The sequence below is a fragment of the Burkholderia sp. COPS genome, from assembly GCF_019425585.1.
GTDB lineage: Bacteria > Pseudomonadota > Gammaproteobacteria > Burkholderiales > Burkholderiaceae > Burkholderia > Burkholderia cepacia.
The window spans coordinates 114421-172091 of the sequence record NZ_WIXR01000019.1 but is presented as its reverse complement, the minus strand read 5'-3'; the positions used below and the strand labels follow the sequence as shown (position 1 = coordinate 172091).

Below are 57671 nucleotides of genomic sequence, written 5' to 3'. Positions count from 1 at the left end.
CTATCCCACCGAGATTCGCGCGACCGGGACCGCATCCGCGCTCGCGTTTGGGCGGCTCGGCGCGATTCTCAGCGCGTTCGCGGGGGCCTTCGTGATCACGCAGGGTGGAGCGTCTGCGTACCTGGGCATGCTGGGCGCCGCGATGGCGATGGTGTTCATCTGCCTGATGATCGTGCGTCGCCATATTCCGCCCATCAAGGGTGCTTGAGATCAGTGTCGAGGGTGACGTAGGTTACGCGCTCCGCGCAGAGCACGTAACGACGTCGCTCATGTTCAACCGAATGACGGAAAGCGTCTGACAGTACCTTCAGTTGGAGATAGCATGCGCACTCAAGTAGGCATTATTGGCGCCGGTCCTGCCGGCCTCCTTCTTTCTCATCTTTTGCATCTGAATGGTATCGAGTCCGTCGTGCTCGAAACCCGCGGACGCGAGCAGATCGAATCGACGATCAGGGCGGGTGTACTCGAGCAGGGGACGATGGACCTGCTCGAAGCGTCCGGTGTCGGTGAACGAATGAAGGCGGAAGGTGCGTTGCATCACGGCTTTGAACTCGCGTTCGACGGAAAGCGGCGGCGCATCGACCTCAAGGCGTTGACCGGGCGGGCCATCACCGTCTATGCGCAGCACGAAGTCATCAAGGATCTGGTGGCGGCTCGCGTTGCTGCGGGCGGCTCTATCCTGTTTGGTGTCGCGGATGTCTCGCTTCACGACATCGACACGTCGGCCCCGTCGATACGGTTCGTGCATCAAGGGCAATCGCATACGCTGGACTGTGATTTCGTGATCGGATGCGACGGTTCGCAAGGGGTGTCCCGTTCGGCGATTCCCGAGAGCGTTCGCCGCGATTTCGAGCGCGTCTATCCGTTCGGTTGGTTCGGCATTCTGGTCGAAGGTGCGCCGTCCGCGGACGAGCTGATCTATGCGCGTCATGATCGTGGTTTTGCATTGGTCAGCACTCGTTCGCCGACGGTTCAGCGCATGTATTTCCAGTGCGACCCGAAAGATTCAGTCGACAACTGGTCCGACGACCGGATCTGGGCCGAAATGCACGCACGTGTCGACTCCGCCGATGGTCAATGCGTTGTCGACGGGAAGATTTTTCAGAAGAATATCGTCGGCATGAGGAGCTTCGTCTCGACGACGATGCAGCACGGCCGACTGTTTCTTGCCGGCGACGCCGCTCATATCGTTCCTCCTACCGGAGCAAAAGGTCTCAACCTGGCAGTCTCCGACGTACGGATCCTGAGCAGCGGACTCGACGCGTATTACCGGACCGGCGATGAAGCGCAACTCGCTTCGTACAGTGAGCTTGCGCTGAAGCGGATCTGGCGTGCCGAGCATTTCTCCTACTGGATGACCCGCATGATGCATCGCCTCGACGATGCCTCGCCGTTCGAGCAGCAGTTGCAGGTCGCCGAGCTCGAGCACGTGACCACGTCCGAAACTGCGGCGAGGTCCATGGCGGAAAACTATGTCGGTAGCGTGGTCGTCTAGCTTTCGACTTTGCGTCGTTACTCGGCTGTCGTCGGCATCGAACGGTCGAGAGAGGCGCGCGAAACCGGCGTGCAGCGCGCCTCGAACTTTTCGCATCACGATTCAATCTGACAGTACCTCAATCATGACAACAGGATTTCCCGGCATTTTCTCCGTCAGCGACTATCGTGACGCAGCCAGACGGCGGCTGCCGCGCATGGTGTTCGACTATCTGGAAGGCGCGGCGGACGATGAGTCGGGATTGACACATAACCGTTCGGCGTTCGACGGATTGCAGTTGTTGCCGCGCCGGCTGTCGGATGTCAGCACGCGAGCGCAGTCGATGACGCTCTTGGGCCGGCGGATTCCATTACCGCTGGTAATCGCGCCGACGGGCCTCAATAGCGCGTTCTGGCCCAAGGGCGACCTCGCGCTTGCGCGCGCGGCGGGCAAGGCCGGTATTCCGTTTGCGCTATCGACGGCTTCCAACATGTCCATCGAAGAGGTGGCGAAAGGGGCCGACGGAGAACTGTGGTTTCAGCTGTACGTCGTTCATCGCAACCTCGCGAAGAGCCTGGTCAATCGTGCCCGCTCGGCGCGCTATTCGACCCTGATCCTTACCACCGATGTCGCGGTCAACGGCTTTCGCCGACGCGATCTTCGCAACGGCTTTGCGATGCCGTTCAAGGCCAGTGCACGTGCGGTCGTCGACGGACTGTCGCACCCGCGCTGGCTTTGGTCTTACCTGATGAACGGCATGCCGGAGCTGAGGAATTTCGCGACGGACGATGCATCGGACACGGCCTCGCAGGCCGCGATCCTGCGCCGGCAGATGGATGCGAGTTTCGGTTGGGACGACCTGCGCCGTCTGCGGGACGAATGGCCGGGCAAACTCCTCGTCAAGGGCATCGTGACGGCCGACGATGCCGCGCGGTGTGTCGCGCTCGGCGCGGACGGCGTCATCGTTTCGAACCACGGGGGAAGGCAACTCGCCGACCTGCCGGCGACAGCCGACGTGCTGCCGGACATCGTCGAGCGCATCGCGGGCGCGACGGTCATGCTCGACAGCGGCATACGGACGGGGGCCGACGTCGTCAAGGCGATCGCGCTGGGGGCCCATGCCGTGATGCTGGGGCGCGCTACGTTATACGGGTTGGCGGCCAGAGGGGAAGCCGGCGTGAGCGACGTCATCGAGATGATCAAACGGGAAACGGACCGGACGCTTGCCCTCATCGGTTGTCGCTCGGTGGAGGCGCTCGATCGCAGCTACGTTTCGAAGCGGCCGTCCCGGGGTATTGCGCATTGACGCCGGATTTTGGATGCGCAATGGTCCGGGATAACGCTCTCGCGTGTCTGCCACCGGAACCTCGTGCCATGAATCAAGTGACGACCACGGATCATTACCATCGTGACGACAGGCTTCTGGCATGGTCGGATCAGGTTCGGGCCAGTTGCGTCCCGATGGTTTTCAGGACCGAATCCGGGCAGGGATTTCATGGCGAGATTTCCAGCGTGGACACCGACGGCATGTGTGTGTCGCGGATCTCGGCGGTCGATCACGTCGCGGCGCATGACTGGGACGAAGTGCGGCGCACGGCGGACGACTACCTGCTCGTGTCGATCCAGACCGAAGGGCGAGGCGCGATCGAGCAGGATGCCCGCACCGCGTTCGTCGGCCCCGACGACATGGTGCTGTTCGATTCGTCGCGCAGTTTCGTCTGGCATTTCTCCGGACAGCATTACACGATCCGCTTTCCCCGCAAGGCACTGGAGAAATGGGTGCCGTGCGGCCGGCAGCACACCGCGGTGAGGATTCCCGCGGCCACCGGGGTACGCCGGATCGCGGCGGACCATATCGCGTCCCTGCACCGGGCGCTTTCGGCGGACGAAGGCGCCATGACCGGTTGCGAGCGGCTTGGCGATGTGTCCGCGAACCTGGTCGCGCTGGCGTTGGCGGATTATTTCAACACGGTTTCGCTGCCAAAATCCAACGTGAAAGAGATGCATCTGCTTCGCGCACGTGCATTGATCCATGACCGTATTCGCGAACCGGAACTCGGACCCGAACAGATCGCCGACGAACTGGGGGTATCGAGCCGTTATCTTTACCGGCTGTTTGCCGAGGTCGGAGAGTCGATCGGCGAGATCATCTCTACGGCCCGACTCGACGGATGCGGCGAGTGGCTTCGGCAACGCGCGTACGCTAACCGCTCGATTACCGATATTGCGATGGCGTGGGGTTTCAATAATGCATCGCATTTCAGTCGCACGTTTCGACGTCGCTTCGGCATGTCCGCGCGCGACTACCGTGCGACGCATCGCGACGTTGGTTGAATCGCCCCTGAGCGGGCCGCGCGATAATCCCGCCGGCTGGCAGCATAAGTAAAAATCCTGTTCTGTCAGAGTCAAGCGTCCGCCATATTGGCCCCGGACACTTCCTCTACAACGTTGCGGGCGTCCCGTCCCGCGAGTCGTGGAGGAGTATCTTGGCTCTCAACCATCCCCAATATAAGGCGGCTGTCGTGCAGGCCGCCCCGGCGTTCCTCGATCTTCAGGCCGGAATCGAAAAGTCCATCCGCCTGATTGAAGAGGCGGCGCAGGCCGGCGCCGCCCTGATCGCCTTTCCCGAAGTGTGGCTGCCCGGCTACCCGTTCTACATCTGGCTCGGCACCCCGGCCTGGTATATGAGCAAGGGCTATGTTCAGCGCTACTTCGACAATTCGCTGAGCTACGACAGTCCGGAAGCCGATGCGCTGAGGGACGCAGCGAGGAAAAACCGCATCACGGTCGTGATGGGACTCTCGGAGCGCAAGGGCCATTCGTTGTATATCTCCCAATGGATCATCGGCCCCGACGGCGAAACCCTGCTGCAACGACAGAAACTCAAGCCCACCCACCTCGAACGGACGGTTTTCGGTGACGGGGAGGGCAGCGGCCTGACCGTGATCGACAGTCCATTGGGCAAGCTCGGCGCGCTGTGTTGTGCCGAACACGTGCAGCCTTTGACCAAAGCCGCCATGTACGCGCAAGGCGAACAGGTCCACGTTGCCGCGTGGCCGAGCTTTTCCCTCTATGAATTCGCCAGCGCATTGAGCTACCAGGTGAACAACGCGGTTTCGCGGACCTATGCCGTCGAAGGCGGATGCTTCGTCCTCGCGCCGTCGACAGTCGTCACCGAGGAGATGGTCGAGCATCTTTGCGACACCGAGGACAAACGTCAGCTGTTGCGGGCGGGCGGTGGCCATAGCGTGGGATACGGGCCCGACGGGGCGGAGCTGTTCGACAAGATCGACGAAACCGCGGAAGGCCTGCTCTACGCCAATATCGATCTCGGCACGCAATCGCTGTCGAAGTGCGTTTTCGATCCTGTGGGACATTACTCGCGGCCCGACGTGCTGCGATTGCTGATCGACCGGCGACCGCGCCCCCCTGTCGCCGAGATACTCGACAGAACGCCGGCGGAGACGGCCGCCGATGATCCCGCTTCATCGGACGGCGGCTGCCCGTCCGGGTTGGCGGGAAGCGGCGGAGATCGGTAGCGGGACCATCGGGCTCGCCATGTCGTTCCATGGCGGGCCGGTCGGAGGGTTTCGTTTCGCGGCCGGGTAGGCCTGGCGGTTTTTCTTCGAAACAACGGTCATTCAGTCACGACGATATAGTTAGGATGGCGATATGAAATACAAGGAAAGCGGAAACTACGAATGGAAGATGGTCATCTTTCTTGCGGTGCTGTTCGGCATCGTGGGTCTCGACCGTCTGGTCATCGTGTACCTGTTCCCGGTTCTACTGCCGGAACTGAAACTGAACAACACGCAGGCAGGCGCCATCGCCTCGGTGCTTGCGTTGACCTGGGCCATTTCGACATGGGTGCTCGGAAGCCTGTCCGACCGCCACGGGCGTCGCAAGATTCTGCTCGGGTCTTCGATTTTCTTCTCGGTGATGACATCCTTCACCGGGGTCGCCAAGTCGTTCCACAGCATGCTGCTCGTGCGAGGCCTCCTTGGCGTCGGAGAGGGGGGCGTCTTCAGTGCCAGCGTCGCGACCATCGATGAAATATCGACACCGCGTCGGCGCGGCTTGAATCTGGGCATCCATCAGTCGTTCTTTCCCCTTCTGGGTATCGGCCTGGGACCGATTATCGCTACCCAGCTCGTGATGCATATGCGCTGGGAGTGGGTGTTTTTCGTTCTCGGTATCCCGGGGCTTCTGCTGACGTTCCTGATCGGCAAGACCATGCGAAAGCCGGAGGCAAGTCTAGATAAACAGGCGCGATCGGCATCGGCCAGCCCCTTGACCGTGCTGAGATACAAGAACATCTGGTTGACCACGGTCATCGGCTCCCTTTTCCAGACGGGCCTGTTCGTTTTCTCGACGTTTGTCGCGCTCTATCTGACCAAGGTAGTGGGCCTCAGCCTCGGCACGGTCGGCCTGATCATCTCCGGATGGGGTTTCGGCGGATTTATCGGGATGATCGCCGTTCCGGCGATGTCCGATCGGCTTGGTCGGCGTATCGTGCTCGTCGTTTCCGCGGCTTGCTACGGGGTCCTGATGTTGGCGTTCGTTCTTTGTCACGCGTCTCCGATCGTCATGTTCTGCAACCTCTTTGCCGCCGGGATTTGCGGCTTCGGCATCGCACCGCTCTTTCTTGCCGTGATTCCCTGCGAATCCGTGCCGTCCACGCTGACCGGCTCCGCCGTAGGCGTTCCCACCGCTGTCAGCGAACTCATCGGTGGGGTCCTGATGCCGGTGGTGGCAGGTGGGCTCGCCGACACATTCGGTCTTGGTTATCCGATGCTGATCGTCGGGGGCGTGTCGTTGGTTAGCGCGCTCGTGGGGATGTTTCTCGAGGAAACGGTGCCCACCGCGACCTCGAAGCGTTCAGTCTCGAACATGGACGCGGTCTGAACGTCTGGCGAAGTGCCGGTGGATTTCAGGCCTTTGCGGGGAATCGCGCGATCCAGGCCGCTGACGGCGGCCTGGAGGCGGTTTCGGGGGCGGTAAGGCGACGTTGCGAGGGTTGACAGCGTCGTCAATTCTAACGATGCGATACAAAAAAGCGGGCGCGCATTCTACGAAGACCAAAACGTAAGAGAGACGTAGATGCCAACCCTTCCGCAGCGTTCAGTCGTCGACGCAAAAGATGCGATTGATCGGCGCGAGATCTCCTGCCTGGAATACGTTCAGGCTCTGGTGGATCAACAGGCCAAAACCGAGTCGCTGAACGGGTTCGTGTATTTCGACCCTGAGGCGTTATTGCAATCGGCGCGGGCCCATGATGAATCGCCCGCTTCCCGGACAGGGCGGACGTCACTTGACGGCATTCCATTGGCAATCAAGGACAACATCGACTGCGTCGGCATGCCGACAGCCGCGGGAACAGCAGCGCTTCGCCACGCTGTACCTCGAGCGAACGCGCCGGTCGTCGCGCGCGTGATCGAAGCGGGCGCGTTGGTCGCCGGCAAGGCCAACATGCACGAACTCGCTTTCGGCTGCACGAACGACAACGGTTTTTTTGGTCCGGCCCGCAACCCGTATGACCCGTCCAGCATTCCCGGAGGAAGCAGCGGCGGGTCCGCCGTGGTGGTGGCAAGTGGTGCGGTGCCGGCGGCCCTCGGCACCGACACCGGCGGATCGGTGCGGATACCGGCGGCGCTGTGCGGACTGGTCGGCTTTCGTCCTACGCATGGACGCTATCCGTCGGAGGGGATCGTCCCGATATCGCCCACGCGTGACACGGTCGGCCCGATCGCCCGAACGGTCTCCGACGTGATGTTGCTGGATGAGATCCTGTCCGGAAATGGCCCGGCACTGACCGTTGTCGACGGCGCATGTGACTTCAGCCTGGCCGTCCCGTACTCGACGTTGTGGGAGGGGTTGTCACCCGACGCCCGGCCGGTACTCGAAGATGCGTTGCAGAAGCTCGAGGATGCAGGCTTCGAACTGGTCGACGTAGATCTGCGACGTTATCCATTTTTCCGTGCGCAGAAGAGCGCAACCATCCCTTTTTTCGAGTTCGGCGGTGCCGTCGGCCGCTATCTGGAAACAGGCGGGGTGGCCGTGACGTTCCCGGAGATCGTTGCCCAAATCAAGAGCCCGGATGTGGCGCGAATCGTCAGCGACATCCTGGGGGACGGTGCGATTTCCGCGACCGAATATGCCAAAGCACTTCTCGCGCGAGAGCGGTCGCGCGCGTCTTACGTGGAGTGCCTTCGCGAAGTGGAGGCAGACGCACTGCTATTTCCCACCGTCCTGATTCCGGCATGCCGCATCGGCGCGGAAACCGTGACGGTCGGGTCCGATGCACTCGACGTCTTTGCTGCCTATACACGAAACACCGAACCAGGCAGCAACGCAGGGGTACCCGGCATCACCATTCCCGCCGGCCTGACTCAAGATGGGCTTCCGGTTGGATTGGCGCTGGACGGTGCTCCGTATTCGGATCAGCGAATCCTGCAGATCGGCAAGGCAATGGAGCGCGTTCTGTGTGCCGCGACGTTTCCGCGTCTCGACGCACTCATTTAATACGTCCGGCAACGGCTTAACGAGAAAGGCAAGCAAATGAATCGTCGAAATATCCTGAAAAGTATTGCGCTCGGTGCTGCAAGTGCCGCGGTGGGCGTTGGGGCGCTCGTGCCGGCATCGGTACGCGCGGCCAACCAGCCGCTGAAGTTGGCGCTGATGGCGCCGATGAGCGGGCCGGCCGCATTTTTCGGTCAAGCCTGCAAGAACTGCGCAGCGATGGCGGTCGATGAGATCAATGCGCGCGGGGGCGTTCTGGGGCGCCCCCTCGAGTTGCTTGTGGGAGACGCCGGCGCCGCGCCTTCCGAGTCGGCGCAGACGGCTCTGCGCCTCTGGAAGCGCGACAAGGCGGAGGTCTTTGTCGGATCGCACGATAGCGCTGTCCGTACGGCGCTGGAAAGCCTGTTCAGAGGCCAGGTGCCCTACATTTATACCCCGATGTACGAGGGGGGCGATTGTGCGAAGGGCACGTTCTTCGTCGGCGAGACGCCCGCGCAGCAACTGACGCCGGTCATTCCGTGGCTGACCGCCCAACACCAGGTCAAGCGCTGGTTCCTGATCGGCAACGACTACATCTGGCCGCGCAAGTCGAACGAAGTGGCGAAAAAGGCGATTCAAGGTTCCGGCGCGACCGTGGTCGGCGAAGAGTACGTTCCATTCGACGTCGATAACTTTGACGCGGTGCTTGGCAAAATCCGGGACAGCAAGGCAGATGCGGTCTTCATCACGCTGGTGGGCGGGTCGGCCGTCACGTTCAACCGAAGTTTTGCGAGCTTCGGTCTCAGCGACAAGATGATCCGCTTCGGCACGTTGATCGAAGAAAACACATTGATCGGTATCGGGGCGTCCAACTCCAGGAACCTCTACTCGGCTTCCGGCTTTTTCTCGACGCCGACCGCCACGTCCGGCCAGTTTCTGGAGCGCTATCACAAGCGATTCGGCGCTTCGGCGGTATTGAGCAGCATCGGCGAGTCGACATACGAGGGCATCCTGATGTATGACGCCATGGCCAGGAAGGCGAACTCGGCGGCGATCGGCGATCTGACGAAGGCTTCCGATGGGGCAAGTTACAAAGGCCCGCGTGGCGTGGTCACGATGAAGTCCCGCAACGTGACGGCCGACATCTTCCTTGCCAAGGCTTCAGGGGCCCGATACGACATCGTCAAGACGTTCTCGCAACTCAGCTCGGCCGAAACCTGCACGAGCGGAGCGGGTGCGGGTTGAAGTCATGCTTCTTTCCTACCTTCTCAATCTCGGGTACGCGTGTGCGGCCCTCGCGCTCACGACGATCGGTCTGGCAATCGTGTTCGGGCTGCTGGGCGTACTGAACATGGCGCATGGCGAGTTCATCATGCTGGGCGCGTACTCGGTGGTCGTCGTGCAGCGTCTCGGGTTGCCCGCCTTGCTTGCCATACCCTTGGCGATCGTCGTATGCGCTGCTGTCGGGTGGATCGTCGAGCGCGTGCTGGTTCGTCCGTTGTATCAGCGGCCGTTCGATACCTTGCTCGCAACGTGGGGCGTTTCGATCCTTCTCCGCGAAGGCGTGGTCGCATTGTTCGGAAAGGGTTACCAGGACGTGGCGGGTGCGGATGGCGCATCGATCGATGTCTTTGGCACCCAGTACCCGGCATTCCGGCTTGCGATGATGCTCGCGGTGGGCGTGGCATTCGCCGGGCTCGCGGCATGGTACAGCCGCAGCCAGACGGGCGCGCGGATTCGCGGCATGGTCGCGAATCCCCTGCTTGCCAAGGCGGCCGGCATCAATACGACGCGCCTGGCCAGTGGCACTTTCATCACGGGTGTGGTTCTGGCCGGGTTGGCGGGCGTGCTGCTTGCACCGATCGTGCGGGTCGAGCCGTACATGGGCCTCGACTATCTGCTCAATTCGTTCTTTGTGCTGGTTGTCGGTGGTCTGGGCAGTCTGCTCGGTCTCGCGGTAGGCACGTTCGTCATCGGCGGCACGCAGGTCGCAGTGTCGAGTTTCATCGATCAGACGTCGGGGTATACCGCCGTTCTGATCCTGTCCATCTATTTCTTGTGGAGTCGCCCAAATGGCCTCGTCTCGCGCCGTTGAATCGTCCCTCCAGGCTGTCACGGCGGCGATTCTTCTAAGCTTGCCGCTGTGGGCCGGTGACTACAGCGCAAACCAGATCGGGCTTCTGTTGCTGTATGGAATGGCAACGCAAAGCGTTGCCTTGTGCTGGGGGAATGCGGGATTCCTGCCGCTGGGGCAAAGCCTGTTTTTCGGGTTGGGCGCGTATGTCAGCGCCTTTGTATTGCGCTCCGCGGCAGCGGCCGGCGGCGAATGGCAGATTGTTCTGCTTCCGCTTGCCATCGCGATACCGGCGGCCCTGGCCTATGCAATCGGATTGATCGTCTTTGCGCGCCGGATTGACAGTGGGCCGTTCTTTTCATTGATTACGCTTGCGCTATGCATGTTGGGATTTCTGGTCGCCAATCAATGGAGCAGCGCAACCGGCGGCTTCAATGGGTTGACCGATATCCCCGATCTGCCGATGACCGACAGGTATGGAAACCTGTATTACGTGATCGCAGCGGCTGCGGTTGTCGTCACGGCACTGATCACCTGGTTGAACCGCAGACCGATCGGGACGCTCTGGGCCGCCATCTCGGAGAATGAAGATCGCCTCCAGTTTTTCGGATTCGCGACGCACAAGCTGAAGGCCGCCGCTTTCGGCCTCTCGGGTGCGATCGCGGGTTTGGGCGGCGCCCTGTATGCGCCGCACGAAGGTCTGGTCGGTCCGCAGGCGGTCGGCGTGGCGTTGTCGGCGCAGTTCGTCATCTGGGCAGCCGTCGGCGGAAAGCGCAGTCCGTTGGGCGCGCAACTCGGTGCCGTCGTGATCGGACTGCTCGCCGCGACCTGGCGTGACCTGTTCACTTATTGGGAAGTGCTGGTCGCGCTGATTTTCATCGGCGTGGTGCGGTTATTTCCCGATGGCCTGGCCGGCGCGGCCGCCGCGCTTGCGCGAATGGCCGGCCTACGCGTCGCGAACCCCATTCCGGAGAAACGGATCGACGCGCACGACATCGCGACAATCGACCTGCGACCGGCTCAATCCACGCTGCTCAGCTTCAGGAAGGTGGAGGTCAGCCAGGGCGGCGTCAACATTCTCAACGGGCTCGATCTCGAGGTGGGAGCAGGGGGTGTCAATTGTTTCATCGGCCCCAATGGCGCCGGGAAGACGTCGACGTTCAACGCAATGACGGGCCGCTTGCCGGTCCGTTCCGGTGAAATCCACTTTCGCGGGGCCGAGATTTCGTCCTCGCAGGCGTGGCAGGTCGCCCGACTGGGCGTCGGCCGCAAGTTCCAGATTCCGTCGGTTTTTGCGCAGTTGTCCGTCAACGAGAATCTTCAGATCGCGCTGTGGGCGAACCGGATCCGTCCTCGAGAGATGTTGGCCGCCGCGCCGCTGCATTGGAATTCGCTTCAACGCGTTCGCACACTCGAAAAATTCGGATTCCTCGAATCGAATATGGCCGTTCGCACGGGGGATCTTTCTCAAGGGATGCGCCAGATGCTGGAGTTCGCGATGGTGGCGATCACCGAGCCGCGTCTTTTGCTGCTCGACGAACCGTGCGCCGGCCTCTCGGCGCACGAGACCCGTCATATGATGGACGCGATTACGTCGACCGTGAGCGAACTGGACGCGTCCGCCATCGTGATCGAGCACGACATGAGCGCGCTCGAAAAGATCGCCGACAACGTGGTGGTCCTGCACCAGGGCAGAAGCCTCGCGGTAGGCTCCCTGGCGCAGATCAAGATGTCGGAAGACGTCAAGGCCGTCTACTCGGGAGGAAAAAAATGAGCGAGCGGCGGGGAGAAGCAATGCTGAGGTTTTCGTCGATCGTCGCGGGCTACGGCGACACGATGGTGCTCAAGGGGATCAGCGGCGAGGTGGCCGCGGGTAGCGTCCTGGGCGTATTCGGCCGCAACGGCGTGGGCAAGTCGACGCTCATGCGCGCTTTGGCCGGCGTCATCCAGCCCGCGTCCGGTACGGTCACTGTCAACGGTGGCGAAGTGGGCAACGTGCCGTCGCATCAACGGCGACGTCTGGGGGTGAGCTATGCGCCGCAGGAGCGGGTCGTCTTCGACAATTTGAGCGTCGCGGACAACCTGACACTCGGATTCAAGACCCGAAGCCTGGACGCATACGACGATCTGTTCCGGGTTTTTCCGCGGCTGAAGGAACGCTTGTTCCAACCGGCCGGGAAGTTGAGCGGTGGTGAAAAGAAGCTGCTTTCCTTCGCCAGGATCATCGCGGAGCGTTCGCCGCTCACGCTGATCGACGAGCCGTCGGAAGGTGTTCAGCAGGAGAACCTGGAGCGGATGGCATCCGTGATCCGGTCTCGAATCGAGGAAGGCGCGGCGTTCGTGGTCGTCGAACAGAATCTGACGTTTCTCACGTCGATCGCCGACCATTTCATCGGTCTGGATCATGGAGAGGTCGTGCTGTCGGGCGACTCGATCGATGTGTCGCGCGACCGGCTCGAAGCGGTACTGGCGGTTTAGTCTCTTGTATCGGACGATTCGCCGCGTCGCGCGTACGTGGCCGTCGACCGCGCCGTTCAATCGTCATGACGGCGGGGTCGTTCCGGCCGCGGCGACGGAGGCAGCAAGCTCCGCGCGGTTGGAGAATCCCTTCTTGTCCATGATCCGCCGCAAATGGGTGCGCACGGTCGACAGGCTGATGCAGAGAAGGTGGCCGATATCCTGATCGGTACAACCCTTTGCGACCAGCTGGGCGATCTCGCTCTCACGGTCCGTGAGCCCTGTCGCGCTGCCTGCCCGGCGTTTGATCGCGCGGCAAAGGAACGGCTCGATCGCATCGAGCACGAGTTTGTCGCGCATCTCGAACTCAGGCCGATTCCTCGTTCGCCAGATTCTCAGGTCGCTGAGCTGGCGTTCGCCGTCGAAGACAAACACGTTGATTCCGTGATGCAAACCGTCGTGCGCGAGAAACTCGTTATAGAACTCGCTTTTCTCCAGGGCAGGCCGGTCCATCACTTCTTCCACCAACGTGGCCCTGCGCCGCTTGCAGAGTTGCGCCGTCATCGGGTCATTGTGCTGGTACCAGCTCGTGTAGCGACGCACGTGATCCGAGTCGACATTGACTGCAATCGGGTCGGCGTACATCCCTTTTTCGGCATCCCAGTTGTAGGAGACGCAGAAATCGGATCGCAGCAGCCGGGTCAAGTCTGACAAAACGACACGCCTGACATCCACGATCGGCCCGAGCTCTTCGAGCCGCCCGATGATGTCACCGAAAAGTCGGAGTTCGTCGAGCGTGAGATCGTGAACTTGTGGCTTCAAGGGTGCCTCATCGGTAGGTGGAATCGGGAGACAGCATGCGCAACAGCCTCGAAAGACTGGTTCGCATTACACATCAAGCATAGCAGGGCAAAAAATCCCGATCAGCAACGAACTTCACTGCCATTGCCTGTCCGTTGTATTCATGCCGCAGTCAGGTCCACTGCCTATTGCAGATCGGAAGGGATGTTCGCGAGGGCGCCTGAATTTCTTGAGCGCGGGCTCAGGCCAAGTTTTCCCTGTCGATATTTCTAACGATGGGGCTCAAAAAACGGTGCTCATAGAGTAGACGCGCAGTGGGAAGCGGACGTGCTGAGACCGTTCGTTGTAGCGAGGCAAGCTGGAGGATTACCCGGACACGCCTGCCCATTGACCAAACGATTCCGATGCATTTCCAGCGGGACGTTTTCCTCAGTCATTTTCGTCAACGAAAGCTACGCATAAAATTAGGAAAGCGATATGAATACGGTCATCAAGCGAAGCATGGTGCTGTGCGCCGCGGTCGGATGCGGCGTGGCACATGCACAGTCCTCAGTGACGCTGTACGGGCTGGTGGATGCGGGTATTACGTACACGAACAATGCGACATCGAGCACCGGACATGGCGCGCTCGTGCAGTTTGCGTCCGGGTCTTCGCAGGGAGATCGCTGGGGGCTGACGGGTAAAGAGGACCTGGGTGGCGGGCTCAAGGCGATCTTCACGCTCGAAAGCGGCTTTCAACTTTCCAACGGGGCCCTGGCGCAAAGCGGGCTGCTGTTCAATCGTGCAGCCTTCGTCGGCGTTGACGGGCGGTTCGGGACGCTGACGCTCGGGCGGCAATACGACTTCATCGGCGATATCTTTCCGGCGTACTCGATTGCGGGAAATACGGCAGCGGGGATCCTCGCGTGGGGCATTCCGGCGTATGCGGCTGGCGGCTATACGCTGGACAACCGGCTGTGGGGCGACAATGTCAATAACTCGGTGAAGTATCTTTCGCCGACGATTTCGGGTTTCAGTGTCGGGGCGATGTATGGTTTCGGCAACGTCGCCGGCTCGTTGGGCACCAACAGCTCGATGAACTTTCTGCTGAACTACAGCCAAGGCGGGCTCGCCGCATCGCTGTCGTATTTCAAGCAGCATAACGCGACCAGCTCCGCGAATCTGACCGAATACGCCGGCGGTGCAACCTACAGCCTGGGGAAAGCGCAGATATTCGGTGTCGTGACCGATATTCAGTTGAGCAGCGGCACCCAGGCTCGGGCGCTGACCTACGACGGTGGCATGACTTACTTCGTCAAGCCCGATATTTCGCTTGGAGCAGGGTTCCAGTTCCAACAGCGCAACAACGGCGTCGGCAGCGCGAACCAGGTGACCGTCGGGGCGGATTACTTCATTTCCAAGCGAACGGACGTGTATTTCGTCGGGGCGCTCGCGCACGATCATGCACACGGCGCGCAAATCGAAGCAGCGCTCGGATCACCGTCCAGCACGAGTTTTCAGACTGCGGCGCGGATTGGCATTCGGCACAAGTTCTAACGGTCGCGGGTCGAGCGCGATGGCGAACCGGGAGGCGCCTATTTGTCTTCGACGCGGTATCGGCCGCTACATCGCCGCACCATAAAGATGATGCGCGTCGGTCAGTGCATCCGCGACGAGTTCCAGGCCGTCCCGGCACTGCTCCCGATCCTGCGGCCCGCCAAGGCAGATACGGATCGCCGCCGGCGGGTCGCCGTCCGTCGAAAATGCCGCGCTCGCCACGGCGGCGACGTTTCGACTCCGCAGATGCTGCGCCAGATCCGGTGCGGTCCATAGGCACTCGCCCGGAATCGGCAACCAGAGATGGAAACCGTCGGGGTGGGCATCGAAAGGCCATGCGCCGAGAACGCGGCTGGCGATCGCCTGCCGTGCATGCGCCTCCGATCGAATCGCGGCCAGCATCTCGCTCGCCGTGCCGTCGTTGATCCACTGGGTGGACAGCAGCATCGTGAACGGGCTCGGCATCACGGTCGTGGCGCGCAGTGCGCCGGCGATCCGCTGCGCTTCGCGCACCGTCGGCGCGAGCAGGTAAGCGATGCGCAACCCGGCGCCGAAGTTCTTCGACATGCCGGTCACGTAGTAGGTCAGTTCTGGCGCCAGCAGCGCCAGCGGGGGCGGCGCGCTCTGCGGCAGCATCGCATAGGCATCGTCCTCGATGATGGGCACGTTGTAGCGTGTGGCGATATCGGCCAACGCTTCGCGGCGCCGGAACGGTATCGTGAGCGTGCTCGGGTTCTGCAGGGTCGGGTTGCAGTACAGCGCAGCAGGCTGTCCGCTTCGGCAGAGCGATTCGAAGGCATGCGGCAACGGCCCGTCGTCGTCCCGTGGCAGCGGCTGTAACCGCACGCCCAGTTGCGATGCGATGGCCTTGATGCCGGGGTAAGCGAGTGAATCGAGGCAGATCGAGTCACCGCGGCTCGCAAGCCGGGAAACGAGCGCGACGAGGGCGCTGTGGATTCCCGGGCAAACGAGCACGGTATCGCTGCTGCAGCCGGGCAGGCGATTGGCCAGCCATGCGCGGCCGGCGGCGCGATCCGCCGGTGTGCCGCCGAAATCCTGATATCGCATCAATTGGTAAGGGTCCGCCGCGGCGAACAACGCGGCAGCCGATTCCTGCAGTCGCCCGGCCATCCCGGGCGGCTCCGGTGGCATGTTCATCGACATCTCGATGCTGCTCCCGCCCGACAGCGGGATCGTCCGGGTTGGGCCGCGCACGAACGTACCGCTTCCTGCCCGTGTATCGAGCAAGCCGCGCCTGCGGGCTTCAGCATACGCGCGGGCCACCGTCGTGTAGTTCAGGTTCAGCGCACCGGCGAGATCGCGCAGCCCGGGTAGGCGGTCGCGTGGTTTCAGCCGGCCCGCCGCCAGGTCTTCCTCGATCAGGTCGGGGATCAGCAGGTACGCCGGCTTCCTGCTTTCCAGGAGTCGCTTCGACCAATGATGGATTATGTAATCCATACCTGTTTCCATTTGATGATTCATCAAAACGTTAGCATGGCGCATTAATCGGAAATATCTATCTCGCCATTCCGAAGCCAGATGATTGCATTGATCGCATCATGTATCGGATTGATGCATGGATGCACGCTCGATGCGCACGCATGCTTGCTTGTTGCTTCACACGGGTGCGCGCCGTCGCCCGGACGGGACACTTCCTGTCCGAACCGCATTCGGTCACGCAAGGATCGGACCGGCTGCATCGGCATTTATCGATTGAATGATCGGAGAGTGATCGCATCAGGTCTGTGCCTGGTTGGCATATGCGTTGCGTTAATGAGATCGCCCGGACTCGAAAGTGTTCGGGAATATCACTGAACTCATTATCAAACGGAGCGTGCCATGCCCGCAGTCAATCAGCCGTTGCACAAGAAGGGAGATTTCCTCGTCGATTACGAGGAAAAGGTGTTCGAAGACGTCAAGGCGGAACCGGGCGAGAAAGCGCTCGTGACGTTCCACACGGTTGCGTTCGAGGGATCGATCGGCTTCGTGAACCTGCTGCAGGCGACTCGCCTGCAACGCAAGGGATTCGAGACGTCGGTGCTGCTCTATGGCCCCGGCGTGACGCTCGGCTTTCAGCGCGGGTTTCCGACGCTCGGCGACGAGGCGTTTCCCGGTCATCTGAACTTCAACAAGCAACTCGTCAAGTTCATGGAAGAAGGCGGGAAAGTCTACGCGTGCCGTTTTGCGCTGCAGGCGCTCTACGGGCATGGCGAAGCGTCGTTGATCGAGGGCATTCGACCGATCAATCCGCTCGACGTGCTGGATATCCAGCTGCTTCACCGCAAGGAGAACGCGCTGGTCATCCATACCTGGACCGTTTGATCGAATGACGGGTGCCATCATGTCCGACAAACGCACCGTCCGGGCGGCAGCCGTCCAGATCGCTCCCGATCTGGAACGCGCCGGCGGCACGCTCGACAAGGTCTGCGCGGCGATCGACGAGGCCGCCGGCAAGGGCGTCCAGCTGATCGTCTTTCCTGAAACATTCGTGCCGTATTACCCGTACTTCTCGTTCGTGCGGACGCCGGTCGCATCCGGCGCCGATCACATGCGGCTATACGAGCAGGCGGTGGCGGTGCCGGGCCCCGTGACGCATGCCGTTGCGGAGCGCGCGCGTCTGCACGGGATGGTGGTCGTGCTCGGCGTGAACGAGCGCGATCACGGCAGCCTGTACAACACGCAGCTGATCTTCGACGTCGACGGGCGCCTCGCGGTGAAGCGCCGCAAGATCACGCCGACGTTTCACGAGCGGATGATCTGGGGGCAGGGCGACGCGGCCGGACTCAAGGTTGCGCAGACCGGTGTCGGACGGGTCGGTGCGCTCGCGTGCTGGGAGCACTACAACCCGCTCGCCCGTTATGCGCTGATGACGCAGCACGAGGAAATTCATTGCAGTCAGTTTCCCGGCTCGCTGGTCGGCCCGATCTTTGCGGAACAGATCGAAGTCACGATCCGCCACCACGCGCTCGAAGCGGGCTGCTTTGTCGTCAATGCGACCGGCTGGCTGACGGACGCCCAGATCGAGTCGATCACGGGCGATCCGAATCTGCAGAAAGCCCTGCGCGGCGGATGCAATACCGCGATCGTGTCACCGGAGGGGCAGCATCTGGCCGAGCCCTTGCGGGAGGGCGAAGGGATGGTGATCGCCGACCTGGACATGTCGCTGATCACCAAGCGCAAGCGAATGATGGATTCGGTCGGCCACTATGCACGGCCGGAGCTGCTGAGTCTTGCCATCAACGATCGGCCGGCGACGACGGTGACCCCGATGGGGCTCAGCGTGCCGGCCGCACGCGACTTCGAGGGACATTGCCATGAGCGCGAACGCGAAACCGTCGGTGCAGAGCCGGCAATTGATGACTGAACTGCAGTCGGTCGGGCTGCGCCTCGCGGATCCGCGGGTGGGCGCCGCGAGCCGGCGCGGCGGCGCCGGGCCGTCCGATCACAAGGCCGTGACGGTCGACGGCGTGACCATCATGGTGCCGGTGCACACGAGTACCGCGTGGGATTCGCCGTTCGTCGCGGCGGCGCCCGATGCGGCGGGCGTCAGCCTGCTCTCGCGCGGCACCATCCCGATCGCGAGCATCAGCTTTCCGTCGAGCCCGCGCTTCTACGCGTTGCAGACATTGGACGGCGTGCCGTACTCGCACATCGCGACGCTGCATGGCGCCGACGTGCTGGCGACCACGGTGTTGCAGACCTGCATTCGCTACGAGAGCCGGCGCAAGACCTGCCAGTTCTGCTCGATCGGCCAGTCGCTCGCGGCCGGCCGGACGATCGCCCGGAAGACGCCGGAACAGCTCGCCGAGGTTGCGCGCGCGGCGGTCCTGCTCGACGGCGTCAAGCACATGGTGTTGACGACCGGCACACCGCCGACGCCGGATCGCGGTGCGCGCGTGCTGTGCGAAAGCGCGTTCGCGATCAAGGCGGCCGTCGATCTCCCGATCCAGGCGCAATGCGAGCCGCCCGACGACGACAGCTGGTTCGACCGGATGAAGGCAAGCGGGATCGATACGTTGGGCATGCATCTGGAAGCCGTGACGCCGGCGGTGCGCGAACGGATCATGCCGGGCAAGGCGAGCGTGCCGCTGTCCCGATACATGGCGGCATTCCGCGCGGCCGTCGGCGTGTTCGGCCGCGGCCAGGTCAGCACCTACATCCTCGCCGGGCTCGGCGACAGCGCGGCCGCGATCCTCGACATGTCGCGCGAACTGATCGGGTTTGGCGTGTATCCGTTCGTCGTGCCGTTCGTCCCGATCAGCGGCACGCCGCTGGAGAGTCATCCCGCGCCGTCGCCGGACTTCATGCGGGCGGTGCTCGAACCGCTCGGCGCCATGCTGCGCGACGCCGGCATGCGCTCCGCCGACATCAAGGCAGGCTGCGGAAAGTGCGGCGCCTGCTCGTCGCTTTCGACCTACGAGGGGTGAGCATGTACTGCGCAGAGATGGGACTGGCCGACTGCCGCGACACCTACCGACCCGCCGAATACCGGATCAAATGGGCGGCACTTCCGTGGGAGATCGACGAAGCGTACAAATTGCGCCGGGCGGTGTTCTGCATCGAGCAGGGGATCTTCGCCGGCGACGATCGCGACGATATCGATCGCCACGCGCAACTGCTGGTCGCAGTCAGCTGCTGCGCGGGGCTGCCCGAGCAGGTGGTCGGCACGGTGCGGATTCATGAAACCGTGCCCGGCACCTGGATGGGCTCGCGGCTGGCGGTGCATCCGGCATTTCGCAGGCAGGGCAGGATCGGCTCGATGCTGATCGCACTTGCCGTCAGCAGCGCGCATGCCGAAGGTTGCCGGACCTTCGTCGCACACGTGCAATCGCAGAACGTGCCGCTGTTTCGTCGGCTTCACTGGGATGCGCTCGGCGAGGAAACGTTGTTCGGACGTCCTCATCAACTGATGCAGGCCCGGCTTGCGCACTATCCGCCGTGCGGCACGCCGTTCGAGGGTTTCGTCCTGCGCTCGGAGGTTCGGCCATGAGTGTCGACGGTCGCATCGCAACGCTGCGCGCAAGTCGCGGCTTCCAGCACAAGCACGACATCTCCGGCGTGGTCGCATCGCTGGCGGCGTCATTGCCGAACGGCGAGCGGGATCTTGCACAGGCGGTGGCACTCGGCGACGACTGCGCGGCGATTCCCGATGCGGACGGTTACCTGTTGTTCGCGATCGAGGGCATGGTCGGCGATTTCGTCGAGTCGATGCCGTGGTTCGCGGGGTACAGCGGCGTGATGGCGAACGTCAGCGACATCTATGCGATGGGCGGGCGGCCGATCGCCGTCGTCGATGCACTGTGGAGCGACGGAATCGACGCCGCGCGGCCGGTGCTCGCCGGGATGGCCGCGGCTGCGTCGGCGTATGGCGTGCCGATCGTCGGCGGCCACAGCAACACGCGCAGCGCGCAGGGGCAACTGGCCGTATCGATCCTGGGCCGGGCCCGCGCGCTGCTGTCGAGCTTCAGTGCGCGGCCGGGCGATCGCCTGATGATGGCGGTCGACCTGCGTGGCGCATTCGAGGATCCGTATCCGTTCTGGAATGCGTCGGTCGGCGCGCCGCCGGCCCGGCTGCGCGGCGATCTCGAGATCCTGCCGGCGTTGGCCGAAGACGGGCTGTGCGATGCCGCGAAGGATATCTCGATGGCGGGCATGCTCGGGACGGCGCTGATGCTTGTCGAATGCTCGCGCGTGGGCGCGCGCATCGAACTGGACGCGATCCCGCGCCCGCCCGGCGTCGACTTCGATCGCTGGCTGACGGCCTTTCCGAGCTATGGGTTCCTGATGTCGGTCCGGCCGGCGCATGCCGACGCGATCGTGGAACGCTTCGCGGCGCGCGGGCTCGCGTGCGCCGTGATCGGCGATATCGACGCAACGCGCGAGGTCGTGGTCGAAGAAGCGGGCGAAACGGCGGTGCTGTGGGATTTCGGGATCGAACCGTTTATGACCGGCGGCGGAGGTGTCCGATGAGTGGCGACGCGTTGCGCATCGCGCTGCTGACCCATTCGGTGAATCCGCGCGGCGGTGTCGTGCACGCACTTGAAATCGCCAGTGCGCTGCACGAAGCGGGAAACGACGTCACCGTGTTCGCGCCGGCCGCGCCGGGCGAGGCGATGTTCCGGGATGTCCCGTGCCGCGTCGTGCTGGCGCGCGTCGATGGCCGCCCTGGCAGCATCGCGGAAATGGTGTCCGCGCGGATTGCCGCGATCAGGCGCGCATTGCAGGAGCACGAGGCGGGCGGGTTCGACGTCCTGCATGCACAGGACAGCATCACGGGCAATGCGCTGGCCGAGTTGCGGCAGTCAGGCGCAATAGACGGCTTCGTACGGACCGTGCATCACCTCGACGTATTCGACGACCCGCAGCTCGAACGCTGGCAGGAACGTGCGTGGCGCGCGGCGGACCAGGTGCTGTGCGTGAGCGCCGTGTGGGCGGCCACGATGCGCAAGACGTTCGGGGTCGACGCAAGCGTGGTGCCCAACGGCGTGGACGTTGCCCGGTTCTCTCGTGCGGACCAGGCGGACATGCAGGCGGTGCGGCAGCGGTATGGCCTGCACGGCGGTCCGATTGTCCTGGCGATCGGCGGGATCGAGGAGCGAAAAAACTCGATCGCGTTGCTCGAGGCGTTCGCCCGATTGCGCGGCACGATGCCCGATGCACGGCTCGTGATCGCGGGCGGCGCGAGCCTTCTCGATCACGACGCATACGCGCGCCGCTTCGTCGCGCGCGCCGCTGCCCTCGGGCTGGGGATCGGCGTCGACGAACCCGTCGTGTCGACGGGGCCGCTCGACGACGCGGCGCTGGTCGCGCTGATGCACTCTGCCGACGTGGTGTCGATGGTGTCGGTTCGAGAGGGATTCGGCCTGGTCGTGCTCGAGGGGCTTGCTTGCGGAAAACCGGTCGTCGTGTCCGAAATCGAACCCTTTACCGAGTATCTGGACGAGCACGCGTGCGTGTGGGCCGATCCCGCCGAAGTGGATTCGATTGCCGACGCGCTGCACGACGCGCTCTCGGGACGGCGTGTTCCCGATTTCGCACATGCCGTCCCCGCAGTGCTGAACCGCTACTCATGGGAAGCGAGTGCGCGAAGGCATCTGGATATCTACCGGGCCCGGCTGGCGCAGCGTGCGCGAGTCGTGTCCACTGAATGAGGAGGAATCATGCCGGTCATGCATTTTCGGGTTCGTTGGCCCGATCAGTCGGAAACAAATTGCTATTCGCCTTCGACCGTCGTGTCGGAATTCTTCACGCCCGAGACGCAGTACGCGCTCGACGACTTCGTCGAGCGAGCCCGACGCGCACTGGGTATCGCGTCCGATCGCGTCCGCGAGAAATACGGATTCGCGTGCTCGGCCGCGATGGACGAGCTGGCACGGATCGAAGCGAACGCGGAACGATTTGCGCCGCAGGGCGACGCGACCGTGACCGTCATCGAACTCGTTTGAGGCGTAAGGCACGCAGGAATCCACTGTCTTCTTCAACACACATTCAGGACTGCATCATGTCAAGCGAACCCGTTGTTTCATCCAGCCTCCCGGATTCCGATTCCCATCTGCGCGTAGCCGTCATCGGCGGCGGGCAGGCGGGGTTGTCGATCAGCTACTACCTGAAGCAGGCAGGTATCGATCATCTCGTATTCGAAAAGGAGACCGTGACGCACACGTGGCGCAAGCAGCGCTGGGACGCGTTCTGTCTCGTGACGCCGAACTGGCAGTGCGCGCTGCCGGGCTATCCGTATCGCGGTGCCGATCCGCACGGGTTCATGACGAAAGACGAGATCGTCGAGTATCTCGACGGATTCATCCGCAGCGTCGACGCACCGGTGCTGGAACATACCGCCGTCGAGCGTGTGACGCGCGACGCGGACGGACGCTATCGCATCGCGACGTCGCGCGGCGCGTACACGGCGGATCAGGTCGTCGTTGCATCGGGCGGCTACCATCGGCCGATCGTGCCGCGGATGGCCGAGCGGTTGCCGGCAACGATCGTGCAGATCCAGTCGTCGGAATACCGGAATCCGGCCGCATTGCCGGACGGGCCGGTTCTCGTGGTCGGATCAGGGCAGTCGGGCGCGCAGATCGCGGAAGACCTCCACCTCGCCGGGCGGAAGGTGTTCCTCGCGGTGGGCGATGCACCGCGCTGTGCGCGTTTCTACCGGGGCAGGGACGTCGTCGACTGGCTGGCCGACATGCAGTACTACGACATGCCGGTCGATGCACATCCGCTGCGCGAAGGCGTGCGCGACAATACCAACCACTACGTGACCGGCCGCGATGGCGGGCGCGATATCGATCTGCGCCGCTTTGCGGCCGAAGGGATGGAACTGTACGGCCGGCTGGAGGATTTCGCAGGCGGGCAGTTGCGCTTCTCCGCGGATCTGTCGGCGCAGCTCGACAGCGCCGACGATACGTACAACCGGATCAATGCCGGCATCGATGCCCATATCGAGAAGAACGGGATCGCGGCGCCGCCGGCGACGCGCTACGAGCCCGTGTGGCGTCCGGCCGGCGAGCGCACGGCGCTCGATCTCGCGGCCAGCGGCATCGCATCGGTCGTCTGGTGCATCGGCTTCACTCCGGATTTCAGCTGGCTGGATGCGCCGGTATTCAACGGCCGCGGTTATCCCGCGCACCGGCGCGGTGTGACGCCGGTTCCGGGGCTCTACTTCGTCGGGCTGCCCTGGCTATATACGTGGGGTTCCGGGCGATTCTCCGGGGTGGCGCGCGATGCCGCCCATATCGTCGACCAGATCCAGACCGGGACGACGGCCGCGCGGCGCTCGGCCGAAAGCCTGGCCGCCTGACGCCGATGCATACCGCCATCCATCGCTATCGGGCCGGCATGCCGCAACTCGCGCACACGGGGCTCGCGGAGAACTGGCTGCTCAAGGAGTGCGGGCAGCGTCACTGGGACGCGCTGGCCGCGCACGGCGGCCGCGACGTCCCCGAGTTCTTCGACGACGAGGGGCGGCGTGCCTATGCGTCGTTCGTTGCGGTGCACGTCGACATGAACCGCCGTCACGTGATTCGCGAGAACGACACGTTCGCGCTTCATGTCGCGCTTCGCAGGGTCGGCCCGATTCGCCATTTCAGCGAGCAGCGGATCCGGCACGGCGACGACGAAGCCGGTATCGTGCGGATGATGTCGACGTTCGTGACGCGCGAACACGCCGGCAGCAACCGCTCGGTGGCGAAGGCGCGCATGACCGGCATCGACGGCCGCACCGGACCCGTCCCGGCCGATGCGCTGGCGATGGCGGAACGTGCGAAGAAGTTGCGCGTGCGGGATGCGTCGATCGTGCCGGCGCTCGCCGGCCTCGCGGAGGGCGACGGCGCAAGCGTCTCGTTTCTGCCGTGCCCGAACATGGATTTCAATGGCGCGGACCTGCTTTACTTCGCCAGCTTCCAGGCATTCGTCGACCGCGCGGAATGGCAGCATTACCGCTTCGAGCAAGCCCCCGTGCTGGCGGCGCGTCAACTGTACTTTCACGGAAATCTCGACATCGGCGATTCGTTGACCGTGCGTTTCGCGCGTGCTCGATCCGATGCAGATGGCCTGTTGCACTGGAGCGAAATCGTGCGCGACGGCGACGGGACGAAGATTGCCGATGTGATCACGCAAAAGCGCTGGAGTCGGGCATGAACGAAGCGGCACGCATGGAGCCGGGCACCGGCGTGGAGAACGTCACTCGGAACGATCGAGGCGCGCGCGCGGTGCCGCTGCGGAAACTCTACACGCACAGCGATCTCGACGCCGTCGCGCATCTCGACGGCATGCCCGGAGCGTGGCCCTATGTGCGCGGGCCGTACGCGTCGATGTATACCGATCGCCCATGGACGATCCGGCAATACACGGGGCATGCCGACGCCGCGGATTCCAATCTCGCGTTTCGCACGGCACTCGAGCAGGGCGCGCAGGGGTTGTCCGTGGCATTCGACCTGGCAACGCAGCGGGGCTACGACTCGGACTGTGCCGAGGCGCGGGCCGACGTCGGCGTGGCCGGCGTCGCGATCGATACGGTCGAGGACATGGTGCGATTGTTCGACGGCATTGCGCTCGACGCGACGACCGTGTCGATGACGATGAATGGCGCGGTCCTGCCGATCATGGCGGCGTTTGTCGTGGCCGCCGAGGAGCAGGGCGTGCCGCCCGAGCGGATCGGCGGGACGATTCAGAACGACATCCTGAAGGAGTACATGGTCCGCAATACGTGGATCTTCGAGCCGGAGCCGTCGATGCGGATCGTCGCCGATGTGGCGTTGTGGCTCGCGCGGCATGCGCCACGCTTCAATGCGCTGTCGGTGTCGGGATATCACTTCCAGGAAGCCGGCGTCGATGCCGTGCTCGAGCTCGCGCTGACGCTGTCGAACGCCCGCGCGTACGTCGACACGCTGGCCGCACGCGGCATGCCTGCCGATGAAGGCTGCTCCCGTTTGAGCTTTTTCTTCGGCGTTGGCAGCGATTTCTATACGGAAATCGCCAAGCTGCGCGCGGCGCGCCTCCTGTGGGCGGAGATCGCACACGCGTGCGGCGCGCGTTCGCCCCGGGCGTGCGCACTGCGCATGCACTGCCAGACGTCGGGCTGGTCGTTGACGGCACAGGAGCCGGAAAACAACATCGTTCGCGTGACGGCGCAGGCGATGGCCGCGGCGTTCGGCGGCACGCAGTCGCTGCACACGAATGCGTACGATGAAGCGCTTGCACTGCCTTCCGCGGCGGCGGCGCGCCTCGCGCGCAATACGCAGCTGATTCTGCAGCATGAAACGGGACTGTGCGACACGGTCGATCCGTGGGCCGGCTCGTACATGATGGAGTCGCTGACGGACGACATCGCGACACGCGTGCGCGCCGAGCTGGCCGCCATCGACGCGCAGGGCGGCGTGATCGCCGCGATCGAGTCCGGCTGGGTCAGGCGGCGCTTGCTGCGCGCCGCGGCCGCGACGCAGGCGCAGGTCGATTCGGGGCGCCGGACCGTGGTTGGCGTGAACCGTTTCGTCGCGGACGAACCGACTGGCGAATTCATGGTGTGCGAGATCGACGGCCGTCACGTGCGTGCCGGGCAGGGGCGGCGAATCGCAGCCGTCAAGGCCGCGCGCGATCCGGCGCGGGTTGCGACGGCGTTGCAGCGGCTGGCCGATGCCGCGCGCGACGGCACCGGAAACCTGCTGGCACTGGCGATCGACTGCATGCGGGCACGTGCGACCGTCGGGGAGTGTACGCGCGCGCTGGAATCGGTATGGCCGCGGCATGTCGTGGCGGTGGAAGCGGACGGCGAGGGCGTCTACGGCGAACATCGGCGAGGCGACGCTGCATGGCGGGCGGCGAAGGGCTGCGTCGACCGGCTGGCGCAACGCGTGGGACGCAGGCCGCGCATCATGATCGCCAAGCTCGGCCAGGACGGACACGACCGCGGTGCGGCCGTCGTCGCAGCTGGGCTCGAGGACGCCGGATTCGACGTCCTGCGCCTGCCGCTGTTTCAGCAGCCGGCATGTGTGGCGGCAGCCGCGCACGCATATGGCGCCGACATCGTGGGCATTTCGTCGTTGTCGGGTGCCCACCTCGAACTGGTCGAAGGACTACTCCACGCACTGGCGTCGTATGACGCCGCGATTCAGGTGGTGTTGGGCGGAATCTTTCCCGTGGCGGATGCGCGACACCTGAAGATGAAGGGTGTCGCGGCGACGTTCGGGCCCGGCACACCGATCGACGCTATCGCCGAAGCGCTGTGCGCATGTGTCGAGCGGGCCCGGTGTGGACACCTGGCGGCGGGCGCCAGCTGACGCTTCCTCGTGCGCCGCAACAAGTCCGTGATGGAATGCGTGCGCGATTTCGGCGCGCAACTGCACACGGTATTGCTCGCCGGCGTCGTATGCGCGAGCAGCGATCTTTATCACCACAGCAGATAAACGTATCCGAATGGCGCGACCGGGCTCTTGTCGAGCACGCTCAAGCGGAACGGCAACGCGGTCGAAACGGACGAATCGGAGTCTGAGCGGATGGCGTCGAACGTCATGATGAAGCGATCGGCGCGGGTCGAAACGGCCTGATCAACGGGTTTGGCATGCCGAATTATTTTGCGGCGCCGTTCGCACGGTCAAACAATCAAGAAGAATATCGAAAGCCGAAAATATTCGTTCCGGCCGACCGGGGGGCTTGCATTATGGTCGTTGACTGCGCGTCGCCTCGCGGCGTGCGCCCGGTGCCTGCCGGGCGATGCGGGGCCACGATGCCGACACGAAGTGTCAGATCGAACGGAATCAAGAGGAATACAGATGAATAACAAAAGCGTACTGCGTGAGACGCGAACCCTCGCTACGCGCCATCGCGCGACGAACGGAGCCGCGTCATGAGCGGCGCACGTAGACGGTTGAAGACGCTCGTCGGCGCGGCGAGCGTGCTGTACGCACCCGGCGATGCGGATGTCGTACACGGTGTGCGACGTGCGGCGTCGCTCGCACGCAAGGCGGAAGCCGAGAAGATCACCGGCCTCTTTACCGCCGACCTGTTGCAGGCCGATTCGGCCGGCCTCGCCGGCACGACGGGCAGCCAGGAGCCGATCGTCGCGCTGGCGGCGCTGAGCCAGGCGACGTCGGCGATCGGCCTCGTCGCCACGGTGTCGACAACGTATCACCATCCGTACAACCTCGCGCGGCTGATCGGCACGCTCGACCACGTGAGCGGCGGCCGCGCTGCGTGGAACGCGGTGACGTCGTCGGTCGGCGAGGAGAATTTCGGCGATGCGGCGCTGCCCGACCCCGAACGGCGTTACGCACGTGCGGCCGAATTCGTCGAGGTCGTCAACGCGCTGTTTGACGCGAACGATCCGGGCGCGACGCGGCGCGGGCAGGGCGGTGGCATCTCGGTCGATCCGCGCAAGCTCGGCGCGATCGACTATCACGGCGAGCACTTCCAGGTGCAGGGGCCGCTGAACGTGCCGCCGTCGCCGCAGCGCCGGCCGGTGCTGTTTCAGGCGGGTCAATCGACCAGCGGCGTATCGCTCGGCGCGAGGTACGCGGAGGTTGTGTATACGTCGCAGCCGACGCACGAAGATGCGCGCGCATTCGTGGCCGAACTGCATCGGCAGGCCATCGCATTCGGCCGCGGCGACCGACTGCCGCTCGTGATGAACTCGTTCCATTCGGTGATCGGCGAATCCGATGCCGACGTCGCGCGACGGTTGCGCGACAAGCATGAACGTATCGATTACGAACAAGGCAGGCTGAAGCTCGCCGACATGCTCGGCGGCGTCGTCGACCTGCGCGACCTGCCGCTCGACCAGCCGTTGCCGGCGTCGCTGCTGCCGGCCATCGACAGCGTGCATCGCCGGCGCGGGCGGGTTGCGATCTTCGTCGGCTATGCGCGCCAGCGGCTGACGCTGCGCGAGCTGATCGTCCGCGCGCAGGAGACCGGTCACTGGTTCGTCGCCGGCACGCCGGAGCAACTCGCCGATGCGATCGAGGAGCGCTATCGCGCGGGGCTCGTCGACGTGCTGTCGCTGCACGGGCTCGGCCAGCCCGAACAGGAAGACCTGCTGCTCAACGGCTTGCTGCCCGAGTTGCGGCGTCGCGGCCTGCTCGATACCGACTACGTGGGCGGCGATTTCCGCGCGAATCTGGAGTTGCCGGCTTTGCGGCGCGAAACGGCGCTGGCGTGAGCGGGCGAACGGCCGAACGGTGCACCGTGCTTCGCGTTCGGCGGGGCGCCGTTGCGCCATATCGCGCGATCAGATATCCATCGAAAAAATAACCATTTGGTACACGCTTGCGCGCGCTTTACAGTCTGGCCTCCTGCCGGCTGCAACGCCGGTCGTTTCGACGTTATTTCAGAAATTCGCCACATGAATCGTTTGATGCGTTCCAGGGTCCGCCGTGCCGCGGCCGCGCTGTTCGTACTCGGCCTCGTGCCGGCTTCCCATGCAGCCCAGCCGACGTTGCGCGTCGGCATCGACGCCGAGTCGTATCCGCCGTTCTTCTCGAAGGACGCGGCCGGCAAGTGGAAGGGCTGGGAAATCGACCTGCTCGATGCCGCTTGCGGCAAACTGAACGTGCGCTGCGAGCTCACCGACATTGCGTGGGACGGCCTGATTCCGGCGTTGCAGAACCGCAAGATCGACGTGATCTGGTCGTCGATGACGATTACCGGCGAACGGCAGAAGGCGATCGATTTCAGCCGTGCCTATTACGAGTCGCCGACGGTGTTCGTCGGCGCGAAAAGCGACCGGCGCCGCGTCGATTGCGCGGTGCCCGCGAGCTTCAAGGGTCGCGTGATCGGCGTCGAGGCCGGCACGAACTTCTCGGCGTTCCTCGACTCCCGCTTCAAGCCGGACGCGCAGATCAAGGCCTTCGACAAGTTCGACAACGCGCTCGCGGATCTGGTGTCCGGCCGGGTCGACTACGTGCAGGAAGGCAAGGGGCTGTTTACGGCCTTCCTCGCGTCGCGCGACGGCAAGGACTTCGAGGTCAAGGCGACCTGCGCGGACAATCCGGTGCTGGGCCTCGGCATCGGCGCGGGCGTGCGCCAGGGCGATGCGCTGCGCGGCAAGCTGTCGACCGCGATCGCGCAACTGCAGCAGGACGGTACGTGGGATGCGATCACCGCCCGCTATCCGAACCTGAAGGGCACGATCGAGAAGGGCCGCTGACGCGATGGCCGCGGACGATTCGCTGCTCGCGTTGCTCGCATTCGGCGACGGCGGCTATGGCCGCGTGTTCGCGGGCGCGTTCGCGCTGACGTTCGGCGTCGCGGCAGCGTCGTTCGGCACCGGCGTGCTGCTCGGCATCGCCGGCGCGCTCGGCAAGCTGTCGCGCCACGCGCCGCTCGCGTGGCTCGCGCGGCTCTACACGACGCTGGTGCGCGCGCTGCCCGAGCTGTTGTGCCTGCTGCTCGCGTTCTATGCGCTCGCGCCCGCCGTCGAGGCCGCGCTGCACCGCGGCGGCCTCGTGCCCGACGGCTTCGCGTTCCCGCCGTTCCTCGTCGCGGCGCTGTCGCTCGGGTTCATCCAGGGTGCGTATCTGACCGACATCTTCCGCGCAGCGCTCGTCAACGTGCCGGCCGGGCAGATCGAAGCCGCGTATGCGTACGGGATGACGCCGTGGCAGACGTTCGCGCGCATCCGGCTTCCGGCCGCCGCGCGGCTCGCGTTGCCGGGCACGGGCAACGTGTGGCTCAACGCGACCAAGGATGCGTCGTTCATCAGCGTGCTCGGCTCGTTCACGGATCTGCTGAAGGCGAGCCAGCTCGCGGCCGGCGCGACGCGCCACTACGTATTCTTCTATCTCGTCACGGCCGCGCTGTTCCTGTTGCTGAGCATCGCGTCGACGGGACTCTTCGCGGCGCTCGAGCGCCACGCGAACCGTGGCACGAGGCGCGCAACCGCATGATCTTCTCGCTGCCATTCCTGCTCGACACGGTGATGCCGAAGCTGCTCGCCGCGGTGCCGACGACGCTCGCGCTGACCCTCGTGTCGGGCGCGGCCAGCGTGCTGCTGGGCGTGCCGCTCGCGCTCGCCGCCGGCGCGCGCCATGCGCCGCTGCGCTGGTCCGCGCGCGGCTGGATCATGCTCATTCGCGGCACGCCGCTGCTCGTTCAGCTCTATTTGCTGTACTACGGATTCGGGCAAATCGTGCCGCGCGAATGGATGCGCGACAGCTGGGCATCGCCGCTGCTGCGCGACGCGTTCTGGTACGCGATCGTCGCGTTGAGCGTGAACGAGAGCGCGTATGTCGCGACGATCCTGCGCGGCGCGATCGCCGGTGTGCCGGCCGGCGAGATCGAAGCCGGGCACGCATACGGCATGACGCGCGCGCAGGTGCTGCGCCGCATCGTCGGCCCGCGCGCATGGCGGCTCGCGCTGCCCGCGCTCACCGGCGAGGCGATCCTGCTGCTGAAATCGACCGTCCTCGCTTCGACCGTGACCGTGTTCGATGTGATGGGAACGGCCAATACGCTGCGCTTCGAGACGTTGCGCGTGTACGAACCGCTGGCCGGTGCGGCGATCGTCTATGTGGTACTGGTCGCGCTGCTGATCATTCCCGCGGGCCGTTTCGAGCAGCACGTCAATCGCTACCTTACGCGCGCGCCGGACGAGCGCACGCCAGCACGGCGCCGCCGCCGCGCGTCCTCGGGTGCGCGGGCCGCGACCAACTGATTCCTTTCCTGATACCGATTTCTACGATGTCCGATCCTCGCCCGTTGCTGTTTTCCCTGTATGAACAAGCCAGTGTCGGTTGCGGTGGCGCACCAAGCCTGTGGACCCACCCCGCCGATGAACGGCTGCGCGCCAATACGCTCGCGTTCTGGTCGAACCTCGCTCGCACGGCCGAACAGGCCGACCTCGACATGCTGTTCTTCGCGGACGTGCTCGGCCTGTACGACGTCTATGGCGGGTCGGCCGATGCCGCGCTGCAGTGGGCGGTCGAGTCGCCCGCGAACGATCCGATGATGTTGATTCCGGCGCTTGTCGCGCAGACCGAGCGGCTCGCGTTCGGCGTGACCGCGAGCACGACCTACGAGCATCCGTTCGCGCTCGCACGCCGCTTCAGCACGCTCGATCATCTGAGCAACGGCCGGATCGGCTGGAACATCGTGACGTCCTACCTGACGAGCGCTGCGCGCAACTTCGGGCTCGAACGGATGATCGGCCATGATGAACGCTATGCGCGCGCGGAGGAATTCCTCGACGTCGTGTACAAGCTGTGGGAAGGGAGCTGGGCGGACGATGCGGTGGTCGCCGACAAGCAAGCGCCGCGCTATGCGCGCGGCGACCGCGTGCGGCCGATCGCGCACGAAGGCACGCACTATCGCGTGCAGGGGCCGCACGTCTGCGCGCCCTCGCCGCAGCGCTCGCCCGTGCTGATCCAGGCCGGCTGGTCCGGGCGGGGGCGCGAATTCGCGGCGAAGCACGCGGAGGTGGTGTTCGTCGCGAAGTCGAATCCGCACGAGATTCGTGCGGGCCTCGACGAGATTCGCCGGCTGGCGACGGAGCGCGGCCGCGCGGCGGACGATGTGAAGTCGCTGACCGTGCTGCGGATCGTGACCGCGCGTTCGTCGATCGACGCGAAGGAGAAATACCACACGCTGCAGCAGCACTACCACCAGCACGCGCAACTCGTCAGCTATGCGGGCGATACCGGCATCGACATCGACCGCTATGCGGACGACGAACCGCTGACCACGCACACGGAAGGGCTCACGTCCTATGTGGTGCGGCCCGACGGCAGCGGCAAGCCGCTCACAGCCGGTGACGTGCGGCGCAAGTTCGCGAGCGTCACGCGTGGCACCGACCTGATCCTCGTCGGCTCGCCCAGCGAGGTCGCCGATCAACTCGCCGAGCATGCGCGCCAGTCGACGACGAGCGGCTACATGCTCAATCCGCTGATCAGCCCGGGCACGCTCGACGATTTCGCCGAGCTGATCGTGCCGGAACTGAAAAAGCGCGGCCTGTACCGCACGACGGCGCCGGCCGGCACCTTCCGCTCGCGGCTGAGCGGCCGCGACCGCCTGCCGGACACCGCGCATGGCGCGTCGTTTCGGCAATCCGCCATCCCCATCTGACGGACGGTGACGCGCCGGTCGTTACGGACCGACTATCAGGGGAGGGGCGCGATGTGAACCACGACGTGCCGTTCCGGCTGTAACCGCGCCGTGCCCGCCATTGGAAGCGTCTGGAACGTCTCGACGTCGCGCTTCAACTTGTCGGGCTTCGTGGGCAGCTTGCTGTTCTGCCCGCGATTCGCGCGGATCTTTACCGTCTTCGACCAACGTCTTGAGTCGGGTGGCTTCGGTGCGTGCCCGGCCCAAATCCCGGGTCCGGATATTCCCGATGGTCGGGCTAACCGTTTTGCCGAACAGACGCGACCCGAAGATGCAGGATCGTGCACGTGCGGCCGTGACGCGAAGTCCGGGGCCGGGTGCTTTCGCATCCGACGAGTCGGCGCCGAGGTGCGAGACGGGCATTTGCTTCAGGCAGCGATGCGGCCCGCGCTGAAAAGCCTGGATATCAGATCGACCTGATCCAGTTGTTCGATCCACCATCTCGACGCACGCCCTGTCTTATCCTCGCGCCAGCCGAGGTAGCAGTTCGTTTGCGACCGCACGCCTGTTACCTGGCACTCCACGAGCTTGCCCTGGCGTATCAACTCCTCGGCGACGGGCGCGGGCAGCATGCCGACGGCCATGCCTTCGCAAAGGAGGTCGATTTTGGCGGCCAGGTTCGGTACGACGATGACCGGTTGTCCGTCACGAATGGCCACCGATCTCGGCTCGAGGTCACGCGACGTATCGCTGATGATGACGCCGCGGTGACTTGAAATTGCGCCGCTGTCGAGTGGCTTTTCGTTCACGGCAAGCGGATGATCAGGCGCCACGACAAAAGCGTGACGTAACAGGCCGATGGGCCTTGCTGCAATGTTGGGCGCGTGTGGCGGCTCTCCCGCGGCGCCGATCGCGATATCCGCACGCCCCGTCACGAGCGCGTCCCAAACGCCGCCGAGCACTTCGGTCGATAAACGGAGCCGTGTCGTCATATTCAGTTCGTAGAAAGCACGCACGTACGGCCATAACGAAGGCAACGGAAGAATCTCGTCGACGCACAGCCTGAGCTCAGCCTCCCAACCCGCATGGACGCTTCGAACCTTGCTCTCCAGATTCTGCCCGGCTCGCAGCAAACGACGACCGTCCTCGACGAGCAGTTGCCCAGCCTCCGTCAGCTGCGCACGCCGGCCGTTGCGATCAAACAGGGCGACGCCAAGATCAGCCTCTGTCTTTTTCACCAGGTAAGTCAGTGCAGACGGTACGCGATGAAGCAGCGAGGCCGCTTCCGCGAACGTGCCAGTCCGGTCTATGGCATCGAGCACTTCGAGAACTTCAAATGACAATTTCAAAGCGATGACCTGTTAGATACGCCTCTGATGATCGACGCAGGGCTTGGGGTGCCGCTTGGTCGAGACTTCCCGCGCGGCTGCGGCTACTTGGCACGCTCGCCGTCGTGGCTCAGGCGGCTGCGGAGGGCGCCATTTTGGCAGCCGCCAAGACGCTTTGCCACTGGTTCCTCAAATCACGCACGTCAGCCTGGCTGGACTTTGGGGGCATCGATACGAGGTGTTCAGGGACGAAAACGTCGGGCACAAGTCTATCAACGCCGGAAGTCAATCCGTTCGGATTCGAAGGGCGGTAGCAGGGTGGCGAACGTCTGGCGCTATTCGGCCAGTTATGGACATCCGCCATTGCGCTCCACATCGCCGACAATTCGACCTGTAACGAACACCATTCGTGACAGTTTTTGGCAGTCTCGCCCGCGATTGCGACTTATCATTTCTGGGGCCGAGTTGGAGTCATACCATTTCATGGCAAAAGACACAGTCACTTCACCAAGAGAGTTCAGAGATGGCTTTGTATGACAATTTTTCCGAATGGCAGCATGCAGCGCCATCTCAACGAGAGCGCGCATCGTACGAACTTGCACAAGGTTTGCCCACCGGGTTTGCTTTCGACGCGGTTCGCTCATTCGAGCTCGCGGGCCGACAATGTGAAATAGCTCAGTTCACTCTAGGGACAGCACGTTTCTCGCTAATTCCGGGCAACACCGTCCAATTAGGCTTTGATGTAGCCAATTGGACACCGACACCCGACATGATCGAAAGCTGGCGGGATACCGCTCAGGAATACGGCATCGAAGAATCGTTGCACGATTATGTCGACGCCCGTACCAGCGAGATCAGGACCGCAACAGTGGCTCCGCTACTGGTCGAAAATCAATACGCGGAGGTGGGCTGGCGGCAGATCGATTCCTCAGATGCAGAAGTGCAGGCGCTGTTGCAGCAGCATCCGCGCGGCGTGACCAGCTTCGGTGACGTCACCACCCGTGTGACAGTCACCGATAGCGGTCACATCATTGCTGAGCGGGCCGATGAGAACGACCTGTCACATGCGGCAATTGCGACGAACTTCATCGAAGCGGGATTCCGTCTGCCGACTCCCGACGAATGGGAATATTTCTGCGGTACTGGCGCGACCACGCTGTTTCGGTGGGGCGATCATGTGCCCTGCGATCGCTATCCAACCGACATCAGCCCCGAGGAAGCCACGTGGCGACGCCAGTGGGCTCTCTCCTCCGGCCAGCTTGAACGGCCAGAGGCTGGCTTTCGTCGTGACTGGGAATTCCATCGCGTCGCGAACGCATTCGGTCTGCACATTGCCTCCGATCCGTACAAGATGGAGTTGACGACCCAGGCAGGACTGACGTTCGGCGGCGACGGTGGGGGTGCCATCTGCGGCGGAACAGGCTTTCTGTCAGGCTGGCTACCGCTGGCAAGTGCATGGAACGATCCCGATGTCTGTCAACATGCACCTGATGTGGAAATTTCGCTTGGTTATACCGTTGCCCGGCGCGTTTTGCCTTTGACATGAATCCCGCTTGGGCAGTTGGCATCGCAGCATGCATCTGGATAAAGCGTACGTGCGCTGAGTGGGCAAATAGAAAGTTGAAGCTTTAAGCCGCGATTCGAATGGCTGCTTTGTGGCGGCAGGGCAATACGGAGCATGATGTCGAGCTGGCGATCGCAAACGGCTTGTCGCACCGGCGTCCGCCGGTTTGCAGCGTGGCGGCGAGCAGCGACCCGCGCAGGCGGGTCACGCTTCTGGAAGTGTGGGCATCGTCGTTTCGTTTCAGCGACTGCAGTCGTCACGCTTCGATTTCACGCGGCAACCCACTGAACCGCGGGCGATCCGGAACGACCGTCACATTTCTGTTTGTCGATGTCGACCGTACGCCCGCGGTTTCGCGAACCTGCGTCAGCGCATGCCGCCACTGGCGACGATGTGCTCGCCCGTCAGCCACTTTGCGTCGTCGGAGGCGAGGAAAACCGCAATCGATGCGACGTCGTCCGGTCTGCCCACGCGCCCGAGCGGCGTCTGGCTGACCGCCGAATGCTCGAACTCCGATCCGATCACCCCGGCGCTTTGCGCGCCTTCGGTCACGATCACGCCCGGATTGATCGTGTTCACGCGAATACCGCGCGGCCCGAGTTCACGTGCGAGCGCGCCGGTGATGGAATCCACCGCGCCTTTCGTGCCGCTGTAGACGGCGGTCGTCGCCGGTGTGAGCGTCGAGACGACCGAGCTGACATTGATGATGCTGGCGCCTTCGCTGAGGTGCTGGATGGCGGCCTGTGTCGTGAGCAGGACCCCGAGCACGTTGATGTCGAACTGCCTGCGGTATTGCGCTTCCGTGAACGCTTCGATCGGTGCGAACTCGTAGACGCCCGAGTTGTTGACGAGGATGTCGAGGCGGCCATACGTTTCGATCGCCGCATCGACGATGCCTTTCGCGTCGGCCGCCTTCGACACGTCGCCGCCCACGGCAACGGCTTTCCCACCGGCCGTGGTGATGGCGGACACGACGTCGTCCGCGCCGGCCTTGCTGCTTGCGTAGTTCACGACGACCGACGCGCCGTCTGCCGCGAGCGCCTTGGCGATGGCGGCGCCGATACCCTTCGACGCACCGGTTACAACGGCCACTTTCCCTGCAAGCTTGCCCATGATGTTCACCTCAGTGTGAATGATTCCGTTGATGGACACCGGCCTGCCGTCTCGCACGATGCGATCGCCGGTGTTTTCTGCCTATGCGGACCAGCATGCGGTCGCGATCGGTTGGCGCGGCGCGACTGGCCGGGCATCGATGCGCGGGACACCGCATCGTCAACCCGGCCATGCCGAGTTGCGGATGACGGAACAGAAATTCCCCCGATGAAAATGAGGCTCCTTGTCGGCGATCACGTCGGCTTTCACGTTGCCGAACGTGGTCTCCGGTTTGTGCTTGATGCCGTTGTAGAACGCCTGAATGATCTCTTCCTTGAAGTGCGGCGGACGCGGATGCGCACGCGTCACGGCTTCGCGTTCCTCGTGCGAGAACGCGTGGTATGAAAGTCCGAGCACATCCATCTCGACCCCGGCGGTCACCAGTGCAACGACCGGGTGCATATGGCGCGGAATGCCGGGCGTGGTATGCAGCGCAATGGCCGTCCAGACGAGATCGATGTCGGCTGCGGTGATGCCCCGGCCCGAGAGAAACTCGCGGGCCGCATTGGCTCCGTCGACTTCGAAGCGTTCGGTGGCGCTGCTGTACGCGCCGGTGAGGCCGATGTCATGGAACATGGCGCCCGCGTACAACAGTTCCGGATCGAATTTCAGGCCGCGGCGCGCGCCCTCCAGGGCGCCGAACAAATAGACGCGGCTCGAATGATGAAAGAGCAGCGGGGTGGACGTGTCGCGCACGAACTCGGTAATTTCCCGCGCAAGCTGACTGTCGGGCACGGCGACATCCTGAATGACCTGCGACATGACGGTTCTCCATCGAAATGTGAGCGGACGCCGGCGTCGTGGTGGACGCCGCACGTGAATGGCAGGCTACTTCGTCGCAGTCGTTGCCCCGATTCTTGCCAGCGCCTCGCGAACGCCCGCGCCGTACTCTGGGTCGGCCTTCGCGCAATTGACGATGTGGCGCTCCTGGATATGCGCGTGGACGGAGGCCATCTGGCGAGCGGTGTTATCGAACAGCAATTGTTGTTGCGCCTGGCTCATCAGGCGAAACAGATTTCCGGGCTGCGCGAAGTGATCGACGTCCACGCGGTGGTCCCAATGTGCGGCGTCGCCTTCGATCCGCAGCGGCGGCTCGTGAAGACCGGGCCGCACTTCCCACTCGCCGGAACTGTTCGGGTAGTAGGACGGTGTGCCGCCGAGGTTGTCGTCGGTGCGCATGGCGCCGTCGCGGTGGTAGCTGTGGAAGGGGCACTTCGGCGCATTGACGGGAATGTGATTGAAGTTCACGCCCAGCCGATAACGTTGCGTGTCGCCATAAGAGAACAGCCGCGCCTGCAGCATCTTGTCCGGCGAAAAGCCGATGCCGGGCACGACGTTCGCGGGCGAGAACGCCGCCTGCTCGACCTCGGCGAAATAATTGCCCGGGTTGCGGTTCAATTCGAGCACGCCTGCCTCGATCAACGGGAAATCGCTTTTCGGCCAGACCTTGGTCAGGTCGAACGGGTTGAACGGCAGCGCCCTGGCTTCATCGTCGTTCATCACCTGAATGAAGAGGGTCCAGCGCGGGAAGTCGCCGCGTTCGATGCTTTCGTAAAGGTCGCGGCCATGCGTTTCGCGATCCTTGCCCACGAGCTGTTCGGCTTCGCCGTCGGTCAGATTCGCGATGCCTTGCTGTGTACGGAAGTGGAATTTCACCCACGTTCGCCGGTTGTCGGCATCGACGAGGCTGAACGTATGACTGCCGAATCCATGCATGTGGCGATAGCTGCGCGGGATACCCCTGTCGCTCATGACGATCGTGACCTGGTGAAGCGCTTCCGGCAGGAGCGTCCAGAAGTCCCAGTTGCTGTTTGCGCTGCGCAGTCCCGTGCGCGGGTCGCGCTTGATCGCATGGTTGAGATCGGGAAAACGCAGCGGGTCACGGAAAAAGAACACGGGCGTGTTGTTGCCCACGATGTCCCAGTTTCCTTCTTCCGTATAGAACTTCACCGCGAAGCCGCGGATGTCGCGCTCGGCATCCGCGGCGCCGCGCTCGCCGGCGACGGTCGAGAAGCGCATGAATACCGGCGTTGCCTTGCCGACTTCCGAAAAGAGTTTCGCCTTGGTGTAGCGCGAGATGTCGTGCGTCACCGTGAATACGCCGTGCGCGCCCGATCCTTTGGCGTGCATGCGTCGTTCGGGAATGACCTCGCGGTCGAAGTGCGCGAGTTTCTCGATAAGCCAGATGTCCTGCAGCAGCGCGGGACCGCGCGGGCCGGCCGTTTCGATGTTCAGATTGTCGGTGACGGGCGCACCCGTTGCGTGATCAAGACGCGTAGACGTATCGCGATTCTTCATGCGTCGACTCCAGGAGGGTTGGGCGGACCGGCGCAGCGCCATGCCGTTTCGGGGCGGGCGGCCGCGCGGGGCTTTACGGGAAAACCTACGTGCTGTCTCGGCAGGTGCGCCGAAATGAAACGGCCGGACCGCGATGGCCACCCGATCAACGAGTGACGAGCCACGGAGGCATCGGCGATTCGATGTGAGAGAAGCGTACCTGCGGGGTGCCCGCGCGATCTTGTATAAAACAACGATTCGTTGGACGATTCGCGGACGACCGTCGAATACCGGGGGCAGTGGCTGAATTCGGATCGGGAGGCGGGTGGGCGTGGTGAGTCGACGCGTATCGAGCGGGCGCACGCGCGCCGCTCACGACGTTTGCATTTGTCCGGTGCTATCGGTTCCGCTGCGCCCAGTCTTTCGGCCCGCATCCCTCGAGACGCGAGAACACGCGCGAAAAATGACTCTGGTCAAAAAATCCGCAGTCCGATGCGATGCTGGCCAGGCTCGCATCGGTTTCCCGCAACAGCGATTTCGCGCGCTCGATACGGCGCTTGAGCAGCCACTGATGGGGCGTGCTGCCGGTGGTCTGCTTGAAGGCTTCGCCGAAGTAGCTGGTGGAGAGATTGCACTCGCGCGCGAGATCGGCGATCGACGGATTGTCGTGCAGGTGGGACGCGAAATAATCCTCGATGCGCCGCATCTGCCACGGAGCGAGTCCGGAGCGGCGTGGCCGGAGTGCCGGATCGGCTCGGCCATAGCGTGTGACGACGTGTTCGCAAAACGCCAGCGCGAGGTAATCGATGAACAGCGCACTCGTCAGGTCGGGCTGCTGCAGGACCGCCTGCAGCGTATGCGACAGACTGAACAGCACCGGGTCGCTGGCGCCGAGATGCGGCTGCACGAGCCCGCCTATGCGCCGGCGCCGTTTTTGATCGGTGAACTCCTCGATCGCGCCCTGGGCCAGATAGAGCCGCATCGTGTCGAACGGCATGTCGAGACGGCGCGTCGGGCTCGCGCGCAGGTCGAGCAGATAACAACTGCCGGGACTGCACGATGCGGAAGCATCGAGGTTGCCGCTCGAATAACGGAGGCCGGGATCGGGGCCGAGTATCAGCGGCATCTGGAAGACAAAGGCTTCTTCCGGTTGCGGCGTGAGCGAGCGCCCCGGTTGGGGCCGCGGGTTGATCAACCGGGTGAACGAGATCGGTTGCCCGTGGGAGAAAACGCCGGCCCGTACGGTGGGCGCATCTCGCAGGAGAAACCGTCTGGCGAGCGTGTCGTCTGCAACGGGTTGCCCGAAATCGACAGGATCCTTGTCGTTCATTCTTCGCGCCCTGGAGTGCGCCCGTACGGGCATTGCGTGCCTTTACCCGACGGCGGGTTCAAACGAAATCAGGCCCAATTTAGCGCAATTCGATGACGGCCGCGCGATGGGTGCCGTGACGCGCGAGACGCTGCTCGATTGCGGGTGCGACGCGCACGGCAATGGTGCGGTTCGCACTCGCGCGAACCCGGAAAGTGCGCGGGTTTCGTCGCGCGCGCCAATGCTGGGCGGCTTCGTCAGCGTGAAGTCAGCGATGTCTGCCCGACATGCGCTGCCGGATCCCAGCCGCCGCCGAGCGCCTTGAACGTCGAGATCGCCGCGCGTGCGGATTCCGTTTGCGCTTGCGCACGCGCGTCGGCGGCCTGGAGCAGCGTCTCGTTGGCGTGCAATACGTCGATGAAACTCGCCGCACCGCTGCGGTACGCGGTCATCGACGCATCCTTGGCGCGGGAAAACGACGACTCGGCATGCGACAGCGTGGCCGCCTGCGCCTGTCGGTTCACCAATGACGAGAGCGAGTTTTCGACGTCCTCGGACGCGCGGAGCACGGCCTGCCGATAGGCCGCGAGCGCTTGCGCGTCGGCGCCTTTCGCCGCTTCGACATCGGCGCCGATGCGTGCGAAATCGAACAGGCGCCAGCGTAGCCCGACGAGGCCGGCCGCCTGGTTGGCGCCGCCCGAGAACAACGTGCCGGTGGCGGCGGCGGTCGCGCTGCCGAGGAAGGCGTTCAGCGAGACCGTCGGGTAGTACTCGCCGATCGCGGCGCCAATGCGCGCATTGGCCGCGGCGAGGTGACGTTCGGCGGCGATCAGGTCGGGACGTCTTTGCAGCAGATCGGCCGGCGTGCCCATTTCCGCGAGCGACGGCGCAACGGGGATCACGGACGGCGGGCTCAGCTCCGCGCGGTGCGTGCCGGGAGGGGAGCCGAGCATTACGTCGAGGGCGTTCGACGCTGCATCGAGCGCCGCGAGCAGGACGGGCACGCCGGCCTGAACCTGGTCGAGCGCGCCTTGCGCCTGCTGAACCTGATAGTCGGCCGCCGCACCCTTCGAATACAGGAGTTTCACGTCCGCGAGCAGCGCCTGCTGCGTCTGCACCTGCCGGGTCGCGATGTCCAGGCGAGTCTGAAGCCCCCGGATCGTGACGTAGATATCAGCGGTCTGGGCCGCGACGGCAAGGCGGGTGGCGACCGCCGCCGCCTGCGTCGCCGAGTAATCGGCGAGCGCGGCTTCACGCTGACGGCGCAGACCGCCAAAGATGTCGATCTCCCAACCGGCCTCCAGATTGGTTTCGTACTCGGTGCCCCAGCGCGCGTAACCCGGCGTGGCATTGAGCAACTGCCCCAACGGCGTGTCGACGGACTGATAGGCACGGGCCGCCGACGCGGAAACCGAAGCCGACGGGAGGAGCGCCGCGTTGGCCGTGCCGAGGCGCGCACGCGCCTGAGTGATTTGCGCAACGGCCTGGGCCAGGTCCAGGTTCTGCGCCAGCGCCTGCGAAACGTAACGCGTGAGCAGCGGGTCGTTGAAGCTTTCCCACCACGCGGACAGATCGGCAACCGGAGCCTTTGCCGTGCCGGCGGGCGGCTGGGTCATGTAGTGCTGCGCCAGCGGCGCATCCGGGCGGTGGTAGTCGGGGCCCACGGCGCACGCCGAAAGGGCGGCGACGCTGGTCAGGAGAACAAGTGAACGGTGCAGGGGCATGATCATTTCGGGAGCGCAACGGAGGGCGGATGGTGTGACCAATATACAATATGGTCACAAGTTGTCAACTCGCGAGTGAGGGGCTAAGCTTGAGACATGAACAAACCGACTCCCTCCGCCTCCCCGTCCCGCGGCCCCTCGGACCACGAAGTTCGCGCCCAGATCGTCGACGCCGCAACGGAATACTTCAGCCGCTACGGCTACGAAAAGACCACCGTTTCCGACCTCGCGAAGGAAATCGGGTTTTCAAAAGCCTATATCTACAAATTCTTCGATTCCAAACAGGCGATCGGTCAAGTCATCTGCGCGAATCGCCTCGCGGCGATGATCACCGCCGTCAGGGAAAACATCGACGGCGTACACAGTGCGACGGAAAAATTTCGCTGTATGTTCAAGACCTTGCTTTCATCCGGAAGCGAGCTCTTCTTCCAGGATCGCAAGCTTTACGACATCGCCGCCGTGTCGGCCGCATCACCCTGGCCATCGGTCCAGGGTTATGAGGACCAGATCCGGCAACTCGTCGCCGAGATCCTGCGGCTCGGGCGCGAAACCGGCGAATTCGAACGCAAGACCCCGCAGGACGAGGCGGTGAACGCGATCTTCCTGGTGATGAAGCCCTATTTCAATCCGCTGCTGCTCCAGTACAACCTCGAGGGTGCGGAAGAGGCGACGACCCAGCTTGCGAACCTGGTCCTCAGAAGTCTCGCTCCATGAATCGTGTTGTGACTGTTGACTGAATTGGTCACTGGTATCAGAATGAGGGCTCCTGTTCTTTGCGAGAGGGGACCTCATGTTCCGGCGCCATCATTTTGTCTACACATTGGGCGTGGCTTCGCTTGCGCTCGCGGCATGCGGCGAGCATCCGGCCGCCGATCCGCGTACCGAGGCGCCACTTGTACGTATGAGCGCCGTTCACGGCGCGGCAGGGGCGAGCCGGTCGTTTTCGGGTGTCGTGGGCGCCCGCGTTCAGAGCGATCTCGGTTTCCGGGTTCAGGGCAAGGTCATCGAGCGGCTGGTCGACGCGGGCCAGACGGTCAAGCGCGGCCAGCCGCTGATGCGCATCGATCCGATCGACCTGGGGCTGCAGGCCCGTGCGCAGCAGAAGCTCGTGGATGCCGCGCAGGCACGCGCGACGCAGACCGCCGCCGATGAGGCGCGCTATCGGGATCTCGTCGCGGCAGGCGCGGTCTCGGCGTCGACCTATGACCAGCTGAAGGCAGCGGCGGACTCCGCCAAGGCCCAGCTCGTCGCGGCGCAGGCGCAGGCCGTGCTCGCCAACAATGCGTCCGGCTACGCTGTCGTCATGGCGGACGCCGACGGCGTGGTGGTCGAGACGCTGGCGGAGCCCGGCCAGGTCGTCGCGCCGGGACAAATCGTCGTGCGGCTCGCGCATGCCGGCCCCCGCGAGGCTGTCGTCCAGCTTCCCGAGACACTGCGTCCCGCATCCGGCTCGATCGCCGAGGCGACGCTGTACGGCGCGGCCCAGAAGCCTGTTCCCGCCGTCCTGCGTCAGCTCTCCGACTCCGCCGATCGGCTGACACGGACCTACGAGGCGCGGTACGTCCTCCAGGGCGCGCTGTCGAATGCGCCGCTCGGCGCGACCGTGACGCTCGATCTTGCCGGCGATGCCGGCCACGCACCCGCCGGCATGGTGGTCCCGGTCGGCGCCGTGTTCGATCCGGGCACGGGCACCGGGGTCTGGACGGTCGACCGGGCCCAGTCGCGCGTGACCTGGCGCAAGGTGCGTGTCATCGCGTTGAGCGACGACAGTGCGACGGTGACGGGCGACCTTCGCGACGGCGACCAGGTCGTCGCGCTCGGAGCCCAGTTGTTGCACGACGGCGAGCATGTACGTCTCGCCAACGACAAGATGATCGCGGCATCCGTCTCCGCGCAAGGAGCGGCGCAATGAGCGGCTTCAACTTGTCGGCGCTCGCGGTGCGGGAGCGCTCGGTCACGCTGTTTCTGATCATCCTGATCTCGATCGCCGGCGTGGTTGCGTTCCTGAAACTGGGGCGGGCCGAAGATCCGCCCTTTACCGTCAAGTCGATGACGGTCATCACGGCATGGCCCGGCGCGACCGCGCAGGAAATGCAGGACCAGGTGGCCGAGCCGCTCGAAAAGCGCATGCAGGAACTGCGCTGGTACGACCGGACCGAGACCTATACGCGTCCGGGGCTGGCCTTCACCACGGTGACCTTGCTCGACAGTACGCCGCCCGCGGACGTGCCCGAGGAGTTCTATCAGGCACGCAAGAAGCTGCATGACGAAGCGGGCAACCTGCCGCCCGGCGTGATCGGCCCGCTCGTCAACGATGAGTACTCCGACGTAACGTTCGCGCTGTTCGCACTCAAGGCGAAAGGCGAGCCGCAACGAGTGCTGGTGCGCGACGCCGAGGGCTTGCGCCAGCGGCTTCTGCATGTGCCGGGCGTCAAGAAGGTGAACATCATCGGCGAGCAGGCGGAACGGATCTATGTCTCGTTTTCGCATGACCGCCTCGCGACGCTCGGCGTGACGCCCCAGGAGATCTTTGCCGCGTTGAACAACCAGAACGTTCTGACGCCGGCCGGTTCGATCGATACGGCGGGCGCGCAGGTATTCATTCGTGTCGAAGGCGCGTTCGACAAGCTGCAGACCATTCGTGACACGCCGATCGTCGTTCAGGGCCGCACGTTGAAGCTCTCCGACGTGGCGACCGTCGAACGCGGTTACGAAGACCCGGCCACGTTCCAGATTCGCAACAACGGCGAACCGGCGTTGCTGCTCGGCGTCGTGATGCGGGACGGCTGGAACGGGCTCAACCTCGGCAAGGCGCTCGACGCGGAGGTTGCATCGATCAATGCCGGGATGCCGCTGGGCATGAGCCTCACGAAGGTGACCGACCAGGCCGTCAATATCCATTCGGCCGTCGACGAATTCATGGTCAAGTTCTTCGTCGCGCTGCTCGTGGTGATGGTCGTGAGCTTCGCGAGCATGGGATGGCGCGTCGGCATCGTCGTGTCGGCGGCGGTGCCGCTGACGCTCGCGGGGGTCTTCGTCGTGATGGCCGCCACCGGCAAGAGCTTCGACCGCATCACGCTCGGTTCGCTGATTCTCGCGCTGGGCCTGCTCGTCGACGACGCGATCATCGCCATCGAAATGATGGTCGTGAAAATGGAGGAGGGCTACAACCGCGTCCAGGCGTCGGCTTACGCGTGGAGCCACACGGCCGCGCCGATGCTGTCGGGCACGCTGGTCACGGCGGTCGGTTTCATGCCGAACGGGTTCGCGCGGTCGACGGCCGGCGAATACACGAGCAACATGTTCTGGATCGTCGGCATCGCGCTGATCACGTCGTGGGTCGTGGCCGTCGTCTTCACACCGTACCTCGGCGTCAAGCTGTTACCCGACATTGCCGTGATCGAAGGCGGCCACGCAGCGATCTACAACACGCGGAACTACCAGCGCTTTCGCCGTTTCCTCGGGCGCGTGATCGGACGCAAGTGGATGGTCGCCGGGATCGTGGTGGCATCGTTCGTGATCGCCGTGACGGGCATGGGGCTGGTGAAGAAGCAGTTCTTCCCGACGTCCGATCGCCCGGAGGTGCTCGTCGAAGTGCAGATGCCCTACGGGACTTCGATCGAGCAGACCGCGTCGGCGACGGAAAAGGTCGAGGCGTGGCTTGCGAAGCAGCCGGAAGCGCAGATCGTGACCTCGTACATCGGGCAGGGCGCGCCGCGCTTCTATCTGGCCATGTCTCCGGAATTGCCGGATTCGTCCTTCTCGAAGATCGTGATCCGCACGAACGACGAGCACCAGCGGGAAGCGCTCAAGTTCCGTCTGCGCAAGGTCGTCGCCGAAGGCCTGGTGCCCGGCGCGCAGGTTCGCGTCACGCAGCTGGTGTTCGGCCCTTACTCGCCTTACCCCGTCGCGTTCAGGGTCATGGGCCCGGACGCGGGGACGTTGCGCACCATCGCCGCGCAGGTCGAGCGGACCATGAACGCCAGCCCGATGATGCGAACGGTGAACGCCGACTGGGGGCCGCGCGTTCCCACCGTGCATTTCACGCTCGATCAAACGCGTCTCGGGTCGTTCGGGCTGACGTCCAGCTCGGTCGCGCAGCAACTGCAATTCCTGCTGACCGGCATTCCCGTCACGCACGTGCGCGAGGACATTCGTTCGGTGGAACTGGTCGCGCGTTCGGCGGGAGACACCCGGCTCGACCCGCAACGGATCGAGGGATTCACGCTGATCGGTAACGCAGGGCAGCGGGTGCCGCTCTCGCAGGTTGGCAAGGTCGACATCCGCATGGAGGATCCGATCCTGCGCCGTCGCGATCGAACGCCGACGATCACCGTGCGCGGCGATATCGCTGAAGGATTGCAACCGCCCGACGTATCGACCGCGATGCTCGCGCAATTGCAGCCGATCATCGCGAAGCTGCCGGGCGGCTACCGGATCGAGGAGGCCGGCTCCATCGAGGAGGCCAACAAGGCGACCAATGCGCTTGCGCCGCTGTTCCCGATCATGATTGCGCTGACGCTGCTCATCATCATTTTCCAGACGCGCTCGATTGCCGCGACCATGATGGTGTTCGCGACCAGTCCGCTGGGTTTGATCGGCGTGGTGCCGACACTCCTGCTGTTCAATCAGCCCTTCGGCATCAACGCATTGGTGGGGCTCATTGCGCTCTCCGGCATCCTGATGCGAAACACGCTGATCCTGATCGGCCAGATCGAAGAGAACACGCGTGCGGGCATGGCGCCGTTCGATGCGGTAGTGGAGGCCACCCTGCAGCGCTCGAGGCCCGTGATCCTGACGGCGGTTGCCGCGATGCTGGCGTTCATTCCACTGACCCATTCCGTGTTCTGGGGCACGCTGGCTTATACGCTGATCGGAGGAACGTTCGCCGGAACGATTCTTACGTTGGTGTTTTTGCCGGCCATGTACTCGATCTGGTTCAAGATCCGGCCTGGGGCAGGGGAAAGCCGCTCTGCGCTCGAACCCAGCGTCAGCGTGACTACGTAGACATGTGCGCCCCGGGCGATGATGGTCTTGCCCGGGGCCGTCGATGTGAAGCAGCAACACGACGCGTCCGGCCGGAAAGCAACTTCGCGCAATGGCCACGATTCATTTTTTCGGGCAGTGGCGCACGCTTCGCGCGCCGATTGGCGCGAAATGCCGTGCACGAACAATGTGACCTGCGGCGGAATTTCGTGATCAATCAGGCAGTGAGTTTCGCGTCGATATTGCCGGAATCCAGCCACGCTCGACGGACCGTGGCCGGAGGTCGGTAGCGATGAGCGCTGTGGGGCCGGCGTTCGATGAGCACCTTGGCCTCGGCGCGACTGCGGAACCGTTCGCGGTTTGGCAATTCGGCTCGTAGTTTGCCGTTGAAGCTTTCGATGAATCCGTTTCGAAGAATCGGTCCGGATCCGGATGTTTGAAGGCGGGTGACTTTTGAAGAAGTCAGGCTATTCCGTGGGATGAGGGTCACCATGCGTCGCGCGACGTATTCGTCGCGCGGCGGCCCCTAGAAATCCGAACGCACGGTCAACATCACGTTGCGCGCATCGCCGAATACGCTGTAGTAGGTGCTGGGCGGACGAATGTAGTACCTGCGATTGAACACGTTATTCAATTGCAAGGACGCCGTCACGTGCTTGTTGAAACGATATCCCGCTTGTGCGTCGAAAACCGCATAGGCACCCTGTTCGACGCCACGCGAAATCCGCGTTTGAGCGAGCATGCCGCCCCCGATCGAGAATCCGCGTAACGGGCCTTGCGACAGCGTATATCGGGTCCACAGCTTGAACAAATGCTTCGGATCCGTGCCGTCGGTGAGATCGGGCGAGTCGTTCTCGTAGTGGGCGTTCAGATACGTGTAGCCAGCATAGAGATTCCAGTCCGGCGTCGGCTGGCCAGTGAGTTCGAGTTCGATACCCTGATTGCGTGCCTTGCCTGCGGCCACGTAATAGAACTGATGGGCAGGATCGGCAACGGCGCGGTTGTCGTCGTTGATGCGGAACAGCGCGGCGTTCGCATTCAGGCGGCCATCGAGCAGGCTGCTTTTTACGCCTACTTCGTACTGCTCACCCGAGCGCGGCGGCAGGCCCGGCCCCGAGTACGTGCCTTGTGTTTGCGCATCGAGGAAACGCGCATAGTTGGCATAGGCCGTCAGCGACGGCACGATGTCCCACAGCAAGCCGGCGGACGGCAGGAAGCGATGATTGACCTGTGCGTTGGTCGTCCAGTCCGCGACGCTCGGCAACGTCGACTGCGTGCGGTCCTGCAGGAACGCCTCGCGGCCGCCGAGCACGAGCGTCAGCGGCGTGGCGAGCTTGATACGCGCCTGCGCATAGACGCCGTATTGCACGGTGCGGTGATTGGTGCCGAACGTGTACGGTACGTCCACGGCGGGGACCGCATTGGGATCGTAGAGACTGTAGGCGCCACCGTACGGGCCGCTCAACGCGCGGTAACCCGATTGCGCGCCCGATGTCATCACGGCGTAGTTCGCGCCGATGGTCAGCGTATGCGTCTGCCCCCAGAGGCGCACCGGGCCGGATACGTTGGTGTCCGCGCCGAACCAGTCATAGCTCGTGCGCTGCCGCTGGTCTCCGAAGCGCGCGAGGCCGTTTGCGGTCGCGCCGGGGCCGGAGTACGCGTAGTAGGCCTTGGAAAGTTCGTGGCGGTAGAACAGCGTGGTCGAAGATTGCCACGCGTTTTCGAACCGATGCACGAGGTTGGCGTTGACCTCCTGCAACGAGGTGTACGCGTAGTTCCAGCTCGGACTGAAGTTCCGCGTATATTCGCTCGGCACGCGCCCGGTGAGCGCGGTACGCGTGCTGTTCAGCACGCCGCCCGCACCGTAATCGATGCCGGAAATCGGCGAGACCTGATAGCCGCCCGAGAACGACAGCGTCGTGCGCGGCGTGAGGTCCCAATCGAGCGCACCATAGGCCATCACCTCCTTGCTGCGCGTGCGCTCTATGGATTGCGTACCGGTGCCGCCCACGAGAACGGCGCGCCCGCGCAGCGTGCCGTCCTTGTTCAGCGGCCCGGTGACGTCGATCATCTGGCGCACGCTGCCGAACGAATCGACCTGCGTTTCCGTGCCGAGGTGGAACTGATCCTGGGGGCGCTTGCGCACGAGATTGACGACGCCGCCCGGCTCGCCCATGCCATCGATCGAGCCTGCCGGGCCGCGCAGGATTTCGACGCGGTCGTACATCGCCAGATCGAATTGCAACTGGTACTGCAGGCCGCTCAGTGTCGGGACGCCATCGAATTCAATGCCGAGCTGCGAGCCGCGCGCGCGGAAGTACGCGGTACCGTCGCCGTAGTCGATCGAACTGACGCCGGTCACGGAGCGCAACGCCTGCTGGATGGTCGTGACGTTCTGGTCGTCCATCCGCTCGCGCGTGAGTACCGAGACCGAGTTCGGCGTCTCCTTGATCGATTGCGCGACTTTTCCGCCGATGGTGGCCCACTTTGCAGCGTAGTTGCCGCTGCCTTCGGTTGTCGCGTCGGCGTCCTTTGTGCCCACCACCGTCAAGACGGGCAGCGTGTCGCCGACCGGGGCGGGCGAGCCTTGCGCGTTCGCCCACGAGGAGGCGAGGCACAGCGCCGAAAAGGCGAGCGGGGCACCGCTGCATCGTCCCGTCGTCACGCGCCGCGCGCGAGGGTGGTCCATTCTCGTTGTCATGGTTGATCATCCCGATGTTGAAAAACGTCGAACTGCTTCCTCCCGCCAGCGGCGGGTTGAAAAATGGGGGGGACGATCTTTATCGACGGGCTTCTGACGGCCTCGTCTGTCTTGAATCCATGCATTACCGAACAATCGCCGGACCGACATCGTGGCCGGTCCCGCGACCCGTGACGCAATTACCGCCGCAACCCGCGCAGCATCACGAGCGCGACGAGCCACGGTCCGCCGAGCAGCGTGGCGACGAGGCCGGTCGCGATTTCCTGCGGAAAAGCGATCTGCCGCCCGAGCCAGTCCGCCGTCACCATCAGCAGCGCGCCGAGGGTTGCGGCCAGATAGAGCTGCGGCACGGGGCGGCGCGCACCGGAGAACCGTGCGATATGCGGCGCGATCAGCCCGACGAACGACAACGGCCCGACAATCACGGTAGCCGCCGCCGTCGACATGGCCGCCAGCAGCAGCAATGCGAAGCGCGCGCGACCCACGGGCACGCCGACGCTCGCCGCGACGTCCGTGCCGAGCGCCAGAGCGGCGAGCCAGCGTCCGGTCAGCGGTGCAACGGCGAGCGTGAGGAGCGCCAGTGCCGCGACGCTCCATGCGATGCCAGGCGCGACGTAGTAGGTGGATCCGATCAGCAGATCGACGAGCACGCCCGCGCGCGGATCGCCGCTCGACATCAGCGCGCCGACTACCGTGTTGAACAGCGCACTGATCGACAGCCCGACGAGCAGCAGGCGCTCGGGCGCGAATCGCGCGCGTCGTCCGAACCAGACGAGCAGCACCAACGTCGCGAACGTGCCGGCCACGCAGCCTGCCACCAGCGCGGCGGGAACGAGGCGGTGACCGAGAAACAGCACGGCGACCATGCCGAACATGCCGCCGGAACCCACACCGAGCACGTCGGGACTCGCCATCGGATTCGCGCTCATGCGTTGCAGCAATGTTCCCGCGACTGCCAGCAGGGCGCCCGCCGCCAGCGCCGCGACGAGGTGGGGGCCGCGCCAGAACAGCAGGCTTTCGATTTGCGCGAGCGTTGCGACGCTCGTGCCGGTGGGGCCGCGAGAGACCGCCAGCGACATCAGGCAGGCGAGCGGCAGCAGCATGGCCCACACCAGCGCGATCGCACGAGGCGCGCGGCGATCCTGCCGGGGGCCCGCTGCCGCATGCGCATCGGGCCGCGTGCGCAAACGCGGCAGCAACCCGACGAGCAGCGGCACGCCCACGATCGCGGTCGCGCTTCCGGTTGCGATCACGTGCGCGGAAAACAGGTCGGCCCGCGCGGCCGTGCGCACGATTTCATCGGTGAGCCACAGCAGCGCCGCGCCGGTGAGCGGTGACCACACGAGCCGCGCGCGCAATTGCCGCGCGCCGGCCAGGCGGGCCAGCAACGGTGCGGCCAGGCCGATGAAGCCGATGACGCCCACTTCGGCGACCACGAACGCCGTGAGCGCGACCGCGATGAACAACGCGGCGCCGCGCACCCATCCGACCGTGACACCGAGATGGCGCGCCGTCGTGTCGCCTGCGTCGAACAGATTCAGCGGACGATAGAGCAGTGCGGCGCCGCCCGCGCAGGCGGCGAGCTGCATGCCCAGATGCAGCGTCGGTTGCCAGCCGTTCTGGTCGAGCGCGCCGCCGCCCCAGATCTGCAAGCCCGCAAGCCTGTCGAAATGCACCACCGAGATCGCGAGACTGATTGCGCCGCAGTACAGGTTCACCACCATGCCGCCGAGGATCACGCCGAGCGGCGACATACGTTGCGCCCATGCCAGCGCGAACACGACGAGCATCGCGGCCGCGCCGCCCGCCAGCGCCAGCGTGCTTCGACCCATGGCCAACCAGCCGGGCATCCAGATCGTCGCGACGGACAGCGTGAGATACGCGCCCGGGAATACCCCGAGCGTCATGGGTTCGGCGAGCGGATTACGCAGCACCTGTTGCATCAGCGTGCCCGCGAGACCGAGTGCGGCGCCGCACAGCAGCGTCATCGCGACGCGCGGCAGCAGGCTGCAGTGGACGAGCAAGGCCCCCACGTCCTGCGTGTCGGCGGTGGCCGCGAGCGCGTGCCAAAAGGATGCGCCCGCGAGTGCGCGATGCACGTCCGTGACGGTGAGGCAGGCGGCGAGTACGGCCATGGCGCCGACCAGTGCCAGGCGCCGATCGCTTGTCCGCGCGACGCGTCCGGCCAGCACGAGGTTACGCAAGGCCGCCTCCGCCGTGCTCGAGTGTGGCGAGGGCGATCGAGACGGCCGCGGCGAAGCGCTGCATCGACACGAGTCCGCCGAAAGCCGCGATCACCGGCAGTACTGCGACGCGTTTCTCGCGCACGGCAGGCAGCGCACGCCACAACGGACTCCGGTTCAGCGCGGCACGCACGTCGGCGCGCAGCGGCCCGATCAGCAGAATGTCCGCGTGCGGGACATCGAACAGGCGTTCCAGCGCGACGGTGGCCGAACCGGTTACGGAGGTGCGCCATGGCGTGGAGGCCGCGCGGCTCGCCGCGTCGCGAGGATGGGCCGCATTGTCGACACCGATGCGCGCGAGCACGTCGTCGAACAGGCTACCCGTGCCATAGACGCGAAAATGTCGCTCGTCGAGTGCTTCGGCGACGATCACGGCTCGCGCCGGGTGAGCCCGGGTGCTCGCGATCCGGGTGGCCACCGACGCGAATTCCCGTTGCGCGTCGGCGATCAGCTCGGCGGCGCATAGCGGCGCATCGATCGCGCGCCCCATCGCGGATGTTTCGTCGCAGAGCACTTCGAGCGGCCGTGCAGCGCTCATGTATGTGCCCAGCGTGAGCGTCGGCGCGATGCGTCGGAGCGGCGTCATCAGCGCCGCATGGGCCGGCGTGACGATGATGAGATCCGGCGCGAGCGCGAGCAGCACCTCGAAATTCGGCTGATAGAGCAGGCCGACATCGGCGACGCCGGACGGCAACGGCGGCGTCACGATGCCGCTCGCATACCAGTCGGGCAACGGAATGCCGACGGGCGCGCGCCCGAGCGCGAGCAGCGTTTCCGTCAGTTCCCAGTTGAGCACCACGATGCGGTGCGGGAACCGTGTGACCGCCGCAGCGGCGCATCGCGCGGAGAACCATGGGCCTGAGCCGGCGAGCGCGGTGAGCGCGACGAGCAGTTGCCGGCGGCGCGGATTCGCGACGAGCAGGTTCATGCCGGAAACCCCAGGCGCCGCCCGCTGACCGGATCGGCGCTCACGCGCATCGGCACGCCGTAGATCGATTCGAGGTGTACCGGGTCCATGATGTCGGCGGCGCGCTCGCGCATCAGCAGACGGCCCTCGCGCAGCGCAACGATACGGTCGCAGAACCGCGCGGCCATGTTCACGTCGTGCAGAACGACGACGGCGCTCATCGCCCTCGTCGCGCAGAGCGTGCGCACGAGTTCGAGCACGGAGAGCTGATGGTTGAGGTCGAGCGCCGACGTCGGTTCGTCGAGCAGCATGCAGCGGCAGTCCTGTGCGACCAGCATCGCCAGCCATGCACGTTGACGCTCGCCGCCCGACAGTACGTCGACGGGGCGATCGGCGTGACGGAGCACATCCGCTGCACGCATCGCGCGCTCGACGTGCGCGGCGTCTTCGTCCCCGAAGCGTCCGAGCGCGCCATGCCACGGATAACGCCCGAGGGCGACCAGTTCGTGCACGGTCATGCCGTCGGTGGGCGGCGTCTGCTGCGGTAGATACGCGACCTGGCGCGCGAACTGGCGTGCGCCCCAGTCGGCGAGCGGCTTGCCCGCGTAGCGAATCGTGCCGGCAGTGGGGGCGAGCTGACGAGCGAGCAATTTGACGAGCGTGGATTTGCCCGAACCGTTGTGCCCGACCAGCCCGGTCACGCATGCGGGTTCGATCGCGAGATTGATCGATTGCAGCAGGGGACGGCCGCTGGCGACGTACGACACGCGTTCGAGCGAGAACGTCGCGGCGTTGCCGGTGTCGCCGCATGCGGAGCGGGCTGCTTCGTCGCGCACGATATCGCTCATGCCGCGCTCGCCATGTCGTTGCCGCCCGTACGCCGCGCATTGTCCGCGTTGTCCGCGTTGTCCGCGCCGGCCGTGTCCGCGGTCATCGCGGCGATGCGTCCGTTCTCGAGTTTGACGAGACGGTCGGCGAGATCGAAGTAGCGATCGTCGTGCGTGATGACCAGCACGGTCTTGCCGTTCGCCTTCAGCGCGGGCAACAGCGTGCGATAGAACACGTCCTTGAAGGCCGGGTCCTGATCGGCCGCCCATTCGTCGAAGACGTAGAACGGTCGATCCTCCAGGAATGCGACCAGCAGCGCGAGGCGCTTGCGCTGACCTTGCGAAAGGGCGAGCGTGGAGAACGTGCCGCGCTCGATGCGCACCTTGTGGTCGAGTTGCAGCGCGACGAGCAACGTACGCGCCATCCCTTCGCGTTCGCCGGTCAGGCCGAGCAGCGAATCGAACAGATGAAAATCGCTGAAGACCACCGAGAATCGCTGTCGATACGCGGCACGCGTCGCGTCGTCCACGGCGACGCCGTCGACGAGCAGACGGCCGCGCTCGGGCGCGTAAAGGCCGACGAGCAGCTTCGCGAGCGTGGTCTTGCCGCTGCCGTTGCCACCGACGAGATACACGAGCTCTCCGGCGTCGAACGTCAGATCGATGGGCCCGAGCGTGAACAGGCCGTCGTCGCTTTCGCGCACATAGCGATGTTCGACACCTTCGAACGCGATACGCGAGAATCCTTCGGCCGGGGCGGGGGCGGAATCGGCGTGATTGCCTGGTTCGGCAGGCAGCGCCGCTTCGAGCGCGCCGATGCGCTCGAACGCAACGCGCGCCGAATTGAGCGACGGTAGCGCCGCGAGCAATCCTTCGACGGGCATGATCAGATAGAGGAACACGAGCGCGTAGCCCGACATGACGTGTGCGTCGGCGCCGAACAGATGCGCGAGCACGAAAGTCGTGAGGCCGACGAAGCCGAACAGCAGCAAATTGCCCCAGCTTGCCGCGAGCGCGTGCAGCACATAGCCGCGCGTGCGCTGCACGCGCACCGCTTCCACGTGCGGTGCGAGCTCGCTGCCGACGAACGCGTTCGCGCGTGCGCGATGCAGCTTGAGTTCCTTGGCGCCGTCGAACAACGCACGAAACTGGTTCAGCAGCGTGTCCTCGCGGTCGCGCGAGGCGCGCAGATGACGCAGCGCACGGGCGCTCACCAGCTGCGTGCCGAGCGTGCCGGCCCCGAGCACGCCCAGCGCGACCGCGAGGATCGGCAGCGAGAGCGTGCCAAGGTACGCGAGACAGCCGACGATCACGGCGCCCTGCATCGCAATGGAGGGCAGGCTCACGAAGAACACGACGATGCTGTCGAGATCCTGGGTCAGCGCGCCCACCGCGCGGGCCGCGCCGCACCGCTCCAGATCGCGGAACGACGCGGCGGTAATGCGTCCGATCGTCTGCATGCGCAGTTGAGCCTTGACGCGTTGACCGAGATACATGAACAGCGCCTGCGAGCCGATGCGCGTCACGAGCACCAGCGCGGCGAGCAGCACGAAGCGCATGCCCAGGTGCGTCAGCTGCGCGCTCGACGCTTGCAACGCCTGGTTGATGAGTGCCACGAGCGCTGCGTTCGCGAAGCCGCTCGCGAGACTCGCGAGCAGCGCGACCGGCAGCAACCAGCGTGAGTAGCGGAGCAATGAGGCAATCGGAGGCATAAGTCGTCGGAGGTCGTGCGGACGTGCTGGCTACACGTGTTGTGTCTCATAGATAAGAATGAGACGTATTAAATATGGAGAACGGGGTTTGGCCGTAACCGTTGATGGATAAGGAGATTAATGCCTCGTGCAGCCGAAAGGTAGACACGCGATATCGAATTTTTGACAGAATTTGGTGAATTTGAAATATCATGGCGCACTTCCTTTCGACCATCTCCGATGAAGGCCTTCCTGCTCAAGCGCTATCCGCTGGCGCGGGTGCCGCTGCCGCGCCAAGTGGCGGCGACCCTCGTGAACTACCGTCAAGGCGAACGCGTGGCTTGGCATCAGCATCGCCATGGCCAGCTCGTCTTTGCAGCCAAGGGCGTCGTCCGCGTGCTCACGCCGGCCCGAACGTGGACGCTCCCGCCGTCGCGGGCGGTATGGCTGCCTTCGGACGTCGATCACGAACTGCACGCGGTGGGCGACACCGCGCTATGCAGCGTCTATGTGGAACCCGAAGTGTTTCCGTGGCCTTGGGAAGACCCGGCGGTCATCGCCGTGTCGGTGTTGCTGCGGGAACTCGCGCTCACGGTGGTCGACGGGGCGGACACTTATACGGCCACGAGCCGCGCCGGGCTCGCCGCGTCGTTGCTGATGAAAGTGCTGGCGGAAACGCCGAGCCTCGCGGAGCCGGGTGTGCCCTTGCCGCGCGATGAGCGCCTGCTCAAGCTGTGCGAGCACATGATGAACGACCCCGCGAGCGATCTCACGCTGGACTTCTGGGGCGAGCAATTCGGCGCGAGCGGCCGTACGCTCGCGCGCCGGCTGCATGCCGAAACGGGGCTGACGTTCGTGGCCTGGCGGCAGCAGATGCGCGTCGCGGAAGCGATCACGCGCCTCGCGCTCGGCCAGTCGGTTGCGCAGGTGGCAAAAGATCTCGGGTATCGCAGCGCGAGCGCGTTCATCGTCATGTTCCGACGGATCACGGGCGAATCGCCGCAGCGATATCTCGCGGCGACCTGAGCAGAGCTGATTCGGGCCGGCCCGGCGATGCAGCGCCGCGGACGCAGGCGGCCCGAACGGGATTCGATGTCGCCGCGCGCTTACCCCCGCCCGACGAACGGCATGGCCGTCGCCATGATCGTCATGTTCAGGATGTTCGTGTCGAGCGGCAGGTTCGCCATCTGGACGATCGCGTTCGCGACGTGCGTGACGTCCATCCGCGCCTCGGGCGCGAGGCTGCCGTCGGCTTGCGGGACGCCTTGCGTCATCCGTTCCGTCAGCGACGTCGCGGCGTTGCCGATGTCGATCTGGCCGCACGCGATGTTGTACCGGCGGCCGTCGAGCGCCAGCGCCTTGGTGATGCCGGTCACCGCATGCTTGGTGGCCGTGTACGCGATCGTATCAGGGCGCGGCGCATGCGCCGAGATCGAGCCGTTGTTGATGATGCGGCCGCCCTGCGGCGTTTGCGCTTTCATCAGGCGCCATGCGGCCCGCGCGCACAGAAAGACGCCGGTCAGGTTCGTCGCGACGACGCCGTTCCACACGTCGAATTCGTATTCGTCGAGCGGAACCGGCGGCGCGTTGCGGCCGGCGTTGTTGAACAGCACGTCGAGCCGGCCGAACTGCTGCGCGATCTGCGCAAACGCGCGGTCGACCGATGCTTCGTCGGTGACGTCCGCAGGAAACGCGTGCGCATCGCCGCCGGCGGCGCGGATCGCGTCCTGCGTTTCGCGCAACGAGGCCTCCGTGCGACCGAGCAGCGCGACGGTGAATCCCGCCTGGGCGAGCGCGACGGCCGCTGCGCGACCGATGCCGGAGCCGGCGCCGGTGACGGCTGCGAATTTCTTCATCGAGACAGACATGGCTTGATTTCCTGCTGGTTGAAAGAGGACGAGGCGGCCGGTGACCGGGATCATCGCCGCATTCGGCAATGTAGTCGAAATGCGCGGCGCGCATGTCCGGGCGACATCGCAACGCACGCTCGGCTGACTACTTCGTCCGGCCGGGCACGGCCCTGCGTGCCCGCGTGCCGGTCTGCGCAAACAGATCGACCACGACGTCGCGCAGCCACCGGTTCCCTTCGTCCTGGTTGACCCGTGCATGCCAGAGCATGTGAATCGGCGTCCCCGGCAGCGCGACGGGCAGTGCGCGCCAGCCCAGCGAAAACGGTGCGGCGAGCTGTTGCGCGAGATGCTCGGGCACCGTCGCGATCAGGTCGGTGCGCTGCAGGATGTAACCGACGCTCATGAAATGCGGCACCGTCAGCCGCACCTGTCGCGTCACGCGACGGCGCTTCAGCCATTCGTCCACCTGCCCGTGACCGGTGCCGGCCGACACCACGACCAGATGTTCGGCATTGCGCCATGCGTCGACCGTCAGCGGCGCGTCCTCGAGCGGATGCCCCCGCCGGAACAGGCACACATAACGCTGATCGAACAGCCGGCGCTGATAGAAGCCGCCCTTGAGCTGCGGCAGCAGGCCGATCGCGAGATCGACGCGGCCGTCGGCCATTTCGTCGCCGAGGTTGATGCTCGTGTTGCGCACGGTATTGAGCGCGATGCCCGGCGCCGCATGCGACAGGTGT

General features: G+C 64.6%; 48 protein-coding genes and 2 pseudogenes (2 of these 50 only partly in view). 32 read left to right on the top strand and 18 right to left on the bottom strand.

Annotated features, from left to right (window positions below):
* The 11 genes from FOZ70_RS19210 to FOZ70_RS19160 all read left to right on the top strand — a co-directional run.
* Positions 1 to 208 carry the final stretch of an MFS transporter gene (locus FOZ70_RS19210; RefSeq protein ID WP_048022527.1) on the top strand. It extends 1139 nt beyond the left edge of the window, so 208 of the gene's 1347 nt are visible here — the last part of the coding sequence; the start codon falls outside the window, past its left edge; the stop codon is at positions 206 to 208.
* Positions 209 to 322: 114 nt separating this feature from the next.
* A complete protein-coding gene (locus FOZ70_RS19205; RefSeq protein ID WP_219706489.1) occupies positions 323 to 1495 on the top strand; it encodes a 4-hydroxybenzoate 3-monooxygenase in 1173 nt (390 codons plus the stop codon).
* Positions 1496 to 1619: 124 nt separating this feature from the next.
* Complete coding sequence (locus FOZ70_RS19200; protein WP_219706487.1) at positions 1620 to 2780, top strand: alpha-hydroxy-acid oxidizing protein; 1161 nt, start codon at positions 1620 to 1622, stop codon at positions 2778 to 2780.
* A gap of 68 nt (positions 2781 to 2848) precedes the next feature.
* Entirely contained in the window at positions 2849 to 3808 is a 960-nt protein-coding gene (locus FOZ70_RS19195) for a helix-turn-helix domain-containing protein (protein ID WP_219706485.1), read from the top strand.
* Positions 3809 to 3960: 152 nt separating this feature from the next.
* The gene (locus FOZ70_RS19190; RefSeq protein ID WP_048022524.1) at positions 3961 to 5013 is read left to right on the top strand and encodes a carbon-nitrogen hydrolase family protein; all 1053 of its coding nucleotides are present in this window, start codon (positions 3961 to 3963) and stop codon (positions 5011 to 5013) included.
* Positions 5014 to 5146: 133 nt separating this feature from the next.
* Positions 5147 to 6379, top strand: coding sequence for an MFS transporter (locus FOZ70_RS19185; protein ID WP_219706483.1), 1233 nt, complete (start codon positions 5147 to 5149; stop codon positions 6377 to 6379).
* Between the two features lie 195 nt (positions 6380 to 6574).
* The gene (iaaH, locus tag FOZ70_RS19180) at positions 6575 to 7996 is read left to right on the top strand and encodes an indoleacetamide hydrolase (protein ID WP_219706482.1); all 1422 of its coding nucleotides are present in this window, start codon (positions 6575 to 6577) and stop codon (positions 7994 to 7996) included.
* 36 nt (positions 7997 to 8032) lie between these two features.
* Complete coding sequence (locus FOZ70_RS19175) at positions 8033 to 9217, top strand: substrate-binding domain-containing protein (RefSeq protein WP_219706478.1); 1185 nt, start codon at positions 8033 to 8035, stop codon at positions 9215 to 9217.
* Positions 9218 to 9221: 4 nt separating this feature from the next.
* Positions 9222 to 10067 (top strand): branched-chain amino acid ABC transporter permease, encoded by an 846-nt coding sequence (locus tag FOZ70_RS19170; RefSeq protein WP_059589073.1) that lies wholly within the window; start codon positions 9222 to 9224, stop codon positions 10065 to 10067.
* Positions 10045 to 11820 (top strand): ATP-binding cassette domain-containing protein, encoded by a 1776-nt coding sequence (locus tag FOZ70_RS19165; RefSeq protein ID WP_219706476.1) that lies wholly within the window; start codon positions 10045 to 10047, stop codon positions 11818 to 11820. Before FOZ70_RS19170 ends, FOZ70_RS19165 begins: the two co-directional genes overlap by 23 nt.
* Positions 11821 to 11840: 20 nt before the next feature.
* Positions 11841 to 12524: an ATP-binding cassette domain-containing protein gene (locus FOZ70_RS19160; protein ID WP_063810544.1), complete on the top strand. Its 684-nt coding sequence runs from the start codon at positions 11841 to 11843 to the stop codon at positions 12522 to 12524.
* 63 nt (positions 12525 to 12587) lie between these two features.
* Here the strand turns inward: FOZ70_RS19160 and FOZ70_RS19155 are convergent, their stop codons facing one another.
* The gene (locus FOZ70_RS19155) at positions 12588 to 13325 is read right to left on the bottom strand and encodes a helix-turn-helix transcriptional regulator (RefSeq protein WP_059854203.1); all 738 of its coding nucleotides are present in this window, start codon (positions 13323 to 13325) and stop codon (positions 12588 to 12590) included.
* A 456-nt stretch (positions 13326 to 13781) separates the two neighbouring features.
* On the opposite strand from FOZ70_RS19155, the gene FOZ70_RS19150 reads away from it, so the two are divergent.
* On the top strand, positions 13782 to 14840 hold the full coding sequence (locus tag FOZ70_RS19150) for a porin (RefSeq protein ID WP_258025662.1): 1059 nt from the start codon (positions 13782 to 13784) through the stop codon (positions 14838 to 14840).
* Between the two features lie 66 nt (positions 14841 to 14906).
* On the opposite strand, the gene FOZ70_RS19145 is transcribed toward FOZ70_RS19150, so the two are convergent.
* Complete coding sequence (locus FOZ70_RS19145; protein ID WP_042972983.1) at positions 14907 to 16298, bottom strand: PLP-dependent aminotransferase family protein; 1392 nt, start codon at positions 16296 to 16298, stop codon at positions 14907 to 14909.
* Positions 16299 to 16679: 381 nt separating this feature from the next.
* Here FOZ70_RS19145 and FOZ70_RS19140 point away from each other — a divergent pair, with 381 nt between their 5' ends.
* The 10 genes from FOZ70_RS19140 to scpA are packed head-to-tail and all read left to right on the top strand — an operon-like array spanning position 16680 to position 26620.
* Positions 16680 to 17162: an MSMEG_0572/Sll0783 family nitrogen starvation response protein gene (locus tag FOZ70_RS19140; protein ID WP_219706472.1), complete on the top strand. Its 483-nt coding sequence runs from the start codon at positions 16680 to 16682 to the stop codon at positions 17160 to 17162.
* Positions 17163 to 17181: 19 nt separating this feature from the next.
* Positions 17182 to 18204 carry a Nit6803 family nitrilase gene (locus FOZ70_RS19135; RefSeq protein ID WP_060072684.1) on the top strand — a complete coding sequence of 341 codons (1023 nt, stop codon included), beginning with the start codon at positions 17182 to 17184 and terminating at the stop codon, positions 18202 to 18204.
* A complete protein-coding gene (locus FOZ70_RS19130; RefSeq protein ID WP_219706557.1) occupies positions 18197 to 19267 on the top strand; it encodes an MSMEG_0568 family radical SAM protein in 1071 nt (356 codons plus the stop codon). Before FOZ70_RS19135 ends, FOZ70_RS19130 begins: the two co-directional genes overlap by 8 nt.
* Positions 19268 to 19269: 2 nt before the next feature.
* On the top strand, positions 19270 to 19830 hold the full coding sequence (locus FOZ70_RS19125) for an MSMEG_0567/Sll0786 family nitrogen starvation N-acetyltransferase (RefSeq protein ID WP_027789319.1): 561 nt from the start codon (positions 19270 to 19272) through the stop codon (positions 19828 to 19830).
* Positions 19827 to 20810 carry a sll0787 family AIR synthase-like protein gene (locus FOZ70_RS19120; RefSeq protein WP_059496974.1) on the top strand — a complete coding sequence of 328 codons (984 nt, stop codon included), beginning with the start codon at positions 19827 to 19829 and terminating at the stop codon, positions 20808 to 20810. Before FOZ70_RS19125 ends, FOZ70_RS19120 begins: the two co-directional genes overlap by 4 nt.
* The gene (locus FOZ70_RS19115; protein ID WP_219706471.1) at positions 20807 to 21991 is read left to right on the top strand and encodes an MSMEG_0565 family glycosyltransferase; all 1185 of its coding nucleotides are present in this window, start codon (positions 20807 to 20809) and stop codon (positions 21989 to 21991) included. The genes FOZ70_RS19120 and FOZ70_RS19115 overlap by 4 nt, the downstream gene beginning before the upstream one ends.
* Positions 21992 to 22000: 9 nt before the next feature.
* Positions 22001 to 22285 carry an MSMEG_0570 family nitrogen starvation response protein gene (locus FOZ70_RS19110; protein ID WP_021156903.1) on the top strand — a complete coding sequence of 95 codons (285 nt, stop codon included), beginning with the start codon at positions 22001 to 22003 and terminating at the stop codon, positions 22283 to 22285.
* Between the two features lie 56 nt (positions 22286 to 22341).
* Positions 22342 to 23643 carry an MSMEG_0569 family flavin-dependent oxidoreductase gene (locus FOZ70_RS19105; RefSeq protein WP_219706470.1) on the top strand — a complete coding sequence of 434 codons (1302 nt, stop codon included), beginning with the start codon at positions 22342 to 22344 and terminating at the stop codon, positions 23641 to 23643.
* A 5-nt stretch (positions 23644 to 23648) separates the two neighbouring features.
* Positions 23649 to 24482 carry a Pnap_2097 family protein gene (locus FOZ70_RS19100; protein WP_059553617.1) on the top strand — a complete coding sequence of 278 codons (834 nt, stop codon included), beginning with the start codon at positions 23649 to 23651 and terminating at the stop codon, positions 24480 to 24482.
* Positions 24479 to 26620 carry a methylmalonyl-CoA mutase gene (scpA, locus tag FOZ70_RS19095; RefSeq protein ID WP_219706469.1) on the top strand — a complete coding sequence of 714 codons (2142 nt, stop codon included), beginning with the start codon at positions 24479 to 24481 and terminating at the stop codon, positions 26618 to 26620. Before FOZ70_RS19100 ends, scpA begins: the two co-directional genes overlap by 4 nt.
* A gap of 110 nt (positions 26621 to 26730) precedes the next feature.
* On the opposite strand, the gene FOZ70_RS38100 is transcribed toward scpA, so the two are convergent.
* On the bottom strand, positions 26731 to 26853 hold the full coding sequence (locus FOZ70_RS38100) for a hypothetical protein (protein ID WP_258025661.1): 123 nt from the start codon (positions 26851 to 26853) through the stop codon (positions 26731 to 26733).
* A gap of 333 nt (positions 26854 to 27186) precedes the next feature.
* Here FOZ70_RS38100 and FOZ70_RS19090 point away from each other — a divergent pair, with 333 nt between their 5' ends.
* From FOZ70_RS19090 to FOZ70_RS19070, 5 genes are all read left to right on the top strand, one after another.
* The gene (locus FOZ70_RS19090; RefSeq protein ID WP_219706468.1) at positions 27187 to 28494 is read left to right on the top strand and encodes an NtaA/DmoA family FMN-dependent monooxygenase; all 1308 of its coding nucleotides are present in this window, start codon (positions 27187 to 27189) and stop codon (positions 28492 to 28494) included.
* A gap of 183 nt (positions 28495 to 28677) precedes the next feature.
* Positions 28678 to 29481, top strand: coding sequence for a transporter substrate-binding domain-containing protein (locus FOZ70_RS19085; RefSeq protein WP_059496937.1), 804 nt, complete (start codon positions 28678 to 28680; stop codon positions 29479 to 29481).
* Positions 29482 to 29485: 4 nt separating this feature from the next.
* Positions 29486 to 30220, top strand: coding sequence for an ABC transporter permease subunit (locus FOZ70_RS19080; RefSeq protein ID WP_219706466.1), 735 nt, complete (start codon positions 29486 to 29488; stop codon positions 30218 to 30220).
* Entirely contained in the window at positions 30217 to 30987 is a 771-nt protein-coding gene (locus FOZ70_RS19075; RefSeq protein ID WP_021156913.1) for an ABC transporter permease subunit, read from the top strand. Before FOZ70_RS19080 ends, FOZ70_RS19075 begins: the two co-directional genes overlap by 4 nt.
* Positions 30988 to 31013: 26 nt before the next feature.
* Complete coding sequence (locus tag FOZ70_RS19070; RefSeq protein WP_059496931.1) at positions 31014 to 32393, top strand: LLM class flavin-dependent oxidoreductase; 1380 nt, start codon at positions 31014 to 31016, stop codon at positions 32391 to 32393.
* Positions 32394 to 32507: 114 nt separating this feature from the next.
* Here the strand turns inward: FOZ70_RS19070 and FOZ70_RS19065 are convergent.
* A pseudogene (locus FOZ70_RS19065) lies at positions 32508 to 32762 on the bottom strand (integrase arm-type DNA-binding domain-containing protein); the annotation flags it as partial.
* A 38-nt stretch (positions 32763 to 32800) separates the two neighbouring features.
* Positions 32801 to 33721, bottom strand: coding sequence for a LysR family transcriptional regulator (locus FOZ70_RS19060; RefSeq protein ID WP_059677375.1), 921 nt, complete (start codon positions 33719 to 33721; stop codon positions 32801 to 32803).
* A 502-nt stretch (positions 33722 to 34223) separates the two neighbouring features.
* Here FOZ70_RS19060 and FOZ70_RS19055 point away from each other — a divergent pair.
* A complete protein-coding gene (locus tag FOZ70_RS19055) occupies positions 34224 to 35246 on the top strand; it encodes a hypothetical protein (RefSeq protein WP_219706463.1) in 1023 nt (340 codons plus the stop codon).
* A gap of 384 nt (positions 35247 to 35630) precedes the next feature.
* On the opposite strand, the gene FOZ70_RS19050 is transcribed toward FOZ70_RS19055, so the two are convergent.
* From FOZ70_RS19050 to FOZ70_RS19030, 5 genes are all read right to left on the bottom strand, one after another.
* A complete protein-coding gene (locus FOZ70_RS19050) occupies positions 35631 to 36377 on the bottom strand; it encodes a glucose 1-dehydrogenase (RefSeq protein ID WP_219706461.1) in 747 nt (248 codons plus the stop codon).
* Between the two features lie 159 nt (positions 36378 to 36536).
* Positions 36537 to 37178, bottom strand: coding sequence for an HD domain-containing protein (locus tag FOZ70_RS19045; protein WP_021156918.1), 642 nt, complete (start codon positions 37176 to 37178; stop codon positions 36537 to 36539).
* Between the two features lie 66 nt (positions 37179 to 37244).
* Complete coding sequence (locus FOZ70_RS19040) at positions 37245 to 38714, bottom strand: catalase (protein ID WP_059622671.1); 1470 nt, start codon at positions 38712 to 38714, stop codon at positions 37245 to 37247.
* Positions 38715 to 39090: 376 nt separating this feature from the next.
* Positions 39091 to 40023 carry an AraC family transcriptional regulator gene (locus tag FOZ70_RS19035; protein ID WP_176709802.1) on the bottom strand — a complete coding sequence of 311 codons (933 nt, stop codon included), beginning with the start codon at positions 40021 to 40023 and terminating at the stop codon, positions 39091 to 39093.
* 236 nt (positions 40024 to 40259) lie between these two features.
* Positions 40260 to 41726: an efflux transporter outer membrane subunit gene (locus tag FOZ70_RS19030; protein WP_042973023.1), complete on the bottom strand. Its 1467-nt coding sequence runs from the start codon at positions 41724 to 41726 to the stop codon at positions 40260 to 40262.
* A gap of 96 nt (positions 41727 to 41822) precedes the next feature.
* Between FOZ70_RS19030 and FOZ70_RS19025 the strand changes: the two genes are divergently transcribed.
* The 3 genes from FOZ70_RS19025 (at position 41823) to FOZ70_RS19015 (ending at position 46733) form a co-directional block, all read left to right on the top strand.
* Complete coding sequence (locus FOZ70_RS19025) at positions 41823 to 42440, top strand: TetR/AcrR family transcriptional regulator (protein ID WP_048022517.1); 618 nt, start codon at positions 41823 to 41825, stop codon at positions 42438 to 42440.
* A gap of 76 nt (positions 42441 to 42516) precedes the next feature.
* The gene (locus tag FOZ70_RS19020; protein WP_059553603.1) at positions 42517 to 43638 is read left to right on the top strand and encodes an efflux RND transporter periplasmic adaptor subunit; all 1122 of its coding nucleotides are present in this window, start codon (positions 42517 to 42519) and stop codon (positions 43636 to 43638) included.
* Entirely contained in the window at positions 43635 to 46733 is a 3099-nt protein-coding gene (locus FOZ70_RS19015) for an efflux RND transporter permease subunit (protein WP_219706460.1), read from the top strand. Before FOZ70_RS19020 ends, FOZ70_RS19015 begins: the two co-directional genes overlap by 4 nt.
* A gap of 196 nt (positions 46734 to 46929) precedes the next feature.
* On the opposite strand, the pseudogene FOZ70_RS19010 reads toward FOZ70_RS19015, so the two are convergent.
* From FOZ70_RS19010 to FOZ70_RS18985, 6 genes and pseudogenes are all read right to left on the bottom strand, one after another.
* Positions 46930 to 47121: pseudogene (locus FOZ70_RS19010) on the bottom strand (integrase core domain-containing protein); the annotation flags it as partial.
* A gap of 117 nt (positions 47122 to 47238) precedes the next feature.
* On the bottom strand, positions 47239 to 49401 hold the full coding sequence (locus FOZ70_RS19005; protein ID WP_225740329.1) for a TonB-dependent siderophore receptor: 2163 nt from the start codon (positions 49399 to 49401) through the stop codon (positions 47239 to 47241).
* Positions 49402 to 49592: 191 nt separating this feature from the next.
* Positions 49593 to 51617 (bottom strand): Fe(3+)-hydroxamate ABC transporter permease FhuB, encoded by a 2025-nt coding sequence (fhuB, locus tag FOZ70_RS19000; protein ID WP_258025660.1) that lies wholly within the window; start codon positions 51615 to 51617, stop codon positions 49593 to 49595.
* Complete coding sequence (locus FOZ70_RS18995; RefSeq protein WP_219706458.1) at positions 51610 to 52584, bottom strand: iron-siderophore ABC transporter substrate-binding protein; 975 nt, start codon at positions 52582 to 52584, stop codon at positions 51610 to 51612. The genes fhuB and FOZ70_RS18995 overlap by 8 nt, the downstream gene beginning before the upstream one ends.
* Positions 52581 to 53411 carry an ATP-binding cassette domain-containing protein gene (locus tag FOZ70_RS18990; RefSeq protein WP_063800637.1) on the bottom strand — a complete coding sequence of 277 codons (831 nt, stop codon included), beginning with the start codon at positions 53409 to 53411 and terminating at the stop codon, positions 52581 to 52583. The genes FOZ70_RS18995 and FOZ70_RS18990 overlap by 4 nt, the downstream gene beginning before the upstream one ends.
* On the bottom strand, positions 53408 to 55084 hold the full coding sequence (locus FOZ70_RS18985) for a cyclic peptide export ABC transporter (RefSeq protein ID WP_346656405.1): 1677 nt from the start codon (positions 55082 to 55084) through the stop codon (positions 53408 to 53410). The genes FOZ70_RS18990 and FOZ70_RS18985 overlap by 4 nt, the downstream gene beginning before the upstream one ends.
* A gap of 237 nt (positions 55085 to 55321) precedes the next feature.
* On the opposite strand from FOZ70_RS18985, the gene FOZ70_RS18980 reads away from it, so the two are divergent.
* The gene (locus tag FOZ70_RS18980; RefSeq protein ID WP_059488143.1) at positions 55322 to 56107 is read left to right on the top strand and encodes a helix-turn-helix transcriptional regulator; all 786 of its coding nucleotides are present in this window, start codon (positions 55322 to 55324) and stop codon (positions 56105 to 56107) included.
* An 80-nt stretch (positions 56108 to 56187) separates the two neighbouring features.
* On the opposite strand, the gene FOZ70_RS18975 is transcribed toward FOZ70_RS18980, so the two are convergent.
* Together FOZ70_RS18975 and FOZ70_RS18970 are read right to left on the bottom strand one after the other, a co-directional pair.
* A complete protein-coding gene (locus FOZ70_RS18975; RefSeq protein WP_059488141.1) occupies positions 56188 to 56949 on the bottom strand; it encodes an SDR family oxidoreductase in 762 nt (253 codons plus the stop codon).
* A 127-nt stretch (positions 56950 to 57076) separates the two neighbouring features.
* Positions 57077 to 57671, bottom strand: partial view of a LysR family transcriptional regulator gene (locus tag FOZ70_RS18970; protein WP_021156934.1) — the 3' portion only. It continues 350 nt past the right edge of the window; 595 of the gene's 945 nt are visible here — the last part of the coding sequence; its start codon lies beyond the right edge, outside the window; the stop codon is at positions 57077 to 57079.

Coding starts and splice junctions, on each gene's coding strand:
- FOZ70_RS19015 (WP_219706460.1), top strand. CDS start 43,635: ATGAGCGGCTTCAACTTGTCGGCGCTCGCGGTGCGGGAGCGCTCGGTC.
- FOZ70_RS19050 (WP_219706461.1), bottom strand. CDS start 36,377: ATGGGCAAGCTTGCAGGGAAAGTGGCCGTTGTAACCGGTGCGTCGAAG.
- FOZ70_RS19110 (WP_021156903.1), top strand. CDS start 22,001: ATGCCGGTCATGCATTTTCGGGTTCGTTGGCCCGATCAGTCGGAAACA.
- FOZ70_RS19195 (WP_219706485.1), top strand. CDS start 2,849: ATGAATCAAGTGACGACCACGGATCATTACCATCGTGACGACAGGCTT.
- FOZ70_RS19125 (WP_027789319.1), top strand. CDS start 19,270: ATGTACTGCGCAGAGATGGGACTGGCCGACTGCCGCGACACCTACCGA.
- FOZ70_RS19040 (WP_059622671.1), bottom strand. CDS start 38,714: ATGAAGAATCGCGATACGTCTACGCGTCTTGATCACGCAACGGGTGCG.
- FOZ70_RS19090 (WP_219706468.1), top strand. CDS start 27,187: ATGAGCGGCGCACGTAGACGGTTGAAGACGCTCGTCGGCGCGGCGAGC.
- FOZ70_RS19130 (WP_219706557.1), top strand. CDS start 18,197: ATGACTGAACTGCAGTCGGTCGGGCTGCGCCTCGCGGATCCGCGGGTG.
- FOZ70_RS19160 (WP_063810544.1), top strand. CDS start 11,841: ATGCTGAGGTTTTCGTCGATCGTCGCGGGCTACGGCGACACGATGGTG.
- FOZ70_RS19075 (WP_021156913.1), top strand. CDS start 30,217: ATGATCTTCTCGCTGCCATTCCTGCTCGACACGGTGATGCCGAAGCTG.
- FOZ70_RS19055 (WP_219706463.1), top strand. CDS start 34,224: ATGGCTTTGTATGACAATTTTTCCGAATGGCAGCATGCAGCGCCATCT.
- FOZ70_RS19020 (WP_059553603.1), top strand. CDS start 42,517: ATGTTCCGGCGCCATCATTTTGTCTACACATTGGGCGTGGCTTCGCTT.
- FOZ70_RS18980 (WP_059488143.1), top strand. CDS start 55,322: ATGAAGGCCTTCCTGCTCAAGCGCTATCCGCTGGCGCGGGTGCCGCTG.
- FOZ70_RS19025 (WP_048022517.1), top strand. CDS start 41,823: ATGAACAAACCGACTCCCTCCGCCTCCCCGTCCCGCGGCCCCTCGGAC.
- FOZ70_RS19175 (WP_219706478.1), top strand. CDS start 8,033: ATGAATCGTCGAAATATCCTGAAAAGTATTGCGCTCGGTGCTGCAAGT.
- FOZ70_RS19150 (WP_258025662.1), top strand. CDS start 13,782: ATGAATACGGTCATCAAGCGAAGCATGGTGCTGTGCGCCGCGGTCGGA.
- FOZ70_RS19185 (WP_219706483.1), top strand. CDS start 5,147: ATGAAATACAAGGAAAGCGGAAACTACGAATGGAAGATGGTCATCTTT.
- FOZ70_RS19085 (WP_059496937.1), top strand. CDS start 28,678: ATGAATCGTTTGATGCGTTCCAGGGTCCGCCGTGCCGCGGCCGCGCTG.
- FOZ70_RS19140 (WP_219706472.1), top strand. CDS start 16,680: ATGCCCGCAGTCAATCAGCCGTTGCACAAGAAGGGAGATTTCCTCGTC.
- FOZ70_RS18990 (WP_063800637.1), bottom strand. CDS start 53,411: ATGAGCGATATCGTGCGCGACGAAGCAGCCCGCTCCGCATGCGGCGAC.
- FOZ70_RS19135 (WP_060072684.1), top strand. CDS start 17,182: ATGTCCGACAAACGCACCGTCCGGGCGGCAGCCGTCCAGATCGCTCCC.
- FOZ70_RS19105 (WP_219706470.1), top strand. CDS start 22,342: ATGTCAAGCGAACCCGTTGTTTCATCCAGCCTCCCGGATTCCGATTCC.
- FOZ70_RS18975 (WP_059488141.1), bottom strand. CDS start 56,949: ATGTCTGTCTCGATGAAGAAATTCGCAGCCGTCACCGGCGCCGGCTCC.
- FOZ70_RS19005 (WP_225740329.1), bottom strand. CDS start 49,401: ATGGACCACCCTCGCGCGCGGCGCGTGACGACGGGACGATGCAGCGGT.
- FOZ70_RS19200 (WP_219706487.1), top strand. CDS start 1,620: ATGACAACAGGATTTCCCGGCATTTTCTCCGTCAGCGACTATCGTGAC.
- FOZ70_RS19035 (WP_176709802.1), bottom strand. CDS start 40,023: ATGAACGACAAGGATCCTGTCGATTTCGGGCAACCCGTTGCAGACGAC.
- FOZ70_RS19115 (WP_219706471.1), top strand. CDS start 20,807: ATGAGTGGCGACGCGTTGCGCATCGCGCTGCTGACCCATTCGGTGAAT.
- FOZ70_RS19080 (WP_219706466.1), top strand. CDS start 29,486: ATGGCCGCGGACGATTCGCTGCTCGCGTTGCTCGCATTCGGCGACGGC.
- FOZ70_RS19170 (WP_059589073.1), top strand. CDS start 9,222: ATGCTTCTTTCCTACCTTCTCAATCTCGGGTACGCGTGTGCGGCCCTC.
- scpA (WP_219706469.1), top strand. CDS start 24,479: ATGAACGAAGCGGCACGCATGGAGCCGGGCACCGGCGTGGAGAACGTC.
- iaaH (WP_219706482.1), top strand. CDS start 6,575: ATGCCAACCCTTCCGCAGCGTTCAGTCGTCGACGCAAAAGATGCGATT.
- FOZ70_RS19045 (WP_021156918.1), bottom strand. CDS start 37,178: ATGTCGCAGGTCATTCAGGATGTCGCCGTGCCCGACAGTCAGCTTGCG.
- FOZ70_RS19145 (WP_042972983.1), bottom strand. CDS start 16,298: ATGGATTACATAATCCATCATTGGTCGAAGCGACTCCTGGAAAGCAGG.
- FOZ70_RS19120 (WP_059496974.1), top strand. CDS start 19,827: ATGAGTGTCGACGGTCGCATCGCAACGCTGCGCGCAAGTCGCGGCTTC.
- FOZ70_RS19030 (WP_042973023.1), bottom strand. CDS start 41,726: ATGCCCCTGCACCGTTCACTTGTTCTCCTGACCAGCGTCGCCGCCCTT.
- FOZ70_RS19100 (WP_059553617.1), top strand. CDS start 23,649: ATGCATACCGCCATCCATCGCTATCGGGCCGGCATGCCGCAACTCGCG.
- FOZ70_RS19165 (WP_219706476.1), top strand. CDS start 10,045: ATGGCCTCGTCTCGCGCCGTTGAATCGTCCCTCCAGGCTGTCACGGCG.
- FOZ70_RS19070 (WP_059496931.1), top strand. CDS start 31,014: ATGTCCGATCCTCGCCCGTTGCTGTTTTCCCTGTATGAACAAGCCAGT.
- FOZ70_RS19205 (WP_219706489.1), top strand. CDS start 323: ATGCGCACTCAAGTAGGCATTATTGGCGCCGGTCCTGCCGGCCTCCTT.
- FOZ70_RS18995 (WP_219706458.1), bottom strand. CDS start 52,584: ATGAACCTGCTCGTCGCGAATCCGCGCCGCCGGCAACTGCTCGTCGCG.
- FOZ70_RS38100 (WP_258025661.1), bottom strand. CDS start 26,853: ATGACGTTCGACGCCATCCGCTCAGACTCCGATTCGTCCGTTTCGACC.